This is a genomic window from Phycisphaerales bacterium AB-hyl4 (genome assembly GCA_041821185.1).
GTDB lineage: Bacteria > Planctomycetota > Phycisphaerae > Phycisphaerales > Phycisphaeraceae > Natronomicrosphaera > Natronomicrosphaera hydrolytica.
Genome location: JBGUBD010000011.1, coordinates 57,672 through 115,342, shown reverse-complemented (window position 1 = coordinate 115,342; position 57,671 = coordinate 57,672). Strand labels below are relative to the sequence as shown.

The following is a 57,671-nucleotide window of genomic DNA, read 5'->3' as shown; positions in this document are numbered from 1 at the left end:
TCAAACCAGTGTAGATCGCCGGCCGCTGACGATTATGGTGTGCGCGTACCGGGGGCGCGGCGTTCAGGCTGTATTCCTGCGGAAAAATGCGGGTAGAGAACAAAATGGCGGGAAAATGCCGTCACGCTCATTGGAGCCATCCCGATCAAGCACACCGGTTAAAAACTCTTCCCCCCCTATTGTTTCGTTCTTCTTTTGCTCTGCTTCCGCTTCTGCCCCCCGGCACTCCCGTGCGTGGGCCATCATCATGACACGCCCCTGGGCCCCCCTAGGCTGTTGCACCTGCACCTGTACCTGCACCTGCGCCGGCACGACCTGCGCCGGCACGTAATCTTCTTCTTGCAGCAGGCCTTCAGCCCACGGCAACTGGGTGTACCGTTGGGTCAGTTTGAAACGCCGGCATTCGCCCCGCGCCTTGCCTGGCACGCCCAAAAGGTAGTTTCTGGTCCTGGATACCAGCCCCAGTTCCTCGGTCAGCAGTCGCACACCAGCTGCTGCCGTCGAGTTCACGCGGTCAGTGGGGCATCCATGACCTTGAAGCAGGGCTTGCAGGAAGCCGGCGGGCACCTCGTCACGCCCTTTGGTCAGGGTCTGGCCGGTGTAGGTGCAGGTGTATGCCAGTTCGTATGTCATCGCGAAGGCGATGCCTTCCCGCAGCACGGTGAGCAGGTGGTAGTCGACACACGAACCGTGTTTATTCCCCCCGTGTTCGCTGTTGATTTGATCTATTCTTCGTTGGGATGCCATGCCCCGCATTGAGCGTTCACCCCGGAGCAGTTGTTCGTGGGGCACCGTTGCTTTGAAAGCATTGACCATCTCGTCATACCTGACTCCACGCTTGCCGGTCTTGGCCGGATCATATGGCTCGATCTTTCCGGGTATGCCATTTATGAAGGCGTCCACGTCACTTTCGGCCTTTCGCACACGGGCTGTGTGCCGTTCGCGGTCGCTGGTGGGGCCTTCTTCCAGTTCCCATAGCTGAAGCGTGTGCTCGATAGCACGGGAACGATCACCCTTTTCCTGTCGCACCGCGTGCCCCGCCAACCATGATCGGCGGCGGAGGATGCCATGCCCGTCATGGTCATGTTCTTCCGCAGCATCGGGAGCAAGAGCCCACCCAGCTTTGCTATTCACCGGGGGCAACACGCACTCCACACCTTCAACGTAGGATCCCAGCGGTGAGGTAGGTGCTGCTTTTCTGGCTCGCCTGCCCTGCCTGCGTTGCTTGCTGCTCTTCTGTTCATCGTGAAGCGGACAGCACCGGACCATGTCCCATCCGGTCAGCATTGCAAGTTGATGTTGCGGCACGGGCTTGCCGTCCATGTACTGCGCGAAGCCCTCGGGGTTGCGGTCGCGGGGGTGCAGAGGCTTTGTTCCTTGATCACCACCGTGCACGCGGATAATCCGCTCAAGCCCTGGACGCAGCGTCGCATCCGGTCCTAGTTCCGTTTTTTGCTTCTGGTAAAGGTCGCCCACAGTGGGGCCGTCTTCGAGGTCGGGGTAAGCGGGCTGAAAGTAGTTTTTATGAAAGTCTGGATTATGCACAAAATAGCAGGGTCGGCCCCGCACAAGGTCAATGGCCGCATGGCCGTCGGGATCTTGATAACGTGCTTTGAGATGGCGTTGAAAATGGGTGATAAATTGGTTTCTAAGCTCGAACTTGTCGTCCGCCCACAAGATCATGATTCGAAGATGGGCTCCGCCGCCGTTTGTGGATGGCCCCAGCCAGTAGGAACAGCCGGGCGGGATGAGGTCGGCAATGATCCGTCGGGCGATCGCCATGGCGGCGGCATGTGTCATGGCTTTGGGAAGTTTTACCTTGGCTGTTTTGTCACCACAATTGACTTTGATATGGCCTCCATCGATGTCAATCATCAGTTCCGTGACGTACCGGGTTTTCAGGATGACAACCGTTTCGCGGGCGATCGTCCGCCGGCACGTGAAAAAGAGTGTGCCCTCTGCGTCGAGCAGCGTACGCTTGAGGCGGTTGAGGATGGTATTTGGCGCGCGGTCTAGCTTTGCCCGAAGATCGGCGTAGGTTTTCGAAGGCCGCTTGATCCAAGGGAACCGCTTGTTACCGATGAACGGGCGGGCGTTAAGATACTCCAATGCTCGCTCGATCGAAATGATGGGTTTGTCGGCGGGCTGGATCAGTTGATCGAGGTCTGGGTCATTAGCTAGCCCAGCCGTGGCCGCGAGAGAGTAGACGCTGTTTTCGCCGAACCACTGTTCCCAGCGCTCCTGATGGACCTGCACACCGTAGAATTTCCCGGTTTGGGTATGTTTGAGCCGCTTTGGGGCGGACATTTTTTCGTGGTGATGCCGCTGGGTTCGCCGGTTGTACGCCGAGGGGAGGGTGTCGGGGTTGGCGCGGATCGGCCGGCCGTCATTGCTCAGGTGGCCGTATTCGAGAAGGTCGCCGAAACGCGATTCCCACACTGCCAGGACATCGGCCGATTTCTGGCAAGGTTCTGGGAGGGTTGAGGGGGCTCGGTCTTCCGGCTCCGCTTCTCGCGCCGCCGCAGCTTCGCGTGCTAGACGTTCTTGCTCGGCCAATATCTGCATGGCATCCGGACCCTCGTCCGCTTCGTGGACGGGCTGGTCATCGACGTCCATGATCAACTCGTCGACGTCACCGATGGCCTTGGATGGTGACCGGTCTTCCTGCTCGGCGGTGTCCGAGAGGTCGTGGGAAGCCGGATTGAATTCGTTCGCGTTCATGGCAGCACAAAAAAAGCCGCAGTGGCGGACCATCCTGGCCTCCCTGCGGCGATTTCGTGCTACTGGTGGGCACGAGATAACTCTTGTTTTGCACCGAGGACGCACCATCACCAGTAACAGGCGTCCGTGCCTACATAGGTAATCGAGCATCGGCCGCATTTTTCTGTAGCGTAGACCGCGTTTTTTTTCGAGCCTTTTGGGGGACGCCGTGGTTGCTGGAAGTGAGCTAGGATTTGCACCCTGTCGCTATCTCATGTCAGAGATAGGATCGGGATTTTCAAACGTTAGTTTTTTGCTGATTCTTGCCGTTGTAAAGAATGCTTTCTTTTTGACAATGTAAAGCCTGCTTTACAACCCATCGGACACCAGATTTTACAATGGCGTTTCCACGCCGTTAGCGGCGGTTTTGCATCGAGCTAGGATGTGTACCCTGCGCCTATCTCGTGGACGGCGGTTTCGCTGGGGTCAGGACGCCTGGGCCAGCAACTGATCAAGGTGCTCCATGTGCTGCAGCGATTGCTCGAACAGGCCCGGCCACAGATCCGCCGGCTCGCAGTCCGCCAGCGGTCTGGCTTGCTCGTGGAGCCAGTGGCGGTGGGCCAACGGCCAGGACCGGCCCGTGCCCGACCACGAGATGCCCTCCCGCAACAATGTGGCGTGGATCTGGTTCTTGACCTTGATGATCTCGCCGACGATCCACTTACGGTGACGAATCAGTGCTCGATGCTGCCGCGTGGCCCAGCGTCCGTTGCATGTTGTAACCTGCCCTACCTATCGGAGCGTGCAATGAAGTTTTGATATGTCAAAGGGGAGGGGCTTCGGGCAGTGCTGGCGCTAGGACCCGCTGTTGACGTTTCCGACAGCACACTCCCGAGGTCATCGCGCAGTCGGGACGTGACCACCCATATCCACCAGCACTGACATAGTTGCGGATCGGCTTCTCAACTGGACCGACCTCGCTCGAGCCGGCCGCAACGCGTGACGGCAGATGATTGGCGTGAAGTGGCGCAGGCTCCGAAACACGGTTCGCTGAGCTTTCGCCATGCCTTCACCGTCTGGAATAATGCCCGACTGAACTGGCAACTGGCTCGGAGCACCGACATCCCCATCAGGACTGCGGGCTGCGCTGGACAGACTTCGTCGTGGCAGCCGCCGTCCGAGCCCGCATTCCTCATTGGAAGAGCTATTTTCGACCATCCATCATGTTCACACGGAACGAGTTCGCAAATTCCTCGCCATCATTCATTAGCTTTCGACAACAGGCACCGGTCCAATTACCACATTTCGCGAAAAAGCAGATGCACATGCCAGAATTCGACCCCGTGGCGGTCAAGCCGCGTTCCACTTGCCACAAAAGTGCCAATTGCAGAAAATCGCTGGGGGAATTCGTAACCACCGGCGTAAGCCTCCACATCTCAGCGACACAGAATCGACCACATTTCGACTCAAATGTGATCAGTTTCGGGTCCGCGCCTCTACGCTATGGCCAGGGGACACCAGGTGGCAGCTTCAACGCTTGACAGTCGCGTCACAGTGGTGTCTACCAATGGCTGATACATCGAGGTACGTGGACTGGCAGGGACTCCATCCCGGGATGCAGTGGACGCGAAGCACCAATGGCCCACGGTTATCATGCAGTGCCACCAGCCGGAAGCGGAACCGTAGGTTTGTTAGAGCCAGGAGCATGATGCTGGGCTTCGCGGCAATGGCTTGAAGAGTTCTGGCTAGCGCCACTCGGGACATCTGTCCTTTGGGACATTGCATTGACCCAGTTCGCGAGCGCATCCCTGCCAAACCGCACTCGACGCCCCATACGAAGCGGTGGAGGTACCGCTCCCTGGGAGACGAGGCGTTCCAAGTGACGGACAGAGATGCCGAGTTCCTTTGCTGCTTCATCCTTGGACAGGGTTAACCGTGCGGATCTCCTGCCAGTCAACGTCTGTGATGTGTGGAATCGCATTTTCGCCTCCTCCGCAAAACGAGGTACCTTTCGAATTATCGTCCACAGTTGCGTTGGCGCTACATTATCACGCGGGCCAGATTTTCACGTTCACTTTGAGCTCTGGCGTTCACTATTCGCTTGTCAAATTCTGTTTCACCGGTCGGAGGAGTACGGGACATGTGTATCCACAAGCCACCATTTTGGTGTCTGTGGTCGCGTCTCGTCACCTAAGGACGCACCGTTGCGCGAGGTCCTTGCCGAGCGGAGCGGCGCCGTGCTACGAGCCCCTTACTACACGGGCACACGTGAATTGTGTGGATCGACGAGGGACAGAGCGTGAAACTCCACCCTATTGCATCAGCATCCGAGATGGCCTCGAACACTGCGAGTGCCAATTCTTCGTACCACGTACGATCAAAGCTGTTCGCATGGCAGCCATTGCGTCACCCTTCGCACCTGCCGAATCGTGGCAGTCAGTTCACCAGAAGGTCATGCCACCAGATGCCATAGCGGACGGTGAGGATGATCGCGCGTGCGAGCCATCTGCCGCAAGGTATTAGCCGTCGGACGAGATCGCCAAGTCATGCACGCCGCCGTGGAAGGTGTCGCTGTACGCGACCTGTTTGCGGCGCAGGCCGGTCGATCCGCCGCACCATCGCTCGTCGCTGGACACCAGCTTTGTGCCCGTTTCACCGCATCGCTGGGCCTGCCTCCGCTCCGGTTCGGAACTGCCTACACTCACCTGTACTCCCGCAGTAGCCTAGCGATAGAATTGGGCTGGTAGCGAAGATTCTGCGAAACCGGGCACAAAAATGGAAATGGCTGAAAGGAATCTATTATGGCAACCGGCCTGGCGAGTCTGGTTGAGAACGGGACGAAAGTGTGGTCGGACTCGGTTGACCCGGATGTCATCGAGCGGGATCTGCCGCGCGGGATCACGGGGGCGACGTCGAACCCGGTGATCGTGGCGGACCTGATTAACACGGGGCGGTTCGATCAGACGATGCGTAAACAACTCGAACACACGGCCGAGGATCACGAACTGGCCTGGCAGATGACGGATCAACTGGTGCAGGACGCGCAGCAGACCTTCTCGCCTATCTGGGAGCAGACGGGTGGCAATGACGGCTATGTAAGCTTTGAGTTAGACCCACTACTCGAGGACCCGGAACTGGGGCCCACGCACGAGCGGGTCGTGGCGCAGTACATCGACCTCGGCAAGCAATGGTCGGCAGGGCAGACCAATCGGCTGATCAAGGTGCCGGCCACGGCGGCCGGGCTCGAGGCGCTGGAGGAATTGGCTGCGGCGTCTGTGCCGCTGAACGTGACGCTGGTGTTCACGCAGCGTCAGTACGAGGCCGCTCGCGAGGCGATCTGGAAAGGAATGCAGCGCGCGGGGAATCATCAGCATTACAAGAGCGTGTATTCGATCTTTATTTCGCGGCTGGACGTCTATACCCAGAAGCATGTGCCCGAATTGAGCGAGGCGGCCCAGGGTTGGGTCGGGACGGTGAACGCGAAGCGATTGTGGCGGCTGAACCAGGACTACTGGCGGGACAAGGGCGTAGGGCTGGACCAGGAGATCGTGTTTGCGTCAACGGGCACGAAGCTGGCCTCGGATCCGCCGGACAAGTATGTGGAGGCGCTGGTCGGCAGCGACATTCAGACGAACCCGCCACAGACAAACCAGGCGGTGGAGGATCTTGGCAAGCGGTACAGCCGGACGATCGATCAGATGCCGGATGTGGCAGTGCTGGAGGAGATCGACGAGAAGGTAGACATGGCTGAGTTGGAGCGTGTGCTGATGCAGGAGGGTGTGAAGAAGTTCGCTGATCCGCAGAAGTCGCTGCTGAAGGTCATTGAAAAGAAGCGGGCATCACTGATCACGACGGGCTGAGCCGGGTCGCAGACGGTGCGGGCCCAACCGGGGTGGCTCACAATGTGTCAGGCCAGCCGTACCGAACAAATTTTCCATTCGCGCAGCGCGCGGTCGCCTAGAATGGGCGGCCAACAATGAGAAGAGTTGGGGGCATCCATGCCTATCCAGCGATGGGAAAATGAAGGCGGCCGGATGAGTGACTCCAAGGCGAGCTCCACGCCCCGGACGGACTCTACTTTTCACACGCACAAGAGGAGACGACTGATGGCCACCCCACAAACGCGTTCGTTCAAAACCCGGATCGACCTGCCCGCCGAACAGCGGGAGAAGTTGATCGCTTTGCTCAATCAACACCTCGCCGACACATTCGACCTCTACGGGCACGCCAAACAGGCGCACTGGAACGTCAAGGGGCCGCAGTTCCACCAACTGCACGAGTTGTTCGATGACTTGGCGGAGCAGCTGCAAGAGTACGTCGATCTCATCGCCGAGCGAGCTACGGCGATGGGAGGGACAGCGCTGGGCACGGTCCGCATGGCCGCGGGCGCATCGCGGCTGGCCGAGTACCCGCTGGATCCGGGGGGAAGCATGCAGCACGTCGAAGCATTGGCGGATCGATTTGCCGCTCTAGCCGCCACAACCCGATCGGCCATCAAAGACGCCGAGGAACTCGGCGATGCCGACACCGAGGACCTGTTCACCGAAGTCTCACGCGGGCTCGACAAAAGCCTGTGGTTTCTGGAAGCCCACTTGCAGGGTTAGCCGCACCCGGCGGCGACCAGCCGAAGGGAGGTCTGTCAAATGCGACTGCTCACGACTGACGCTGCCGGAAATGCACACCGGACTCATCCGAACGCCCAACAGGATCCGATCCGGTACAAGAACCTGGTGCGAGACGCCGAGTGGATGCCAATCAATACCGGTATGGCCGCCCCGTTTCGTTGTTAGTGTTCAGCCAGAACGCCCCGTCGGCTGGAACGGCTTGAGGCTCGCCGTGTGTCATGAGGACGAGGGGCGATGTAACAGAACGGGCACAGATGCGCCACGCACAACCTTATCAGACACACTGCCAAGGAAGGCGCGGGCAAGGCCACTCTGGCCACGAGTTGCCATGCTGATCACGTCTATCCGTTGCAGGCGAGCATGTTCGAGGATCTCGCTTGCCGGTTGCCAGTCGGTGGCCACCCAAGTCTTCACGCTTAACGATTGCTGTTCGAAGCGATCGGCGATCTGTTGAAGGTGCGATTGCGCCTGTTCCACCAGCGCCGCATCCACCTGCTCCGTCACCTCGAACCATGATTCGGCGTAATCGGACGACGCCGGCTCCACGACGTGCAGTAATGAATAATCCACATGCATGAGCTTTCCGAACGTGGTGGCCGGCGCAAGCACCTGCTCTGCAAATGCCGAGCCATCCAAGGGGATCAGCATCCGCTGCGCCGCTGGTTCATGCGTCAGGTCGGGAGCGTGCTCCTGGGGACGTATGACCAGCACCGGCATCGTGGCTTGCCGGATGAGCTCGACTGCCGTGCTGCCGAGCCAGAGTCGGCTCAACGGGCCTCGCCCGTGCGTGGTCAGCACGATCAGGTCGGTCTGCGATGTCTTGGCCCGCTCAAGCACACGATCCACGACGTGGCCATCAAGCAAGGTCGACTCAACCGGCAGAGACGAAATCGCAGTCACCCGCTGGACGACATCATTAAGGTACGCTTGGGCCCGCTCTCGAGCCCGCGCGTTAATCTCCGTCAATTCCGGCACTTCCCCACGTACCGATTCCCATGGCTCATAAACATGCACCAGTTCCAACGGAGCACCGGCCCGACGGGCGATGCTCATCGCCCACGGCAGGGCGTGTTCACCAAATGCGGAACCGTCCAACGGGACCATGAGCGAACGAAACATCAGGCGCTACCTGCCTTCCTGTCTTCCTTCCGGGATCCTGGCCCTCCAAGAGATACAGACGCTCCGCTGCAGATGTTCGCTCGCACCAAGAAGTAGCACTCGATCACCTACCTGCAGGTCTACATCCGGGCTGGGGTTGACGATGCTCTCGTGCTCCCGATGCCGACGATGCTGGTCCCGGGTGACACTGCATATTGTAGTTCACGAATCAGCCGATCGGCTGCGGGTGATTGGGCTGGGACGGTCACCGTTTCAATCACCGCTCGCTGCAGAAACGCGCGCACGGGCGTGGGCTCATCCGGCTTCGGCTCGGGCAGCGCCTCAAGCGTCACCCGCAGCGCCCGCTACTCCCGCGAACGAGAGCCGGTGATCAATGCCTCGGCCATGAGCATGCATGCCGCTCGGCGCTTGCGCAGCGTGGCCGCGAGCAGCGGCAGCGATGGCAACATCGCGATGGGAAACAGCATCGTGTTCATCTCCACCCAGGCGGGCAGGAACTGCAGGTGCAGGGGAGTCGGGCGGGCGGACAGCGCGGAGATCGACACGAAGATGACTGCGACCAAGGCCAATTGCCGCTGCCTTCATCTAAACATCAGCCCAGCGAGCGTTCGAGTCAGCACGCTCTCGACCCATTGACAAAGGGTTTATTTGGGCTATGGTATGGGTGTTATGAAGATCAAACCGCTGCACGACTGATACCGCGTTCCGCCAGCCAACTGGCAACGGACGCGGTGTTTTTACGCGCGCAGCGCATCTGCAACAACGAGTTGGCAGGTACCCGATAAGGAGTCGCGTGGTCATGGACCGTGAGGCTATTTTACTGTCAACGAGATTCACTCCAATGAGAACCTGGGCCGCAACGTGCGTGCCCGGTAGAGGAGAGGCGCTGCGTCAGCCATGCCGTCTCGGCGGTGCGATGCAGGTCACCTTCCTGCCGCCTGCGACACCTGCGGCGCACCACGGTCTGCTCGATCTTGATTCGTCCCTTCCGCCAGCGCCCGAGTAGCGGTCTTGCCAAACGTCTTTTCGCCCACAGCCGGTTGCGGACCGCGCTGGCGGCGATTCCGTGGGAAACGTGTCTCTGTCATTGCATCTGCATCCCGAATCAGGAACGGAGTCTTACGATGCTGACCCGAACAATCGTTATTACCAGCAAAGACCTTGAGCGGTTGCGCGAGTTGATCCGCCATAGTCGAAAGTCGCACACCGAGGATCACGCGTATCTGCTTGCCTTGGAACAGGAACTCAACCAGGCGGAGGTGGTGGAGTCTGGCGCGGTCCCGCCGGAAGTCGTGACGATGAACTCGACGGTGCTGGTGCGCGTTGACGGCAGCCGACGCGGACAGACGTGGACGATTGTCTACCCGGAGCATGCGGACATGGATGAAGACCGCGTCTCGGTGCTCGCGCCACTGGGCACAGCATTGCTCGGCTACCGCGTCGGTGACACCGTTGAATGGGACGTGCCCGCCGGGCGACGCCGCTACCGCATCGCCAAGGTGATTCATCAGCCAGAGGCTGCGGGCGAGTTTGATCGTTAATCCGTCGTAGGCCGGAGCGATGGTGCTCACTGTTCCGTGTCGATGCCTCGCGACACACTCATGGCGATCAATGCGCCCGTGCTTTGCCCGAGGCCCGGAGCAGGGGCGTCAACACGGTCGTCGAGGCCGCCATGGCGTGCGGCAGTGTGCTGTGAACAGTGCCACGCCTTACCCGGAAGGACCGACAGTTTATGTATGCCTCAGTTGCTCAAACCCACATGCTGCACATGCGACACGGCGGCAGCCATGCCGAGGTTCGCTTTCCGCAGCGGGTCCTGGTCTACCTGCCGCGATCACCACGTGCCGCAGCCTTAGCTGCCGAGGCATGGGCCATCGCGCAAGGCGCTGGAGCCGAGTGCCAGTTCCTTTTCATCGGGCCCCACGACGACGATACGCGACATGACCTGCGGCGTGCGTTGGCGCGGGCGCAGGTTCCGTCGAGCGTCCCATTGCAGATTCGCACCGGCAAGCTTCGTCGCGTGATTCGTCAGGTGGTGCAAAAACACGGGATTGACCTCGTGATCACCGACACCACCAGCCGCCACACAACATTCCTGCGCCACCTTTGTTCCACGGCGGGACAAATCGTCACCGCAGCACCTTGCTCTGTGCTACTGCTGATCGAGCCAGCCCTTGAACGCCGACCCCTGGAGCGCTTTGTCGTGTCGGTCGATTTCGATGATTCCTCCCGTACGATGCTGGGCAGTGTCCTTCACTGGGGACGATGCGAGCAGGCGGAACAGTGGCACCTGATTCACGAATACGACCCCAGTGGGTTCTATTCACTTTTGAGCCGTCTTGAGCCGGAGTCGCCTTCCCGCCGCATGGTTCGGCTGGGCAACTTCATTCGTCCCTTTGACTGGTCAGGGCTGCACATTCATCGCCTGTGCCTATGCAATAAACACGGGTGCGATGCGATCTGGTACGCCGAGGCGGTGCGAGCGGACGTGCTCTGCCTCCCACTGTCTGCCCGCCGGCAGGCATTCTGGGAACGCGTCCTGCGCTTCCGGCTGGATGTCGACGTTCCGGCACTGCCCCGCGCTATCCTGTTGTTCCGAGGTGAATCCGGCCGACTCAGCGATGAAGACAAAGTTGCCGCATAGTGACTCTCCCCCTTCCACATCATCAGCTGCACCGCATTCAACGGCATGCCGAGGAGGCCTCCCACCCCGCCGGCAGGACCAGGACGAACGGCAGCAGCACGGCGAACGAATTGTGTGTGCCGACGCTGAGAATCACCGTTGGTCCCACTGCCCCTGACAAGGCGATCCGCTGGCCGGCCGATTGAAGGTATTACAGCACAGACTTGGACTGCCTGCCTTCTATCGATCGATCTGGAATGCTTCGGCAATCTGGCCTGCGGCCGGATAAAAATCCAGCAGTTCCGCAGTCACCGGCGCGTGAAATTGTTGGAGTGGACGCTTTACCCATCCCGCCTCCGCAAGCACCCCCAGCGCGAGTTGGATGAGTGAGATGCTGCGTGGAACGCGCCGTACCGAAAGTCGTTGGATCTCGCCGGCCACCAGATCCAACGCCGCATCAACCTTCCTGTGAACAACGTGTTGATCGGCTTGTGTGATCGACTTGACCAGAATGAAAAAGTTGTCGGCAAAGCGGCTCCAGTCCTTGGGCTCCAGTTCGCTCGGAATCGCATTCTGATTCAGCAGATGCTGAAACCGCCCGGCAACCGTGGCCCGCGTCTCGAGGTCTGGCCAGGTGTGCGCCACAATCGGTTCGGCAGATCGCTCGAATGCCTGCACCAGAGCGTCCAACTGTTCCACGGCTGCCTTAAGTTGCGCCGCCAGGCGCTTCCGACGCCAGTCGATTTGGCCCGATTTGTAGACCAGCGCATGTGTCGCCGCAGTCCAGGCATGCTCGAACGCGGATCGCACCTGCACTTCAAACGGGAGTTGGTACAGAGGTTCCTCGGCCGCCACGCCCGGCGGTGGACGGAGCCTGCCCACGAAGCGTGTGGCGTCGAACCGGAACACGTCGGGGCTCTTGGCAGTGGATCCCCGAAGGCGCAGAAACTGGACGACGAACTTGTCCTGAAGGAACTTGACGACTTCCGGCTCGTCGTCCAGCAACGGAATGACGACGGTGCACGCATACAGATCATCCAACTCCGACCATCGGGCATACCAGCCCGACTCGATTTTCTCAGCGAGCGACTCCACGCGCTTGATGCGTCCGACGTAGGGATAGCCCTTCTGATCGCAGTACACCGTCAGGATGCTCTGGACCCGTTTCCCCACGTTCTCGACCAAGGGCAATACTTCGCGATAGCGCCGCGCGATGGCAGGAGGCACGATCAAGGACCTTCACCTCCATCAGGAAGGTTCTCCCCTTGCAACACACGACTCATGATGTCAATACGCGTGGATCGCGGTTTCGCGTCGTTTGAGGCCGTTCGAGCCGCTTCCAGATAAGCCCGTGCTGCGGACAGCGACTCGCGGGTTTCCCGGTTCTCCAATAGAGCGTGGAAGTCGCGAAGGCGCTTTGCGGCAAGGGCCACGGGCGGCAGCCGATCCTGGCGTCGAAGTTCAACCACTGCGCCAAACAACGAATAGAAGTCGGCCTGGTTGCGAAACCGGCACCGGCGGAGGTATTCCCCCGTCTTGTCCCTGGTCAGAGCGCGCAGGTAGTGGATGGCCTCACGAAAATCCTCCTCCGTCTGAATCGCCTCCTCCCACTGCTCATCGCGATCGGCGAACGCTTTGTCCATCGCCGCGACCGAGTAACTTCTTGGCCCCTCTTCCAAAAGAAGCAGAAGCGAAGCAACGAATTCGACGTCTTTCATCTGGCGACGCGAGGTGAGGGTGATTCGGGGAAACCGCCCTTCGAAGTCGGGGATCATCCAATCGGCCAGTCGCTCCGCTGTGCGAAGGAAGGGGCCATCGAACTGGGCGTGGCGCAGTTCCTGGGGGGTGAGCTTCGCCACGTTCCGGTTCAACCGATCGAAAATGTTGTTGACGACCTCTTCATTATCCGTAGGCAGGTACTCGACCGAAAAATCGTACTCGTACACCCGCATTCTCGTTTCGGGGTCGAGGTCGCTGAAGTATTTGCCCCGCAGGTCCGGGCGCGGCGAGCGGTCGCCGACCGCAAGCCGGTCTTCCAGAAAGTCGAAGATGGCCGTCAGGCGCTGCTTGCCATCGACCACCTCGTACGTGCTGATGCCGGACTGATCGATCCGGGAGTGCAGGAAAATTACCGGAGCCGGAAAATCCAGCAGGATCGTGTCAATAAAATCCTGACGGTACCGCTCCCCCCACACGCTTCGTCGCTGGTACGGCGGGTTGAGATCAAGACGCTCACGTTGTTTCTGGTCCCAGAACCACGAAATGTTCTGGAAGTTCTGCCGACGCGAACCCATGTTGCCTCCCGGTGAATCTAGCTTGGGTGCCTTTCTGCAGCCGTAGCACCGGTCGTACATCGGCGTGTCTCAGTTGATTCTAGGCCGGCGTGCAGGGCGGTCGTCCTTCAATCGGGCCTTCGCAAACAGACGGCAGCATGCCGTGGCAAGTGTTCTCGACCCAAGGTGGTCGGTAGCTCACCCCAGCGCCTACTGAGGGGGCGCTCTGACGGAAGAAAAGGGGGAGCAATGAGGTCGCAGTTCAAGTGCCTGTGCCTACCGTATGCGAAGTGCCGGGGGCCCCGTGGCTTGCCCCGACAGCTTCCGCCGAATGAAGCGGTTACCCACCGACAGGGGCGGCGATGGCAGGCGTACTCTCGGGACTGCTGAATCTCGTGACCATCGTCTTCGCGGTGAGCAGCATGCTGTCGGTGGGGCTCGGCCACACCTGGACGGACATCATCGGCCCGCTCCGCAACGTACGCCGGGTGGGCCGGGCGCTGGTGGCCAACTTCGTGCTGGTGCCGCTGCTGGCGTATCTCGTGGTGCGGGTGCTGGTGTTGGACGACTCGCTGGCGGTGGGTCTGATGCTGATCGCCATGGCGGCCGGGACGCCGTTCCTGATCAAGCTGACGACGGCCGCCGGTGGCGACGTGGGGCTCAGCGCCACGCTGCTGGTGCTCCTGCTGCCGGCGACCGTGATCTACATGCCCTTCGTGGTGCCGCTGGTCGTGCCGGCCGCCGAGGTGAGCGTCGGGGCGATCGCGCTGCCGCTGATCCTGAGCATGCTCCTGCCGCTGGCCATGGGCCTGTTCGTCAAGGTCCGGGCCTCAGGGTGGGCTGAGCGCCTGCAGCCGATCATGGCCCAGACGTCAGGATACACGCTGATGGCGTTGATTGGCCTGACCGTCGCGGCCAACCTTCCCGGGATCCTTGACGTGACGATGCGCTCAATTCTGGCGGCGATGCTGTTCGTCGGCGGCGCATTCGCCATCGGGTACCTGCTCGGCGGCAGGAATCCGGACGCACGGGATGTGCTTGGCCTGGGCACCGGGCAGCGCAACGTGGCGGCGGCGACCGTCGTCGCCACGCAGGGCTTCGATGATCCCGACACCCTCATCATGGTGGTCGTCACCGCGTTGGTGGGACTGGCGGTCCTCTTTCCAATCGCGGCGAAACTGCGCGAGCGCGAGGGCCGACGGCACGGCCTGGCCGAACAGGAGTCCATCGTGGCGGGTGCCATAAGCCGGGAAGGACAACCGAATAAGCCGCCACCCTCAGCCCCGTGACTTGTTTCAAACACTTGGCATGGAGAGTTCCGATGAGCGGGCAAAAAGCGCATAGCGACAGCCGACCGAACATCCTGATCCTGTGCATGGACCAGTGGGACGCCCGCATGCAGGTGCCCGAGGGTGTGGAACTCCCGGCGATGCGGCGACTCGAAGCGCAGGGCGTGAGTTTCGACCGCCACTACTGCACCGTCCCAATCTGTACGCCCTCGCGTGCCTCGATGTGGACCGGCGTGCATGCCAGGCACACGGGCCTGTGGGACAACACCAACTTCGCGTGGATTCACGAACTGTCAACCGACGTGCCCACCGTCGGGCAGATGCTGCGTGAGCAGGGCTATTACACGGCCTTCAAGGGCAAGTGGCACTGTTCGGAGGTGCCACGCAGCGAAGACGCGCTGGAGCGCTACGGCTTTGCCGACTACCAGCAGTGGGGCGAGATGTTCGGAGCGCCGCTCGAGGGCGAACAGTTGGATGCGGCGGTGGCGTTCCACACGGTCGACTGGCTGGATCACAAAGGGGCGCGACTCGATCAGCCCTGGCTGCTGGTGTGCAGCATGGTGAATCCTCACGATGTCATGTTCCTCCAGACCGAGCCGGGCGAGCCACCGCACCCTCACGGCGCGATGGCCGGCCTGATGACGCCCGCCCAGCGGATGGGGTGGTTCGAGCAGCAGTGGGATGTGAAACTGCCGGCCAACTTTCATGACGATTTCGCACGGCAGCCCGAGGGGGTGCGGCACTACAAGGAACTGACCGAACTGAACTACGGCCGTGTGCCCGGCGAGCGGGAAGACCTCTGGCTTCAGCGCCGCAACTACCTCATCAATGCCATGCGTCTCGTAGACGCGCAGTTCATGAAGGTGCTCGATGCGCTGGATCGCCTGGATCTATGGAAGAACACGGTGGTTCTGTCCACGGGCGATCACGGCGAGATGAACGGGGCCCATCGCATGGCTCAAAAGGGCGCAATCCCTTTCGACGAGGCGGCGATGGTGAACCTGACAGCCTGCGTGCCCGGCGGCCCCCGAGGCCAGCGCACCGCGGCGGTGGGCTCGCACCTGGATCTGGCGCCGACGCTGCTGGAATTCGCCGGCCTCAGCAGACCCGAGATCGACCAGCGCTACCCGCAGTTGAAAGGCCGCAGCCTAAAGCAGGCCATGCTGAATCCGGAACAGCCCGGCCCACGCGGCAGCACCGATGCACCCGGTGACGGCGTGCTCTACTGCTGGGACGGCCTGCATGCGCTTGACAAGGATTGGGCGATCACCGGCGCGCTGCAGGAATTGACCGAGATGGGCGTGTCCGGCCCCCACGGTCCGGAGATGGGACGGGAGGCGAGGATGGCACATGTCGGCAGGCGATACGGCGCGCCGGACTTCAGCAAGCGCACATTCTACCGTGCGGTGGTGGACGGGCAGTACAAGCTGGTGCGGTGGTTCAGCCCGCTGGCGTACGGCAATCCCGCCACGCTGAAAGAACTGTACGCCGCCAGCGACGTGGCGCTGTACGACCTCACGAACGACCCCGGCGAACTGGAGAACGTCGGGCACCCGGACCATCCCGCACACGATCCGGCCCTGGTCGAACGCATGCTCGCCAAGCTGCACGTCCGGGTGCAGCAGGAGATCGGCGAGGACAGCGTGCCGTTCGACCTGAATCTGTTCGGCACGCGCGAGGTGAAATACGCCAAGGCCAAAGGACGGGCCGCATGAGAGGAACACCCAGCCAACGTGATGCCCGATGACGAGCAAGCGTGACGAGCCTGAGGCCAGACGGGGGGACGACCTGTCGCTGGAGGTGCGCCTGCCGGGGACGCACGAACTGCGTGAGGCGGTGGCCAACTATGCGCGGCGGCGTATCCCCAAGGGCAAGACGATTCGTCAGGACGGGCTCGCCGGGCTGAACACGGCCATCTACAACGTCTCCGACGGCATGGCCAATGCCGTGCTGATCGGCGTCAACCCGATCCACGGCCTCTACGCCACCATCGTGGGGCCGCTGCTGGGCGGCATCTTCTCCAGCACGCAAGTGATGGTGATTACCACCACGGCTGCCGCTTCGCTCACGGCCGCGCAGTCCTTGTCGAACCTGCCGCCCGAGTCCCTTCCCGCGGCGTTGTTTGTCATGGTGGTACTGGTTGGCATGTTTCAGATCCTGTTCGGTTTGCTCAAACTCGGCCGGCTGATCCGTTTCGTCTCCTACTCGGTCACCACGGGATTGCTGACCGGTATCGCGGTGTTGCTGATCCTCAGCAAGCTGCCGCTCGCGACGGGAATCGAGGTGGAGGCCACCAACCGGCTCGTTCAGACGTTCGAACTGGTAGTGAATGTCGGCCAGTTGAACGTTGGGGCCTTTGCGGTGGCGGCCACAACGCTGACCCTGGCTGTGCTGTTGCCTCGTACGAAGCTGGGAAACGTCGGGCGCCTGGTGGCGATCGTGGTTCCCTCGGTGCTCGCGGTGCTGCTGGGCATGCGCGTCGAGGCCGTCGGCGACATGCCCCGCGGTATTCCCATGCCTTCCATTCCGTCGTTCACGATGGCGTTCGACGTGTTCTTCGGGGCGCTGGCGGTCGCCCTAGTCATCCTCGTGCAGGGCGCGGGCGTCAGCCAGAGCGTCACCAACCCTGACGACTCGCGCAGCCGAATCTCACGGGACTTCATGGCTCAAGGCGCCGCCAACGTCGCGTCGGGGTTCTTCCGCGGGCTGCCCGTGGGCGGGTCGGTGAGCGCAACAGCACTAAGCGTCACGTCCGGGGCCGTCACTCGTTGGTCAGCTATTTTTGCGGGTTTGTGGATGGCGGTGATCGTGCTGCTGTTCAGCGGCCTGGTGGCTTACGTGGCGATGCCAGCGCTAGGGGCACTGCTCATTCTCGTTGGCATTCAGGCCATCAAGCCCGCGGACATCCGCTCGGTGTGGCGTGCCGGATGGCGCGCACGCGCTGCGGGACTGACCACCTTTCTGGCCATGCTCATCCTCCCAATCCAGTACGCCGTGGGCCTCGGCGTCGTGCTTTCCATGCTGCTTCATGTCATCGAAGAATCCAGCGACATTTCACTGGTCGAACTGACCCGGCGGCCCGACGGTCGCATCGAAGAACGCACCGCACCCAAGCAGGTGCCCGGCGGGCAGGCGACCGTGCTCGATGTCTATGGCCATCTTTTTTTCGCCGGTGCCCGAACGCTGGAACGCCTGCTGCCCCCGCCGGCGGACGATGCGGAGTACCCGGTGGTGATCCTGCGCATGCGTGGCCGCACGCACCTTGGCGCCACCGTCATCAGCATCCTGTCCAGCTATGCCGGGAAGTTGCAAAAGGCCAAAGGCCGGCTGTACCTGACCGGCCTCAGTGAAACCGCCCATCGCCAGGCGACAAGCGAGGGCAAGCTTGATCTGTCCGGGCCGGTCAGAGCTTACGAGGTCACGCCCATTGTGGGCGAATCGACGCAGGAGGCGTACACGGACGCACAGGCTTGGCTGGTCGAGCAGAAGCAAGCAGAGCCAACATGATCATCCACGGCTTGGATCGGCTTTGTCCCTCAGCGTTTTCATCGCCCCGCCCCAGGCGATGACCTGATCGAGCATGTCGTTGAGTGCCGGCTCGTGGTAAGAAGCCGGCTTGAACACGCTGAAGTTCTCAAAATCGGTAAACAGCGACAGCGCCACCTGCGAGCGCACATCGGCGATCTGCAGTTCGGCCATCACCCGCCGCAGGCTTTCGACGGCCCGCGTGCCGCCGGCACTGCCGTAGCCCACGAAACCGGCCGCTTTGTTGTTCCACTCGGCATACAGGAAATCGATCGCGTTCTTGAGCGCCCCCGAAATGCCGTGGTTGTACTCCGGCGTCACGAACACAAAGGCATCGAACGAGGCAATCTTCGCTGCCCAGACCTTCGTGTGCTCCTGGGCGTACTGCCCTTGCGAAGGCGGCACCGGCTCATCCAGCAGCGGCAGGTTGTAATCGCGGATGTCCACCAACTCGAACGCCGCGTCGCTGCGCTGCTGCGCAAGCTTGTAGACCCACTGGGCCACGTCTTCTCCCACCCGCTGCGGGCGGGTGCTTCCAATGATGATGGCGATCGTGAGCACGGCTTGTGGCCCTCCTGGTAGCAGTTGAATGACTGGTACGATAGCCGGCTTTACCGGTAGACGAGGCCGCCGTCGATCAGCGGCGCCGGCCCGGTCATGTCATCCGAGCCGCATCAGATGCAGACGCGTACAGACCGTCCGCCCGCTGGAGGGCGTTCTCGTTACACACGCATGCCTGCCAACGATAGTCGTCACGAGGTCAGTGGTCGATATGCAAAATCGTGTCACGGGGAAAATGTGGCAGGCATGGCCCCTTGCGTAGGCACCTGTCTGCTCTGATTACGCGTGGCGTGCTAAGCTCTGACGGTGAGCACCTCATCCCGCGAACATGCGGAGGCAGCATGCCGGACCATCCCAGACACGAGACCAAGCACGAGCATCAGCCGGATGAACCCGTGGAGCGGGCAGCGACCGATCATGCGCAACACGGAGCCAGCGCCGGTGAACACGCAGGGACTCACGCTCACGGCCACCATGGCGGGCACGACAAGCACGCCGGCCACAGTGTCGCCATGTTCCGCAACAAATTCTGGGTCTGCCTGGTGCTGACCATACCGGCTCTGATCTGGGAGCCGATGCTCCAGCAGTGGTTCGGCTATACGGCTCCCGAGTTCCCGGGATCGCGCTGGATTCCGGCTTTCTTCGGCACGCTCGTCTTTCTCTACGGCGGGTGGGTGTTCCTCCAAGGCGCGTACCGCGAACTGGTCGACTGGCTGCCGGGGATGATGACGCTGATTGCGCTGGCGATCTGCGTCGCCTTTCTCTACAGCGCGGCGGTGACGCTGGGCTACGAAGGGCACGCCCTGTGGTGGGAGTTGGCGACACTGGTGACGATCATGCTGCTGGGCCACTGGATCGAGATGCGATCGATCTTTCAAGCGCAGGGGGCACTGAAAGAACTAGCGAAGCTGTTGCCGGACATGGCCGTTCGCATTGCGGGCGACGATCAGACCGAGGAAGTCTCTGTCGATCAACTCAACGATGGCGACCTGATTCTTATCCGCCCCGGCGCGAGCATTCCCGCCGACGGCGAAGTGAAGCAGGGCAAAAGCAGCGTTAACGAAGCAATGATCACCGGCGAGTCCAACCCGGTTATCAAACGTGAGGGTGACAAGGTCATCGCCGGCACGGTCAACGGCGAAGGCTCGCTGCGTGTGGAAGTCACCGGCACGGGCGACAAGACGGCGCTGGCAGGCATCATGCGTCTCGTCGAGCAGGCGCAAAGCTCACGATCTCGCGCGCAGGCTCTGGCCGACCGGGCGGCGTTCTACCTGACGTTCGTCGCCATCGCCGCCGGCGTGGCGACGTTCATTGCATGGTTGGCGTTCGGGGCGACGCTCCATTTTACCATCACCCGCGTCGTCACAGTGCTGGTGATTGCCTGTCCGCACGCCCTGGGTCTGGCTGTGCCACTGGTCATTGCCATCTCGACCACGATCGGAGCCCGCAACGGGCTGCTGGTGCGCGACCGTCGTGGCCTGGAAGAAGCACGGACGCTCGATGCGGTGGTCTTCGACAAGACCGGCACGCTCACGCTCGGCGAGCACCGGGTGATCGACACCGTCGCCGCGGAGGGTGTGGAGGCCGACGAGGCGCTGCAACTGGCCGCGGCGGTCCAGCGGGACTCGGAGCATGCCATCGCCCGCGCCCTGCTGGCCAGCGCCGAGGAACGCGGTCTGACGGTGCCCAGAACGCAGAACTTCCAGGCCATCCCGGGCCATGGGGTGCAGGCGACGGTTGATCATCGTGAGATGAGAGTCGGCGGTCCGGCGTTGCTGCGTAAGTTCGAGATTGAGCCGGACGCGGCGCTGCGTGAGGCGGCGGAGCGATTCGGCGAAAGCGGACAGACCGCGACCTACCTCGTCGAAGGCAGGCGGGCCTTGGCGGTGTTCGCCCTGGCCGATGCGATCCGCGAGGAATCGTATGAAGCGGTGAAGCGGCTGCACGACGAGGGGATCGAGGTAGTGATGCTCACCGGCGACTCGGAGGCGGTGGCCCATGCGGTGGCGAAAAAGCTTGGCATCGACACCGTCTTCGCGCAGGTGCTGCCGGAGCAGAAGGCGGAGAAGATCAAGGAACTACAAAGCCAAGGCAAGCGGGTGGCGATGGTGGGTGATGGCGTGAACGACGCGCCGGCGCTGGTGACCGCCGACGTCGGCATCGCCATTGGCGCGGGCACGGATGTGGCGGTGGAAGCGGGCGACGTGGTGCTGGTGCGGAGTGATCCGCGGGACGTGCCGCGCATCGTGGCGCTGAGCCGGGCGAGTTACCGCAAGATGGTGCAGAACCTCTGGTGGGCGGCGGGGTACAACATCGTGGCCATTCCGCTGGCGGCCGGCGTGCTGGCATGGGCGGGCATTCTGCTCGCCCCGGCGGTAGGCGCGATCCTCATGTCAGCCAGCACGGTGATCGTGGCGATCAACGCCCAGTTGCTCCGCCGGGCGGACCTATAGAGCGGCCAATGGGCGATATGGAGACGGACGCTGCGCAAGCTGGACTGCGCAGCGTCCGTCGCGTCGCGATTGAGCAGGGAGTCCGCTCGTTGTGACGCAGTTAGTTATGGGCCTCATGACCATGCCCGTAATCCTGATCCTCGGTTACCGCTTCGTGAAGATGCTTCACAAAGTGGACGTATTGGACATACTCATCCACGTACTCCCGTCCGGCCTCCACGCTTTCATCCTTATTCGCTTTCGCTGCGATGGCGGCCGCGAAGTGTTCACGAATACTGGCCTCGACCGCCTCAGCGATGTGCCTGGCCAGCTCATCTACATCGCCTTGCTCCAAAGCGTCATCCGCCTTGGCAATCGCAGGCGACACTTCAGCCCCACTGGGCAGCAGGCCGGTGAAGGGCGCCCCTTCGTAAGCCCGATGCAGGCGCACGAGTGTTTCAAAGAAGTAGCGGTCCGCCAGTTGCCGTGCCTCCGGCCCCTGCTCGCGAACCACCAGCGCCTGGTCAAACGCCTCGCGGACTTCCTGCTCATCTGCTTCGGGAATCCACTTGAGCACGGGCGTGACATCACCTGCCTCAAGCGCGACCCGAGCATCCGCCACCACCGGCCCGTCAAGGCCGTCGCAGTGTGCCCATATTGTCGTGTTCACCAGCAGAATCACGGCCAACGCCGTCACCAATGTTGCCGCTCCAGTCCAGATTTTGTGCTGCCTGCTCACTGCTACATCCTTTCACGGGGGAGTTCCTCGATGAGACCGGGTCCACCACCGACCTCGCATCTTTCCATACGCTGCGCGATTGCCGAAGGGTTTCCGGGATCCGTCAATCGAGCAGGTTATTCTCTTGAACAAGCGTTGGTTGTTCCAGTCGTGAAAAAGTCTCCCGCCGTCAGCGATCACCGTTCGCTGCTTGGGGGCCGCTTGGGGGAAGATTCATCCACCGCAGTTGCCAGTCAGCCACCGTTAAGGAAGAACTTCCTTCAACAGATCATCAAGGTCGAGCGGTTTGGTGAACATGTCTACGGAGCCGTCCGGTTTCCGGGGCCATTGGCCTTCCGGTCGATCGCGGTAGAGTTCCACGCCATTGCCGTCCGGGTCGTCCAGGTACAAGGCTTCGGAAACGCCATGATCTGATGCCCCGGTCAAAGGCCAGTCTGCTTCCAACAACCTCTGGTAGATAAGAGCGAGATCCTTCCGCGTGGGATACAGGATGGCGACATGAAACAAGCCGGGGGCGTGTCGCGGTCCGGGCGGGGCATCTTTGCTCAGCCATGTGTTGAGGCCGATGTGGTGGTGGTAACCGCCGGCGGCAATGAAAGCGGCGTCGCTGCCGTATGTCGTGGTTAGCTCAAAGCCGAGCAGGCCGCAGTAGAAGTCGAGCGAACGCTTCAGATCTGCCACCTTCAGGTGAACGTGTCCGATACGAGCGGCTGCGGGGATGTGGTAGTTGGTTGGCATGGCGCAAGCACCGAATTATGGTTGCGGGTTCGGCTTTTCGTAAAGATTCAGGTAATACTCCAAGACGTGCAAATCCTCGATCTCGCGGGTTCGGGAGAAGACGAAACCCAACTGCTGGTAATGGGCAGTGACCGTCTCTTCCACGTCGGCGGGCGCATGCATCGCGAGCTTCAGCAGGCCCACGTCCCGCGCGTGCTCGGCCGCCGCCCGGATGAGGGCCTTGGCCACCTCAAGATCCGTCTGCCACTGCGGGTCTACCCGGAGCCAGTGGAGATGGCCGACGTCCGCCTTGGCCTCAATGACCGCGAGCGCGCCGATGATGCGTCCATCGGCTTCAGCCACCAGAAAGCGTTCACGGTCCGAACCTATCGACTGTCGAATCCGGTCGGCTCGAGCGGCTTCGTAGGCGACGTGGCCCGGCAGCAGCCCCTCTCGAATCAGACGATCGACCTGAGGCTGGTCGGCGGGCGTGGACGGGCGGACGGTGAATGGATGATTACTCGGCTCGCTGTGCATTGGACTTTTGCTATCTCTCTGGCTGGGGGTCGTCGGTTTTGTGCTGAGGAAACGTCGGCGCACGCTTGGGGTCCGGCGGCGGGCCCGGGGCGGGACGCTCCACCTCCAGAGCCTGTCGATCCCACCCGGCCGCTTCCGCGGCCGCCTCGTAGGTGCTCTGGAGGAAGTTCAGGAGCATCGCTTCCGGCTGCTCAGCCTGTCGCACATCGTCGTAGAGCAGGACGAACTCGCGCATCTGCGGGTGATAAAACGCCTGTTTGGGCTGAACGGGATAATCCTTGAACCCCTCCGGCTCGGGGTAGGTGTAGGCGTAGAAGGCCGGGGCTTTGATTGCACCGTTGCCGGGCCAGAAGCCGCAACTACTGCACTCGTGTGAGTAGGCCTCGCGCACGACCCAGTCAGCCAGGTTGGGCACGCCGCCGGGATGCGGCGGTGCGCGATGGCCGGAGAAGCGGGTCACGGCCATGTCGAAACTGCCCCAGAAAAAGTGCACTGGGCTGCACTTGCCGATGAACCGCGAACGGAACTGCTGGAGCACGCGGTCTACCTGCACGAGCACGCGCCAGAACCGCTGGGCCTGCTCCGGCTCGTAGCTGCGATGCTGATGGTCCTGGTCACACGGAATGATCGGGTCTTCGATCTCGACCGGCCGTGGCCATACTTTCACCGTCAGACCGAGCTTGTGCAGCGCCGCCATGATCTCGTGGTAGAAATCCGCCACCGTGCACGAGCGCAGTGCAAGTTCCCGACTCTGTCCGTCGTCGGTCTGAATCCGCAGCAGGTGGTCAAGGAAGTCGAAGTCGATCTGGAAGAGTCGCCGACCGTGGGGCATCGGCGAGGTGGTCAGCCCGCGCGTGGTGACATACAGCGGAACCTGCCACCAGTGGTTCACCATGGGAGCCTGCGCGAGGCGGATCTTGCCCACAATCTGTGTCCATAGGTGGAGCGTGGTGTACGTGTCCGACCACGCCTCCAGGGGCAGCGCTGGCCAATCCTCCGCAAACGTGTCGCTGTCTCGGATGGAATCACTCATGTCTTCATACCTTCCGTGGATGCGCCCTGAATCTCCACTATTTTAGGACTGCACCGCTCATTCCAAGGGCAGGAACAGCGACCGGCGGCGGTGGGGCTTGGTGTGGCGGGTGCGATGACCTTTGCCGGTGACGTCCTCGACCAGCAGGATGTCGCCGCCGGCGAAGCGGCGCTTCTCGCCGGTGCTGACCTCGATCTCGATTTCGCCGTCCAGCAGCACGATGTATTGCCGGCGTGGCGCGGTGTGCCAGTCATAGTCGTAGCCGGGATCGTTCTCGCGAAAGATCACCGATCTGAGCGGCTGCGGCTGGCTGAGCCGGCCGATCGGTCCTGCATCTTCCAAGGCAACGTGGATGTCTTCGAAGTGCGACTGCCCCTGGGCGTCACCGTAGATACGGGTGACTTTCATCATCCGTCTCCTTCCAGGAGTGCGGCCATCATGCCCTGCACATGTTCACTCTCATCCTGCGAGACCGTGTGCGGCCGGCCGGCGTAGCGCCGAGTCGTGACATCGGCGCCGAGCGTGCGGTATGTCTCGGCCGCCTCCTCGACACGCGACCAGGGCACGTGCGGATCGGGATCGCCGCTGGCCAGGAACGTCGGCGTGCCGTTGAACGAGCCGTGGTATGCGGCGGGATCGATCTGTTCGCCGATCAGCCCGCCGGTGAGGATGGCGATGCCGCCGTAGCGGGCGGCGTGTCGGGCTGCGAATTCGGCAGCCAGGCATGCGCCCTGCGAGAATCCCAGCAGCATGATCCGCTTGCGCGGCAGGCCTCCCGCTTCGATCTGCGCCACGACGTCTGCCACCGCCTGCAGGGCGGAGCTCACGTTCGGCTCGTTCCGCTGCCAAGGCACGAGGAAGCTGTGTGGGTACCAGGTGTTGCCGGCGGCTTGCGGAGCGAGGTAGGCAAAGCGGGGCTGGTCGAACATGCGGGCCAATTCGAGGATCGATTCCGCGGTGCCGCCGCGTCCGTGGAGCATCACCATCGCGGCTGCGGCCTGCTCCAGCGGGACGCCAGTGTGGCGGATCGGTTGGCCCTGATGGAGGCCGATGGGCGGATGCGTGAAATCGCTCATGATGAGACCTCCTGCGTCAGCGGGGGCAGCGACTGCATGAGTTCCGTTCGTCGCGACTCCAGCCACGGGGGAAGCTTCAGCCGCTGGCCCAGTTCCGCCTCGGGCTCGTCGGTGGCGAAGCCGGGCACATCGGTGGCGATCTCGAAGATTACGCCGCCCGGCTCGCGGAAATAAATCGAGCGGAAGTACTGGCGATCCTTGACCTCGGTGACCGCGTAGCCGCCTTCAGCCAGGCGGCGCTGCATCGCCACATGGGCCTCGTCATCGGGCACGCGGAAGGCGACATGATGCACCGAGCCCGCGCCGAGTTGGGCCCGTGGTCGAGCCGACGCTTTCACCTCCACCCGCTGCCCGCCGCCAGCGTCCAGCCAGCGACGGTCGCCGCGCCCACCGACTTGCTGCAAGCCGAACATCTCCTGCAAAAAGGCGACAGTGGCATCGACATCCGGCACATCCAGACGCACGCTCTCAATGCTGCGGATGGCGAGGTCGGCCGAGACCTGGCCACCAGTCCATGGCTCTACGTGGCTGGGGCCAGCCGACTCAGTCAGCGCCAATCGCGTGCCGTGCGGGTCGCGCACCTCCAGCAAGTGCTGATCGCCTTCGTCCGTTTGCTCCAGCGCAAGGCCTTCGCGCTCGAGCCGTTGACGCCAATCGGCAAGCGCGCCCGCTGGCACGGCAAAGGTGGTGCGGGCGACTTCGCCGCTGCCTGCTCGCCCGGCGCGGGCCAGCGGGTGCGGGAAGAATGTCATGAGCGTGCCCGGCGAACCGTGCTCGTCACCGAAGTACAGGTGCCAGGTGGTAGGGTCGTCGAAGTTGACCGTCCGCTTGACCAGCCGCAGGCCGAGCACGCGGGTGTAGAAGTCGAGGTTGGTGACTGGCTCGCCGCCGATCGCCGTCACGTGATGGATGCCATGGATGGTTTCGGACATTGCGTGTCCCTTCGTCGTTGAGGGGGGCGGGTATGCCCCCCTCCGTAAGGTCATGTCAAAAGAATCTTCAGCCCGATTTCATGCAGATGACTGAACGATAGACGCGCCTGTGCGACGCTCCGATCGCTGCGGGATCAGCTTGGCGACCGTCAGCCGGCCGGGGCCGGTCAGTGCCAGCGCGACGAGAACGACGCCGAGCGTGAGGGCGTACTCCATGCCGCCGGCCGCTGCGTTGAAGGCGCTGTTGTGGACGGTAACGATGGCCACGAGCATCGTGAAGGCCATCGGCACTGCGGCGATGCGGGTGCCCACGCCCAGCAGCAGGACGATCCCGCCGAAGAACTCCGCCGAGCCGGCGAGGAGCGTGCTGAGCATGGGCAGCGGGATGCCGATGCTCTCCATGAATCCGGCCGTACCCGAGAGGCCGCCGCCACCAAACCAGCCGAAGAGTTTCTGGCTGCCGTGGAAGACGAAGACCACAGCCAGGACGCCGCGGATCAGCAGGAGGGCAATGTCGTTGAGGCGATTCTGAAGGTCGGGATGCATGGGAGACTCCTTATAAGTTGTTCAAACAACTATCCGTGCCGACAAAAAGCGTGGGAACGTCCCACGCATATTTTCATTCGTTCGCGGCCCTACGTGCCGCTTCCAGCAGCATCGACAGTTGGCCCAGATCCTGCTTGCTCATGTGGCCGAGTTGCCGCTGATGCAGGTCTGTGACCGGCTGTTCCAGTTTCTTGGCCAACCGGTCACCCTTGGCCGTGATGGCCAACTGCACCACGCGCCGATCCGCTTCGGTGCGCACCCGGCTGACCAGTCCCATCTCCACCAGCTTGTCCACCAGGCGGGTGATATCGGGTACCCGAGTCACCAGCCGCTGTCGCACCTCCAGCGCGGGCAGCCCCTTGCCGGTGCCCGCCTTCTCCCCAGCCAGGATGCGGAGGATGTTGTAGTGCGTCCCGCACAGCCCGTGCTGGCGGAGCAGCCGCTCGATCCCCTCGGAGAACTGGGCGAAAGTCCGCCAGAGGTTCAGGTACGCCTCTTCCTCGGGCGAGGCGAAAGGGTGCCGCTTCTTGATGTCGCGGGCCAGGGATGAACGTGCCATGGTCATGATTCCTTGATCACCGGGGATATTATACGCCGAACAATAATTGTGTCAACAATCATATGGCGGGAGCGTCGAAACATTGACGCGGGCCACACCGCCCCGGCCCAAAGCGTCGTTCCTGGCGCGAAACCCCACGACTCGGCGAACGAATTCGCGGCCGGCGACTGGAACGGCGTCTTCGCGATCTGCTCGCCACTGATCCGGCGGAAGTGCTCGTCGAATGCCTCGGTGGACTTGCTGTCGCGATTCCGGATCAGGAAGCGCAGGTCCAGCTCCTCGTCTTCGGTCTACATCGTCACGTTCCGCGCCTGCTGCTGCATCCAGTTGGCCGTCGGATGGTACGTGCTCGGCAGCACCCCCTCGTCCACCAGCATCCCGTGATCGTTAAACCGCCGCAGCCGCACCGGCCCGACTTCGTGTGTCAGGCGGGCTGACGAGCCCCGCGGCGGCTGCTATCGTTCCCTGGCAGTGTTGCGGTAGTGCCGAAGGCTGGGAGCGGAACGATGGCTGGCGAAGCGATGTTGTCCAAACGTGCGTTGACGATCACGCGCGGCGTGTGGTGGGCGCTGCTGGTGGTGCAGCTGTTTTTCGGTATGGGGGCGGTGTTGGTTGTAGGCTATCGTCCGGGGCTGGAGGCCGTGATCGATCCTCCATGGCCGCTGTACGCGGTAGCGGCAGTGGCGCTTGTCGTGCTGGCGGTGGCGGGGTACATGATCCGTCGTCGTTTGTACCAACGGAGGCGGCGCGACGATGGCGCGGTGCAGCCGGACGCCTATCTGACGGGCAATCTGGTGCTGCTGATTTCGATGGGGGTGATGGGCGTCGCGGGCATGGGGGTGGCGCTCGCCGCGATGTCGATGTTTCCGGCGGTCTACATTACCCTTGCCGCATTGAGCGTGCAGGTGGTCAACATGCCTACCGGCGACCCGCTCGAGCCGGGCCGATACGCGGACGACCAGACACCGAAGTCCGCGTGAACAGCCGCCCGAATACAAGCCCGCATGAACACCCCAGCGACCGCGCCCCCGACCCCCGGCGTCTCACCACCGCAAGCAAGGAGCCGTGGCATCATCCAGTCGCAGAGCCCACACGCCACCGACTTGCTGCGCACGCTCGCGATCAGCCAGTCAGGCGGGTGCAGCTTGTTCGCACGACACTACCGCCCGTTCTGCCCCGGGATCTCGAACAGCGACGAGACGTCCATTCCAAGAATGTACTGCATGAACACGATCAGCAGCATCCACAAGACAAGGTTGAACACGCCCAGATAGAGGCCCAGGTGGGCCCCGGCGTGTTGGTCCTGGCCATGCCGAAGCGCGCAACGTCCGCTCCATGCGGCGGCGGCGCTGCTCGGCAGGCCCAGCCAGAACGGATCGCCCATGCAGATCAGGATGATGCCCGCGAGGGCCAGGCCGAGCGACAGCCAGCCGACGCCATACGCATAGGGGGAGGAGAGGGACGTGGGCGTATCGTTTTGTTCGTTGGTCATGGTTGAAACTCTCTGCAATCGTCTCGAGGGAAGAGGGGGAATCAGCTGCCGAATCGACCGGCGGGGCGATCGACACCTTGGGCGCGCCATGGACGTGCCCGGCGACGATGGAACGTCGAGCCGGCGTGGTGGATGCGGGTGTGGATGGAGCGAAGGAGAGCCAGCCGTCGCCAGCACCGCGACACCGGCAGTGCCACAGCGACAACGGGCCACGATCGTGGCCGGGTGCCCGCAGGGCCAAGGCCGCTCGGCGGATCAGGGGACGGCGAGGGCCTTTACAGAGGGGGCGGATCGCGACCGGCGGTGGACATGCCGCGGCGGAGGTACACGGCCACGCGGTGCACGGACCTGAACCGTGGGCCCGGGGCCAGGGCGTGTTCATCGCCCCGTGCCAGCGCGACAGCGGCTGACAGGTCGTGTCGATCCTCAGTCGAATCGGTGTCAGTGCCTGATACGCTCAGCAAACTGGCGACGCGGCCTTGTTCCGGATACGGCTTCGACGACGGCGGCGATGCGCCGCTGCCACCCGCCGCGGTGGCCACCGGCAGGCCCACACTCGCCGGGGCAGCAACCCCGGTTCCTCCGCTCCCCCCGGACGGCCCGAACCGCGACCGGTTTGCGGTGGAGTGGAACGGACGCGGTGCGAGAGCCTGGACGTTTTGCACCGCCGCCACGTAAGCGTGTTGACTGGAGCCCGGCGACAGCTGAGCCGCCGTGGCCTGTTGAAGCAGCGCAGCAGCGCACCAGACAAGAGTCAAGAAGGTCATCGGAGCCTTGTTAAGGCAAAGATCCGCCACAGCACCGCGCCACGTGCCGAAGCATGTGTAGGAGCAGTGGAACCGTGGATCGTTGCCGTCTGTTTTCAATACCGTGACGCCTTGCAGTCTTTCGGTGGTTGCCTGTTGTAGAACGTGATTCCCAGGCCGTTGGTTCGGGCGCTACCCCGTATTATCACTGTGGCCGGTTTTTTCCGAACAAACGCCCGCATCCACGGCCGGTTTCGTCGCGGAAGCTTTCACTTCCAGCACGCGACGAGCGACATGCAGCAGGTTCGGCTCCGCCAGCACCAGCAGTGCGTCGTGCGGCTCGATGCGCGTCTGGCCGCGTGGGACGACGAAGCGCTCGCCACGGTGAATCAGCAGGATCAGCACGTCCGAGGGCAGTTCAAGGTCTTCAATGCATTTGCCGACGACTGCCGCGTCGGGTTGAATCTCGAACTCCCGTGTCTCACCGTGCATGTTCTCCGTCCGCTCGAACTCCAGCGGATAGCGCGGGCGTGAGGCCAGCGGCTCGTCCACCCCCAACCAGCGGGCCAGGGGCATCAGTGTCTTGCCCTGCAGGAGGACCGAGGTCAGCACGACGAAGAACACGATGTTGAAGATCAGCTCCGACTGCGGGTAGCCAGCCAGCAGCGGGAAGGTCGCCAGCACGATCGGCACCGCTCCGCGCAGCCCGGTCCAGGCGACCAGCGTTCGCTCGCGCAGGTCGAACTGGCTGCGCCACAGGCCGATGTAGACTGCGATCGGCCGGGCGACGAACATCAGGAACACCGAGACCAGCAGCCCTGAGCCGATGACGGTGGGCAGCTGCGACGGGAAGACCAGCAGCCCGAGCACGAGGAACATGCTGATCTGCATCAGCCAGCCCAGCCCGTCGTGGAACCGCATGAGGCTGCGCTTGTGGATGAAATCGTGGTTGCCCAGCACGATGCCGCACAGGTACACCGCCAGGAACCCATTGCCGCCGACCGTCTCGGCCAAGCCGAAGACCATCACGACGATGCTCATGCTCAGCACCGGGTACAGGCCTTCGTAGTCCAGGCGGATGCGGTTGAGCACCAGCGACGCGAGGCTTCCCGTTCCCAGGCCGATCGCCGTGCCAAGCGACATCTGCAGCAGAAAGCTCGGCAGCAGCGCCAGCCAGGAGGCGTCCGGCACGGTCAGCAACTGAATCAGGCCGATTGTCAAAAAGATGGCCATCGGGTCGTTGCTGCCCGACTCCAGTTCCAGCAGCGGACGCAGCTTGCCCTTGAGGCTCACGGCCCGCGAGCGCAGCACCGAGAACACAGCCGCCGCGTCGGTCGAGGACACGATCGCGGCCAGCAGGAGGCTCGCGGTGAACGAGAAGTCCAGCACCAGCCAGACGAACAGGCCCAGCAGCAGCGCCGTGATCAGCACGCCGAGGGTGGACAACGTCAGGCCGCGCCACAGCACCGGGCGGATGTTCTGCCAACTGGTGTCCAGGCCGCCGGAGAAGAGGATGTAGGCCAGCGCGATGGTGCCGACGAAGTTGGCGACCAGGGCGTTGTCAAAGTGAATCCCGCCGATGCCATCGGACCCGGCCAGCATGCCCACGCCCAGGAACAGCAGCAGCGCCGGCACGCCGAACCGTTCCGAAACCTTGCTGGTCAGAATGCTCAGCAGAATCAGAAAACCGGCGATCAGAAGTAGTAGAGGAATATCCGGCATAGCGTTTATCGAATCACTGCGGCCCGGTGAACAATCGCGTGCAGGGCATTTCCGGGGGCACCAGGCATAGGGACGATCGATTCAGACCGTCTCCGCTGGGCAACATCAACCCGAGCGCTGGCACGCGGCAGTACGAGTAGGCTGTGCGCTACCCCGAGAACCGGGGATGTGAGGTTACTGCAGAGGCGGATGCCGCCCGGCCGTACGCATGCCGCGTCGGGCGCATTCGCCACCGACGGGATCCACCAAGGCGGCATCCCGAGCCGGTGTGAAAAACAATGCGTCGAGCCAGGCCGTCGTGATTGCACTGGAAGGCTGCTCGTCGGCCTTGCCGCGCCGCTCACCACCCGCGGCCAGGACGGTCGACAAGCGATCACGAACGCACCATACAGGTTCAGGACCAGGGGACGAGCTCACGCGAATATTGGCGGGCCGGAAGACGCCCGCGATCGATGATCCGGCCTTGCTGGAACGTGGCCAGCTGTAGCGGGGGGACGAGACACGCGCGGCGGCCGTCATGAAAAGCGACGGCGCATCAAAGCGGGCCGGGTCATGCGGGCTTGCATGGGCTGACGCGACCGCCGGCTGCGGCAGCAACACTGCCAGGCACCATGCCACGGCAAGCGCCGCCAGCGGGGCATGACGGGCACAATGCTTCCGGGTCACCCTGCGCCGCCTAGCGCGGGGTGTGTCGATCAAAGAACGATGGAGATCTTTCGTGCCCGTCATCAAAATCGGCTGTTTCTGTCTTGTCCGTCAGGTATCGGCTGCGGGTGAAACCAGTATCAGAGCATCGTCCCAAGGCCAGATGGTACGGCAATGGCAGGCTCTTCGCCACAGATGCAAGGCGAATGGCGAACTTGAAGCTACCGACGACCTTCGCCTCGCCTTCGAGCGTTCAGCAGTTGCTTCGCCAGTTGCCGCATGTCCTCCACCGCGTCGGTTTCGTCCATGATTTCCACCCCCAGCAGCGTTTCCAGCACGTCTTCGAGCGTGACGATGCCCGCCGTGCCGCCGTACTCGTCCACCACGAGGAACAAGTGCGCCCGGCGCTGAAGAAACTCCTCGAGGACGGCCGGCAGTTTCGCCACCTCCGGCACCGCATGCACCGGTTGGGCCAGTTCGCCGAGCGTGGCGTCCGCCCGTCCGTCGCTCCGGGCCTTGAACAGGTCGTGACGGTAGATCAGCCCTTTCACGTCGTCCAGCGACTCGCCGACCACCGGTACACGGGCAAACCGCAGCGGCTCGCCCTCCGTGACCTCCCGCACCGTCTGGTCTGCCCGAAGCGTGTACACCACGGTGCGCGGCGTCATCACCTGCTCGACCGTCGCCTCACGCAGGGCGATGAGGTTGCGCATCACCCGGGCCTCACTCTGGTCGATCGCCCCTTCCTCGTGGGCCAGCCGGGCGAGGCTGCGCACCTCGTCACGGCTGATCAGCGGCACCGCCTGGTTGCGCCCCGACAGCAGCTTGGAAATCCAGTCACACACCAGCACCACCGGCAACAACATCAAGATCATGCCGTGCACGGTCCAGGCGGTGAAGCCGGCGAGCCCCTTGGCGTGCACGGCCCCGAGGGTCTTGGGGATGATCTCGGAGAAGATCAGGATCAGCAGCGTGACCACGAAGCTGACCACGCCCACCCACACCTCGCCCCAGATCAGCGTCGCCTGGGCCCCCACGCCTGCCGCGCCCAGCGTGTGGGCGAAGGTGTTCAGTGTCAGGATCGCCGCCAACGGTCGATCCACGTCGTCCTTCATCTGCTGGAGCCGTTGGCCCGCTCGGCTGCCCTGTTCCACCATCACCGCCACGTGCGAGCGCGGCACGCTCAGCAGCGCCGCTTCCAGCAGCGAACACAAGAACGAGATCGCCAGGGCCACGAACAAGTAAGTCAACAGCAGTGTCATGATTTGAAAATCATAGCTGAGCGGAAGAGGCAGGTTCCCCCTGTAGCCGGGCAGGCTTCAAGTTTGCTCAGCACGAGCCTGTCGTACAATCCCTTCCATGCTGCACCTTCTGCTGCTGCTTGTCGGTCTGGCGGTCCTCATTGCAGGCGGCGAACTGCTCGTTCGCGGAGCGAGTGCCTTGGCCGAGCGGCTGGGCGTGGCCCCGGTCATCGTCGGCATGACGGTGGTCGCTTTCGGCACAAGCACACCGGAACTGGTGGTCAATCTGGCGGCAGCGATCCGGGGCGACAGCGCCATCGGCTTCGGCAACGTCGTCGGCTCGAACATTGCCAACGTCGGGCTGCTATTAGCGATCACCGCGCTGGCGTATCCGCTGGTGATCCACCGTTCGATTGTCACCCGCGAAATCCCCATGCTGCTGCTGGCCAGCCTCGCCGCCGTCGTGCTGGGGCTCAACAGCCTCACCGAAGGCGGGGCCGACCGTTTCACGCGCGGCGACGGATTAATGCTTCTGCTGCTGTTCGGGGTCTTCCTCTACTACACGCTCGGCGACGCCTTGCGTCAGCACGACAGCGACGCTTATTTCACCACACCGGTCGTCACCGCTGGGGGTGAGACGGTTCCCACGGCATCTGGCGTGCGCCTCGCGGCCCTGGTCGGCGGCGGCCTGTTGCTGCTGGTCGGCGGCGGCGAACTGACCGTCCGCGGAGCGCTGGGCTTCGCGCAGGCGGCGGGCATCCCGGACGTGATCGTCGGCCTCACCCTCGTGGCAGTAGGCACCAGCCTGCCGGAACTGGCGACCTCCATCGTTGCCGCCCGGCGGGGGCAGACCGACCTGGCGGTGGGCAACATCGTCGGCTCGAACATCTTCAACCTGCTGTTCATCTGGGGCCTGACCGTCACGCTCGCCCCCACCGACCTGCCCGCCGGTGGACGAATCGATCTGCTGGTGATGACCGGCTTCGCCGCCGCGCTACTGCCGATGGCGCTGTCGCAACGGAAGCTATCACGTTGGGAAGGCGGCTTGCTGGCAGTGGGCTACATGGCGTACATCACCTGGCTGGCGATGCGGTAGCGGTGTCGCGTACGTTGCCTTGCAACGCCGTCAGCACGAACAGCCAATCGTTGGCATCACCGTCGCTTCTCCCGATGCGCTTCAGGCAGTTCCAGCGGCGGCCGGTGACGCTTGGCGCGAATCCAGTTTGCGGCGCGAAAGATCGGCCGTCGGCGGATCAGCCAGCGCTCCAGATCGCGCTTGCGCGGAAAGTCCAGCAGCATGATCGCCACGAAGATCGTTAACAACCCCTGCCCGGGCAGCACCAGCATCGCCAGCCCCGCCAGCAGCAGCACCAGCCCAAGCGCGTTCTTGGCCACCACGAGCAGCAGGTGCACCGCCGGATGACGCGTGGGCCAGTCCCGCACCGGCCGGCGGGTGAAGTAGTCCGCCGGCAAACGCGCAATCAGCAGCGGCATCGCGATCAACGTAGCGACGAACATGAAGACGCTTAACGCCGTCAGCGACCAGAGCAACGCTTCGTATTCTTCCAGCCAGGCAAGCAAGGGTGACTCCTTCATTGCGAAACGTGTCGCGGCGTGCCGGAATGACTGGCTCCACTTTCGAGACAACATCCCACCCGTCGCGGCACATCATAAAGAAGGACGCTGTTCACGCGCGGCTTTGAAACGTCGCCACCAGTGACTGCGACGTGCAGGAGGGCGCTTATAGCCATGGGCTGCGGTGGCGAGCATGGATCGTACATAGGAAAGGTGGCGATCGACTGCTCAACGTCTATAATCGATCCGTCATGCCTGAAACATTCCCCCTGCTGACCGACGCCGCGCCTGTCCCCCTCCCAGGCAGTTGCACGCCACCGTGAACGGGTGGTCGCACGCATATTGTGGCTCCTCGATGCACCGACGGACCCCGGCTTAAAAATCAAAATGTCCGCTCGGTTCCAAGCATCTGACGACATTTCGGTCGCCTCCCTATTAGCCAGTCGAATAGTATCGACGGCAATCCGACCATCCCGATCGCTTACTTGCAGTCAACCGTACGGGCTACTGCAAACAGGATGAAGCTCATGGCTGAAAAACTTGCATTCGGTGTTGAACCCTCGAAGCGGCGATACCACCTGCGACTTGCGCGTTACCCCGGCATGGTGGATGCGGTGCGGGCTTTTCGCGAAAAACTGGCGACCAATGACGATGCCGATCGGTCGTTGGCACTGCTGGACATCGGCGCTGCTCAAGGGCGAACGCTGAAGTACCTCAAGGCGGCGGGCCTGGACGAAGGCATCACCTTCCACGGCATGGACAACGAGCCCAAGGCGACGAACCGCATCTTCGAAGCCGATCGCTGGCACTACCGTATGCACGATGCCGAGCAGGGCCTGCCCTACGAGGATGGTGCGTTCGACATCGTGATCTGCGAGCAGGTGCTTGAGCATCTGCACCGGGCGGACTTCGTGCTTTCGGAGATCGGCCGGGTGCTGCGGCCCGGCGGCATCGCCATCCTGGGCGTGCCGAGTTTCCCGCCCGGCCTCGCGGCCGTGCGACGCCACATCGTGCCGCACCTGGATCGGCTGACCGACCGCCATCGCGGTCACGTGCAGGTGTTCACCCAGCAATCATTCGTCAAGCTGATCCGCCAGACGACTGATCTTGAAGTCGAACGCGTGCAGGCGTTCCGCTGCATCTCCGGCGGGGTTCTCGCACCACTGGAAAACCTGGAATGGTGGTACCGGCTCAACCGCCGCGCCGCGACAGCCCTGTCGCACTTGGCGATCGAAATCCAGGTGATTGCCCGCCAGCCCACGGCCGAGGCGTCCGAAGCCGTGGCCGACCCGTCCCGTCGCCGCCGACTGTTTGGGGACGACGATGCGCGACAGCCGGCGGCCTCGCGACTGGCCGGCGTGATCAGCCTCAACTGGCAACGGATGCGGGATCGACTCGTCAACACGTCCACAAGCTCGGCAGTGCTGGGGATTGTGCTGACGTTGCTGGCGGTGACGATTTCGACGGTGCTGCTGAGCGACCAGACCAGCCGATGGCTGTACGCGGATGGTACGGGCGTCTTTGAAAAAATCAGCGTCTGGCTATGGCTGGGGCTGGGTGTGAGCCTGGTCGCCCTGTGGCGGACGATGGCCTGGTGGCGTGTGGCCGCATTGGCTGGCACGTGCCTCTTGGCCGGGGTGATCGAAGGTCGGTGGTATCAGACATGGCACGAACAGGGTAGCGCGATCATCGCCGTCGGGGTGGTCCTCGGCCTGGCAACCCTGATGGTGCTGTTCCATCTACTACGCCAGAGCCGAGGGCTGCGCGAAGGCTGGGTACAGGTGTTGCTCATTGTGCTGGCGGCAATGGGCATCGCCGAGGCCTTCGACCAGATGCCGGGCTTCCTGCACGCGTCGTTCGGCATCGTCGTGGACGGCACGGCATACCACATTCTGCGTGCCGGCGAAGAAGGCCTGGAACTGCTGTTGCCCGTCCTGCTCGGTGTCGCAGCGCTGGCATGGGCTCATGCACAGGCAAGCAGGCATGCCGTTGCCGAGTCATCCGCCAAGGGATCGTAAAGTATCCAATCGAATCTGAACATGGAGCAGAATCCCGCTTCGAATCGGCGTCGTGGTTGACCGTTCACTGGATCACCGGTCGACTTCGACGCGCTGTACCTGCCCGGTGGTGCTGAACGTACGGTCGGTTCACAGCACGAGCTTGGCTTGCTGCTTGGCAACGACTTGGAGGAGAGGTACTTCCATCACCAGAACCGCAACTTGCCTTGTTGCCACACCACGTACGTTAATCCATTGGAACGTCGACGACTGTCCGGCCAGCCTGACCGCTCAAGCCAGCCGCATGAAAGGACCAACTGCGTGCTACCATCTTCCCCGTTAACACGTGCCACACTGCTGACGCTCGTCGTAGCGACAATTATGCTGAGTCTTTTGCCATGGTACTTCACGAGCGAACAGTCGCGTCGATGGCTCTATGCAGACGAGTCAGGCTTGTTTGAAGTAACCAGCCTGTGGCTCTGGTTGGGGGTTGCATCAGCTATGTTCATCATCTTGCGTCCGTTCACGTGGCGGGTGGCGGCAGCGGCGTTTGTCTGTCTGCTTGCCGCAGCGCGTGAAGCCGACTGGCACAAACACTTCGCCGGTTACAGCGTGCTGAAGATCGGCTACTACATTGATCCCAGCTTCCCCCTCACGCAGCGACTGTTGATCGGCGTGATCGTCGCAGCAGGCGTGGCCTGCTTCATCGTCGTCGGTCTTACCTGTTACCGTTATCTTCGCCATCAGGAACCCCACCGCATGCCGTGGGCACAACTGCTGCTCATCGTTGTGGCGGTTGGCATCGGGAGCAAGGTGCTGGATCGGACGCCGGCGATCGCCGAGGACATGTTCGGCATCACCATCCCGGACATGGCACAGCAGATGATGCAATCGAAGGAAGAAGGGTTGGAAATGTTCCTGCCTGTCCTGCTGGGTTTTACCGTTGCGTCGTTCGCCTGTTGGCAACGTGACAAACAGCGGCACGGGCGAGTTGAGGCGACGGCATAGACAAGGCCGACGCAACTGGATGGATTTGCGACAACAAAGCCCCAGATGCCATCCCGCGAGGCGTGTCATCGCTGGCAAAGATTTTGAATGTGACCACCATGCAATCCAGTTGCGCGGTCATCGAAGCCGAGATCCATACTCCGCAGCAGATGACCAGAGGCGAGTTGGCCCGGCACGACACCGAGCGCATGGCCCGCCCACCTATCAGGGCGTAGGGGGCTTATCTGGAGGGGCGTGCGGTTGCCCGAGTAATCTAAGCAGTTGGCGAGTTTGTTTCGAACTGCAGTTTGCCAGCTTTCCGGATGGCGACAAAGCCTCTGCCGGTGCGCGTCGCGAGCGCATTGAGCAAGTCGGTGGTACGATGCAGGTGAACACGCGGGTCGTCCTGACGGTGCTGCTGGAGCCGGCCTGACGCCTTTTCAAGCTCTTCGCGGGGTTCCACGGCCGTCACGCCAACCGATCGTGGATCCAACTGAAGCGAATGCGCGGCTCCTGCGCAATGCGTTCGGCGACCCTGTCCGCCTGCAACTCGACGCGCTCGGCGTGCTGGCAGAGAAAGGTCTGGGCCCGCGCCGCCTTGCCCGTCAATGGCAGATTGGCAATGCCCCATGTGTCCACAAGATGGCGGACGATGCTGGCGTAGTCACGCACGGTGTAGACGCCGAGCCGTTGGGCGACCACGGAGAAGTGGTCGAACAGGTCGGGATCTTTGCCGTCATACATGGCGATGATGCGCCGCAGCATGTTCCCAGCGGTGATCGTGCCGCCCGCTGGGTCTTGCTCCAGCACCGCGCTCATCATGCGGGTGTAGAACATTTCGTGACGGGCCTCGTCGCCGGCGATGCGTCGGCAGATGTTGCCCAGGGCGACGTTGCCCTCGGCGGCGGCGAGCTTGCCGACGTTGTTGTGCGAGATCTTGGTCGCTCGCTCCTGAAAGGCGGTGTAGACCAGGCCCGCGTAGAGATCGGGGTGCACCCGCGGGTTGAAGCCGTTGTTGAGCAGGTGGTGGACCGTGAGCTCGACCGACTTCATCTCGACTCGGCCGGTGAGGCGGAGGAAGGCGTTGAGCAGGTCGCCGTGGCGGTTCTCCTCGGCAGTCCACCCGCGCAGCCAGCGGGCCCACGGGGCATCGCTTGTGCCCTCGAAATCCTGGGCAATGATGTTCAGTGACACCGAGTAGCTGGGCAGCGCCTCTTCGGTGACCATGTCGCCCACGAGCACGACGAGCACCTCGTCGGACAGGCCCTTGGCTGGCTCGCGAAACTCGGCCAACTGCTCGTGCCAGTCCGGAGCAGTCAGGTCGGGCAGGTAGTCGGTCGGCTGCCACGATTTCTCGGGTGGGATCAGCAGAGAAAGGCTCTTCCTGACCGTCTCCGTCAGACCCGTGAGGACCTCGCGCTGCGACTCGGAAGATGGGGCTTCGTAGCGGTTCATTTGCCCCATCTTAACGGCGTTACGTTAGAGGGAGCGCCAATGGGCAAAAACCGGCAGACGGAGGTGTGACGCCGATGAAGATGTGCACCACAAACATTGATTGGGACGGTTCCCGACTCGGATTTGGCGGGGGTTACGGTTGAAGGTACGAAGAGGCCGTCCACTTCGGGCAAACCGGATCCAAAGACTTTAATGAAGAAGGTGTTGGGTTTGAGTGCTTTTGTTTCGACCATAAACATCTTTCATTCTGACCCGACGTCTGGCGGCGATTCCTGATCGTCATATCGGTCAGCGTATTGTAACTCTCGGCCGCCTCGTCGAACCACTCGCCAAGGGTACCCTCTTCGACATGCTACATATGTCGTGTGTTGTGACCTGCCCTCCCTATCCTGCGGGGGCGGCTAGTACTCGTATGTCAAAGGGGGGGAGTATTAAGTTCACCTAATGTAATTCAAGGACCGGCTGGTTGCGATTCTTGTGACGTGTTGTTTTACGTCGTTCAGAAGTCGACGCCACCAGTCAATCTAGCTTTTGCAGGCATCAGAAGACGAACAGGTGTCCCGTTTCACCTTCGTCGTCCACCGCCACATGGGTGTAGATCGAGGTGATCGCCACATTGCTGTGGCCGGCCGCATCCCGCACCTCGGCCAGTGAGCGACCGCCTGCCAGAGCGTGGGAGACGAAGCTGTGCCGGCCGTGATGGATGGTCAGGTCAGCCACGCGATCGTCACCGAGACAACTGCACGCGGCGAGGAAGCGCTTGCGAAGGTTGAACCGATCCAGCCGCTTGCCTTCGTTGCCGCGACACTGGGTGCAGATCAGCGGATCGCCTGCGGATGCACCGTTCGCCTGCCGATGCACTTTCCACGCCTCGAGGTCCGCGAGTGTGCCGGCGTCCCACCACAGCGGGACCCGGCGTGCCTTGTCGCCCTTGGCAATCGTCCTGCGTACATTGATGTAGGGACGCGTCACGCCCACCCGCAGATCACCGAGGTTCAGCCCGACGATCTCCGAGGCCCGCAGGCCGCAGCAGGTGGACAGCCGGAAGATGATCAAGTTCTGTCGCGTGTTCACTGATCGGGGTTCTTTCCGCTTCAGGTCGGCCAGGACCGTGGTGATTTCTGAGCGGCAGAGGATTTTAGTGACGTCCACCTTCCAATGCGTAGCCGTGTTCATGGATGGATTCTCCTGCTGGGAAGCGATGAGGCACGCGATGTCAGCCGCGCCGAAAACAACGCATGACATGCAACTTGTTCAGCTGACTCACTGCCCTTGGTACGGACCGGGATACTCGGAGGACGAGACGGTGGCCACCAAGGCTGCGTGGCCGGAAGCTTCACGATCTGCATTAGCTGATGTACAGCCGCTCATCACCACCGCCCATCTCCATGCCGGGCGGCATTTCGCCGCTCACCTTCACGTGCTCAGCAACGATTCTGCGCCGCAGTTTCTCCACTGCCTCCGCCTCCAACCCCGTCTGCTCCAGCCACTGCCGCACCGTAATCACCTGCGGCCCTGCAACCCGCACGTCGAGTTCGATTGCGGCGGGAAGATGGTCACGACACCACGCGAGAACCTCCGCCTCCGCCACCACGGTGGGACGCACAGGTTGTCGGCGCAGGCTCAACGTGCCCCCGGGCAAGGCAATGGAGCGGCGGCGGCCCCCTCCGAGCCGCCACCTCGCCCATGCCTCCAACCGCGGGGCGAACCATTGCAGCAGACGTTCTTCCTGCTTCTGGGCGCGACGGATTTCGGCGGCTGCCCATTCATCGACGTGCTTGGCGTAGCTTCGGGCAGCATTGATGCGCCTGGCGATGCGATTGGCAGTTCGTTCGTCGCAGATCTGATGGCTGGTGACGTTGCTCATCATCTGTTCCTCCTCCTGTGACCGCTTGATCGCGGCGGCACGGCCTTGAATGTTTAGAAACTGATTCGTCTGGAGACTCGACGTACCTGCTCAACAATTGGACGTGGCTCCTCATCCACCGTTTGCGACCGACGCCTCCTATGCGCCGGGTTGGCTCTCGCCAGCCCCAGCAGATACGTACGATGTCGGCCAGATTCGTCCGGCGTAGGTTCCGACGGTCGAACCAGGAAAAAGGAAGGAGGCAATGCCCGGGCGAATGCGTCATCATCCTGGAACAGATAGTGTCCCTGCCTCAGCCAATCCCGTTCCGGCGATGCGGATCTTTCCACCCATGACCAATCGAGATTGGTCCATCGCTGTCGCAGCAGATGAATGGTGGATCGCTGCGCTGCTCCCTTCTGCAACAGCCACCAAACGCCACCTTGTTCTTCGAACGCCGCATCGCGTACGAGCCGGCCCCACGGAAAAGCGAGGTCGGGTTCAAAGTGGGTCTGGTTCGCCGCGGCCTGCTCAAGATGCCGCAGCGTGGCAAAGACGGCAGCATCCGTCCATAGGTTCGGACAGTTCGTCGGCCGCCCTCGCCCCAGCAGTGCTCTGGCCACCGTTTCGAGGCAGGCGAGTTTGGGTCGTATCCCCAGCAGATCGAACGGAGGACAACCGACGTTTGGAAAGTCGTGTTCCATCAGCCGTCTGGCAAATGCCGACACACCACATCGGAATAGTTTTCCCCTCGCATGCGTCAGATGGATCGGTTCGTTGTGTACAAGCCACATGCCATACCTCTCTGCTCATCCCTCGACTGGCCTCGGTCTCCTTCGAGTCATCAACCTATGCTCGGTGTGGATCCTGAGAACACGTTCCCCGAAGGCCACGTTCATGCGCTGCTATCGTTTTCCTGTGACACACATCATCAAATCAGCCTATCTCGCCCGAGCATCATGCAAAGCTGGGATCCAGTTTGCAGAGGACCGGCTCCAGCGCCGTGCCTTTCCAGAATCGGAAGTGTCCTGCCCGGATCGCTTCGGCCGCCACCAACACCGTGTGCGCCATGTTGCTTTCCAACATGGCGATTGCCTTCTCGCAATAGCGCATCCTTTTCAGCACCACGGCCACTTGTTCCACTTCGCAGACAATGTGCCGGGCAAGCGTGGGCTCCACCTCCGTAAGTTTGCACGTCAGGTAGTTCGACCGGAAAAGTGAGGATGCCCAAGCCATCGTGGTACGGGTCACCAGCCGGTCTTCGGGCGAACGAAAGTAGTGTGCTCGTCTGTCCAGGGTGAACGGTTGACATTGTGATGCATCCGGGTCAAGCCGCCTCAAACCACTGGTCTGCATCGTGCGCCGCCACAGGCGGTCATGCCCGAGCCGCATCGACAGAAAGGTGGTCAGCAGGATCCATTGCGTGCTGCGCGTTGTGTCGTAGGGCGAGGGGCTGGGACTGCCAGCCTGCAATGGCTGCTGAATGCAGTCGGCCTGATGCCAGACCCACCCAGTCAGTTCGGGTTCCTGTGACTCCAGCGCCTGCCACCACCAATCCATGTTGGCTGCCGTGATGAACTGCGTCGCTTTACGGACGATGGCCTCAGTCACCAGTCTTGTCAGTCGCCGCTCCATGGTCCTGCCTCCTTTGCCGGACGCCGCCTCGAATTTTCTTCACCACTGCCGGCTTGTCGAAGTGCATCCCTGCCTTATACGCGTCGGGTTTGGACCAGAAGACGCCGACGGCCTGCGGATCGCCCCGGCGGTAAAGCGCGTAGAGCGGCTCATCCTCCGGCAGATCCACAAGATTTCGCAGCGACGCTGCTATCAACAACTCACGCGGTTCGGCAGCAGGTGATTCACTCGCCAGACCGCTGTCCGTGAATTTCGCAAGCCTTTCCTTTGCGGCAGATGCCTCTTGGGGCGTCGGGTCGGGCGCGACCGCACAGAAATAGTCCCGTGGCAAATCCCAGCCCTCCCGCGCACGCCTGGCGAGCCCAGGATCGTCCAGCATGCGGTCCAGGTGTTCCCATGCCAGTTCCGTCCGAACCAGCCGGTCCCGGGCGATTTCAACAACGGATTCCCACTTGCCTTCATCCCGTGTGTCCATCTCCACACAGCGAATCAGGTCCAGTGCCCGCTGAACGTCCAAAACGATCTGTCGCCACGTTCGCGACACCACACGGCCGTGCACCTCCTGCAATGTGCGATCGAGTGCGTGCCGGTAGATGGCTGCTACGGTAAGATCCAGATGAATCGTCGGTTCGGGAGCCGGACACGCCTCGACCAGGAGTGGCTCAGCAACCTGCCACAGGAGCATCAATTGTTGGTCGCGCGAAAGCTCGTCAAACATCTGAATGCCGGTTGCCGGCGTATCGGCGGGCACCTTCCCCAGATCCGCAAGCAACGAAGAAAGCCCTGCGACGAAAAGTTTTCGCATCGGGCCATCTTTCAACGTCACAAGGTCACCATGTTCACCTGTCCACATCGTTTTGCTCCGGAAATCCAAATACCACTCAACCCGTGCCATGATCACGACGATACCTGAATAGCTATTTTTATTATTGCGAATTCGCTATGACTGTCAACCCCTCCGATTTGCCAAACCGTGTTCTGGCCGCACGGCAACAATGTGGCATGACGCAAGCAGAGCTTGCCGAAGCGGCCGGCCTCCAGCAGAGTGTCATCGCGCAGATCGAGGGCGGTCGACGTAAGCCTTCGTTTGACAACCTGCGACGCCTTGCCCTCGCCCTCCACGTCTCCGCTGACCACCTGCTGGGGCTGGACGAGGATTCAACCTCCAGCCCCCCGGCGATAGCAGCCATCATGCGCATCATTCGCGATCTGCCCGACGATGATCTCGAACTTCTGAGCGCCATGGCCGAAACCATGCGGAAACGGACGCAAAAAAAACGTGGCAGTACTCGGCGATGACAACTGACAGACCAACCGCCTCCGCCGATCACGTACTACGTACCTCCGTGGATCACCCCGTCGACCAGCCGCGCGAACGTAAGGATCAACACAAGCACCAGCACTCCCGCGAAAACGTACTTGTTCCACGCAGGCCACTCTCGCAATTCGCTGGCATCCAGTTTCGGGTAGTGGTAAATCGGTCCGGTCCATAGTGCCACCACGATCGGGATCCATCCATATCCGCACATGAGTAGGCCGATCACGACAAGCGGACTCATGATGTGCCCCTTGCGGTACCATGGGAGTTGGTCGTAATACTCGCGAGGAGTGGTTGTCGGCCCCGCCGGAGCCTTCACTGGTTCTGATTCTGCCTGAAAGCTGACCGGCGCTGGAACGGCGACAGCCGCCATCTCAGCCTGAGCAACAAACACGTGCTGACACGTCTTGCACTTGACGCGCCGGCCCGCCAGATGGTCCGCCAGCTGATAGCTCTTGTCGCAATTGGGGCAGGTGACCTTCATGACGTTTTTCCCTTGACAACAATGCCATGCCGGCTCATCCCATTGCAAAGAGCGTCGCCAGGCACATGATGAAGGAGTATGCCTGGCCAGCCTCCACGGCGTCCCGCCCGCACATGTAGCGGGCAGCGCAGCATTTCGCCGCCAGTACCCATAACTGCCAAGATCAGATCTCCCCCATCATCCGGAGCAGCCAATACGAGACGTAGAGCACGTTGACGATCCCGAGCGTCATGCCAGCCCACGCGTAGGAATAACCCCCGACGCCACCGATTACCCCGAGAACAATGGCCGCCATGCCCAAAGGAATGCCGAACACAAAAATGCCCATTAGCCCGAAGACACAGGACAGGATAGCGCAGGCTTTCATTGACACGGCTCCAAGATCATCTTCTGAGCCCTCAAACGCAATGTGAAAACACTCGCTGTCACGGAACAGCCGGGCGCTCCCGGGGCAATCATGCCCCCTCCTGTGCACGGCACCGTGGCCCCTTCGCGTACCAGTGAGTTCCACGCGACGACCGCCAGCATAGCCCGACCGCATTTAGCGGTCAAGAGTGGCCGTGCGGACGATCTTCGTCTATGACGGAATCACTCCACCACCCCGCGTACCGAAACATTACCGAAGCCGTGAAAGCAATGCGTCACGCGGCCGGCCTTTCCCAGCGGGATCTTGCGGCAAAACTGGGGAGAGAATTGAGTTTCGTAAGCCGTTTGGAGCAGGGACAGCGCCGGCTCGATCTGCTGGAATGGGTGTGGGTCTGTGAGGCGCTCGGACGTGACCCAATAGAAGAGGGCAAAGCAGTGCTGGCCAAGCTACGGTCGAAGAACACGAGACGGTGATTCCACCCGCTCGCGCAAAGAGTTTGGCTGGCGACAGTCGACATCATCCGCCACAATACACGACATGAGCACGACTGCCCCTTCCGGGCCCATGACACCGCAGCGCTTCATCAGCATCTGGTCGAAGGCGGAGCTCTCCGAACGCGCCGCCAGCCAGGAACATTTCATCAACCTGTGCCAGATGCTCGGCCAGCCCACGCCGGCCAGCCACGACGCCACGGGGGCCGAGTACACGTTCGAGAAAGGCGTCTCCGTTACCGACGGGGCCTCGAAGGGGGCCAAGGGGGCGTATGGCTTCGCCGACGTGTGGTGGAAGGGCAAGTTCGCCTGGGAGTACAAGCGCAAGGGAAAGCACAAGGACCTCCATGACGCGTACAAGCAGCTGAGCCAGTACCGCGAGGCGTTGGACAATCCGCCGCTGCTGATCGTCAGCGACATCACCCGAATCGAGATCCACACCAACTTCACCGGCACCGCGAAACAGGTGCACGCGATCAAGTTGGTTGACCTTGATCAGCCGGAGAACCTCGACAAGCTCCGCCGCGTCTTCACCAACCCCTACAGCTTCCGCCCCGACCGCACGCCCGAGGCCATTACCGAGCAGGTGGCCGACCAGTTCGCCAAGCTGGCTGTGGCCCTGCGGGATCGCGGCCACGAGCCACACGCCACCGCCCACTTCCTGATGAAGTGCATGTTCTGCCTCTTCGCCGAGGACGTGGGGCTCCTGCCGAACCGGCTGTTCTCCCGCATGCTCCAGCAGTGGCACGACAGCCCCGAGGGGTTGACCGATCGCCTAACCGAACTGTTCGACAAGATGGCCGATGGCGGCGCGTACGGCTTCGAACGCATCCCCTGGTTCAACGGCGGGCTCTTCCGACGGGACGAGCCCGCGTTCGACCTGACGACCGACGAGATCGACGTGCTCAGCCGGGCCGCAAAGCAGGACTGGTCGCAGGTCGAGCCCTCCATCTTCGGCACCTTGTTCGAACGCTCGCTCGACCCTACTAAACGGGCGCAGATCGGAGCCCACTACACCAGCCGTGAGGACATTCTGCTTGTCGTCGAGCCGGTGGTGATGGCCCCGCTCCGCCGGCGGTGGCAGCAGGTGCAGGATGAGGTGAATCAGCAGCTAGAACGGCGTCGCAAGGCGAAGACAGCCGAGACGCGTCGCAAGGCCAATGACGAAATCAGTGATCTTCTGCGAGGGTTCGTGCTCGAACTCGCATCGGTGAACATCCTCGACCCCGCGTGCGGCTCTGGCAACTTCCTTTACGTCGCCATCCAGCAACTGCTGGGTCTGGAGAAGGAGGTGCTTACCCATGCAGCCAGGCCTGACATCGGCCTGGGCGGCCTGCTGCCTCATGTGCGGCCAACGCAACTGCACGGCTTGGAGGTCAACCCATACGCCGCCGAGTTGGCCCAGGTGGTGATCTGGATCGGCTATCTTCAATGGATGGAGGGCAACGGTTTCAACGCGCCCCGCGATCCGATCCTGGAGCCGATCACCAGCATTGAGAATCGCGACGCGATCCTGGCTTGGGCAGACGAGAATGGCGAGCCGCTCGCTGTGTGGCGAAAGGGGGCACGGTGCACTGGGCGTGCAGATTGGCCGGCTAGCCACTGCATCATCGGCAATCCTCCATTCCTCGGATCCAAGCTGTTTCGTCAACACGGCCTGCCCGACGACTACATCGCAGCGATGTACGATCAGTACGACATCCCCAAAACCTCCGACCTATGCTGCTACTGGTTCGAGCAGGCCCGACACCTGCTCGAATGGGCAAAGAAACGCTACGGCGAAGGTGCCTATGGCAAAGGTCCGTATGGTGGTGTTCACCCGAACCTGAAGATTGGCCTGCTCGCAACCCAAGGCATCCGTGGTGGGGCCAACCGCAAGGTGCTCGAACGCATCAAGCAGACTGGCGACATCTTCATGGCATGGGCGGATCGTGACTGGATACTCGATGGAGCATACGTGCATGTCTCGATCGTTGGGTTCAACGCCGAACCGGCCGATCATCCCGTACTTAACGGCGAGCCTGTCGATTCGATCAACTCAGACCTGACAGCGGGACTACAACTCCGTGAAGCGAAACCACTTCCAGAGAACAAGCGGGTGGCGTTTATGGCAGACACGAAAGGAGGTTCATTCGAGGCAGAATGGGCAAAGTTTCGCCCACTGCTCGCCACTCCGAACCCGCATGGGAAGTCTAATGCGCAGGTCATGCGTCCTTGGGTGAATGGTCGTGACATCATGCAGCGACCGCGTGGTCAATGGATTATCGACTTTGGCGTGCACATGAAGCACGATGAGGCGGCCGAGTTCGAAGCTCCTTTCGAATATCTTCTTCAGCACGTCTACCCCATCCGCAAAGACAACCGTCGCCCCGTCTACGCGAAGTACTGGTGGAGGCATGTTGAACCTCGTCCTGCGATGCTTCAGCAGATGCAGGGACTCGATCGTGTTCTAGTGACGGTGATCACCTCGAAGCATCGTGTCTTTACATGGCTGGATGTTGCCACGCTGCCGGATCACAAGCTGATTGTGTTCACGCGGTCGGACGATTATCTCATGGGTGTGCTGCACTCTGCCGTCCATGAAGCGTGGACGCGAGGCACTGGTGGCCAAGTTCGCGAGGTCACATCTGGCTTTAGTTACACGCCCACCTCCTGCTTTGAGACCTTCCCACTGCCCTGGCCGCCGGGCCATGAGCCGGCGGACCACCCGGCATGGCAACGCATCAGCGAGGCCGCCAAGGCCCTGCACGAACAGCGTGAGCGATGGCTGAACCCGCCGGAGTGGATCAAGCCGATCGCCGACCAGGTGGATGCCGAGGATGACTTTGCTGATGTGGCCGCCGCCTCCGGCGAGGACGCCCGGCGGCTGATCCGCGAGTCCGCCATCCAGGCCCGCGCCGCCAAGGACCCACGTCTTAAGAAACGCACGCTCACCAACCTGTACAACGAGCGGCCCACCTGGCTCAAGCTCGCCCACGAGCAACTCGACCGAGCCGTACTGGCCGCCTACGCCGCCACCGACCCGGATGGCGGCTGGTGCGAGGACTGGGCCGAGGTGTGGAAAGATGCCGGTGCCGGCCAGCCGCTGCCCGAGGGGCACGAGTTGATGGGGCGGCGGGCAGAAGTGGATCAGCAGGTGCTGGGAAACCTACTTCGGTTGAATCAGAAGCATACATGACCTCAAAAGTAGATAACATGACTCAAACAATTGACAAAACAACGTATCGCCTGCTTACACAGGTAAAGTCCGATTTTGACCGCCTACGTTGGCAAGCTCGACCTATTAGGGCGCAACTGATTCATAGAGCGACAAACGCTGAAGCTGAAGGGGTCGTCGGAATACCAGCGATACAAGGCGACATGATTGCAATGCAAGGAGCCGGGCACCGGGAAGCATTTCAGCGACTGGACAAAAACGGTAATGCGATATTCCGGGACGATCCGATACTGGATGTCAAAGGAAATCCGATTACAAATTCAGCTGGGGAAGCATTTGACGTTGTTATGCCCGCATTTCGCAAGGTCTCATTCACGGGTGTAAACAAGGATTATGGACTATTAGCTGGGCTCGCCGAACGAGCGGGGCGTATAGTCACTCGGCTTGGGAAGCTGCCATTTCCGTGCTTTGAACAGGGTTGGCAGTTTAGTCAGCCAAGCGACTTGTGGTGGTCGTTGATCTTTGAAATAGCTTGGTCTGGACGGCATCCTTTGCTAGTGGCGGATAAACGGATCTGGCTGCCTGACGAAAATCCTCATAGTTTCGTTCCGTACGACCTTCAGCAACTCAAGTTCCTCGCCCAGCCTGGCCCAGGCCCTACGATCGCGGTGCCGGATAGCTGGCTCAATCGCCTCCCTGATGCATGGGTGAGTGAAATCGAAGATACGGTTGCAGCGTCCTTTGACGTGGCAGACTTTCTGCTGACCAAGTTGACACCTGAAGATCCTGAGGAAGCAGTTGGCGACGACACAATGACTACTGAGCTCTATACTAACATGCAGGCGTTTACTCCCATTCGCCGACGATTCGCCGTCGCACTATCGTTTCCCGGTGGGCATCGCAAAATTGTGCAGGAAATAGCCGACGCCTTACGGCCTGTTTTCGGTGAGCAGCGGATCTTTTACGACTATTATCATCAGGCGGAACTCTCACGACCCAATCTGGATCTCCAGTTGCAGGAGATCTATTCCAAGGAATCTGACCTTGTCGTCGTGTTCGTTTGTGGCGAGTACAAGGAAAAGGAGTGGACTGGCCTTGAGTGGCGTGCTATTCGTGAGTTAATGAAAAGCAATGCTAGGACTGACGATGATATCATGTTCGTTCGACTCGACAATCAAGATATTCCAGGACTGTTGAGCATTGATGGCTACATGGATTTGGCGAAACAGACCCCCCGTGAAGTGGCAGATGGAATACTAAAACGCTGGGCTGCAAAACGATAAGTATGTCGTTTCGACGTGAAGTAGGCTTATACCTACGCTGATTCGGATCCCTACTAAGATGCGATCCCGATAATCTGCAGGCCGGTTCACCCCACACGAAATCCTGAATCAGCAGGCTAAAATAATTGAGGTCAGGTCAGACTGCTGTTACCCGTTCACTATTCCTCGCCAGGATCTGTGAGGGGTATCTGTCGGATCCGAGGCTCATGTTGAAAAACCTCGACCACTTCATAGCCGACATTTGAATAGATTCCAGTTTCAGGATCCTTCGCTTGGACAATCTTGAGATTCACGTCTAAAAAGTCGCCAGGCGCGATCGTGATCTTGTGGGCAAAGAACCGGTCGTAGAACTCAGGATCTGAGATGGGGGCTGATATTTTCACACCCCTCCACATGAACTCCCACTTCCTCCGGCCTCGGTCAAGGATTGCCTTTACGATCTGGAGCATACAGCGTTCTGTTATGGGGCGTGTGTCAGGGACTATGTCGCCATCTAGCGAAATCTTTTCGATCGCCTCTCTGCGTAGCAGCACACTAGGAGGAGGAGAGTCGATGTCAGCGACAAATCCAATCCCACGAATCCCTTCGTCAGCCCGCAGGGTTTCAAATGTTCGAGCTACCGCCCCACGAAACTGAGGATTCCTCTCAGCCTGCTGTGTGGATTCATAAACGACCCTCGGAACGATAACCCTATCATCCCCCTGTTCTATCACAACCTCATCGGTGTTGACCGTCACCTTGACCCCGTCGTTTACCGAAAAAACCTGCTGGTATATAAAGCTAGAGATAACACCCAAAACAATAGCCTTGAAGTTCTGCCGAGAAAAGAGGTTCCCAACTTTGCTGTGTAAGGTGCTAATCTTGGCTCGAAAGCTGCCAGGGCCAATCGCCTCAACAACCACCTCAACGTCATAGCCGGGGTTCAGGTCAAGGTTGGCTGCCTTAGCGGCATCGGCAATAGAAACCAAAACTGAGGCAAGTGTGTAGGCGTTGATCCGCCTGTTCTCGGTATCGAAATGGATCACGAGCGAATCATCAGCACTGGAAACTTTAGCAATCGACATGTCAATGTAACCCCTTACTCATCCGCCCCGGCGGCCGCCACCTCAACCTCCTCGACCGCCACTTCACTCAACGGTTCCACCCGCGTGTACTGCCCGTCGAAGTAAGCCCTCGCCCCGTGGTAGAGCAGCGTATTTGCGCCGACCAGTTCAAGCGTGTCGCCACGATGGATGAAGCTCAGCCAGGTTTCGGCGTCATCCTCTGGCTTCTCGGGTATGTGGAGATCCTTGTCGCTGAAGCGGGCGAGTGTGCGGTTGCGTTCGGCTTGACCTGCGATGTAACCCACGTGTTCTGTCGGCCCCCGGACCACGTCCAGGTCGAAGAGGATCGTGTCGCCCCGATCGACCACCCGCAGCGTGCCGCCGTTGCTGTCGGTCCAGAGCCCGTGCCAGGTGCCCCACGTATCCGAGGCGGTCGTGTCGGGCGACGGCCCCGAGGCCTCGCCCGGCTGAGCAGTGATGATGGCAACCTGACCCGCCAGCAGCGCGGCGGCTGCGACGATGATGATGGAGTAGAGCTTGGGCATGCGTGTCAGTGTACCAGTCGAAGGTGGGAGGGCACACCCATCAGGCGGACCATCCGGCTGGCGTCTTCGGTCATCCATTGAACTCACCCAAATCTGGAATCTGCGTAAACGAGATCCGCGTCGGGGCCGTCGCCTGAGCACCCCACATACCGCCCAGGAACAGCTGTGCTGGCCGTACTTCTGGTCCAGTCGGTCCATGGCGTCGGTGAGCACGTCGAGGTGTGCCTGATTGTCGTACAGCGGCAGCGTGGCCGAGCCTTCGGGCACCAAGTGCGTGAGCACGACGGCGACCTTCAGCGGCATGCCCATGGGCCGGGCCGACCACAGCGGCCCTGCGTCAACGTGTCGCGGCACAGCCCCAGTCCCGCACCGCGACCAACGCGACCGGCAGTCCCGCACCGATTCCAGTCGATGTGGCTGGCATCCCGCTGCACGCGACGCTGGGTATCGGCAACGCGGAAGCCGCACTGACGCCGGCTGCATGACCCTGACCCTGGCTTCTCCTCTTTGCTCGCCGCCCGGCGAAAGCCGGGTGGCGGGTTTCCGGATCGAACGTGCACCAGTTGAGTTTCAATCATGTTCTGGGGTACGTCCGGTGCAACCGTCACGGAGAACCAGGAAGACGCACGAGCGAGCTTCGACATCGGCGGCCTCAGCAACCCCCAGCACGACCCGATCACGGCCGAGGTAGACCGGAAGGCTGAGGAACTCATCGTCGAGTTCCGCGAGCATGCATGAAAACGTGCCGGAATGGTGCGATTGTTGTTCATGCGAAGCCAAACCTCGCTGGCAGGCACTGGCGGAGAAACTTGAGCGCGAATGGCCGGCCGACGATGGCGAGGACCGGCGACGCCCGGGCGATCCGACGGGCATCGCGGCTTGCTGTGCATCATGCGGACGAGGGGCGATGCAGCAAGACTGGTACGGACGCCCCACGCACGACCTTATCTGACACACTACCGAGGAAGGCACGCACGAGACCACTTTGCCCGCGAGTTGCCATGCTGATCATGCTTATCCGCTGCAGTTGAGCATGTTCGAGAATCACCTTTGCCGGATACCAGTCGGTCGCCACCCTCGTTTTCACGCTCAGCGTCTGTTGCTCCAGTTGCGTTGCAATGGTGCGGAGGTAGGACTTACCGTGTTCCACCAGTTCAGCGTCAATCTGCTCGGACAACTCGAACCATGAATCAGCATGGTCGGATGACGCCGGTTCCACTACACGCAGCAAGGTACAGTCGGAATGCATCAGTTTTCCCATTGTTACCGCAGGCGCAAGGATCTGTTCAGCAAATCCAGATCCGTCCAATGGGATCAGCATTTTGTTCATGTTCGGCTCGTTCCCCAGGTCGGGAGCATCCTCTTCCGGGCGCACGACCAACAAGGGGATGGTGGTAAGTCGAATCATTTCGTCTGCAGCACTGCCGAGCCATAGCCGACTCAACGGTCCTCGCCCATGGGTGGTCAGTACAATCAGGTCGGTATTCGCCGCTCTCGCTCGATCAAGTACACGTTCGGCCACCTGACCTTCCAGTAGTGAGGACTGGACCTTGATTGAGGAGATTGAGGCTACCCGCTTAACGACATCATCAAGGTACGCTTCGGCTCGTTGTCGTGCCTGGGCATTTAATTCGGTCAGTTCTGGCGCTTGAATATCTCCAGGCGCTAACGGTTCATAAACGTGTACCAGTTCAAGCTGAGCGTTGGCTCGGCGTGCAAGGGTTGTTGCCCAAGGCAGTGCATGTTCACCGAAGGTTGATCCGTCGAGGGGAACTATAAGAGATTGAAACATTCGTTCTGCCTACCTTCCTGCTGGAACTTCATCGTCGCCCACGAGAAAAGCTCTTCCTGCTTTCAGATGTTCGTGTGATCCAAGCAGCAACACCCGGTCGCCCGCTTGCAGATCCTCATCCGGACTGGGATTTACGATGCTTTCGTCCTCGCGCTCGATGCCGACGATGCTCGCCCCGGTGACGCTGCGCAATTGCAATTCGCGGATGAGCCGACCCACGGCTGGGGATTGCTCGGGAAGCGTGACCGTATCGATCGTGGCTTGGCGCAGCAACGTCGGTATCGGCGTCGTGTCCTCTGACTCGGGTTCGGGCATTGCTCCAAGTGTATCTCTCAGAGAACCTTGAGCGCGAGAGTAGATGCGGACGAAGGACCGCCATTGCCAGATTGCCACCGCAATCCCCAGACCCGCGAGCACCAACAGTACCGGCCACGAGGGTAAAATAGCAGAGCCGATCAGCAGGATGAACAGGGTCAACACAACGGCTCCGCCGCCGAGGACGGTACTGATCACGACAGACCGCAACATTGCAGTCTGTTCGCGCGGACGCGTCCCCGTGATTGCTGCTTCTGACATGAGCATCCCGGCGGCTCGAAGTTTGCGAAGCGTCGCCACAAGCAACGGCAGCGCAAGCAGGAGTGCCATAAGAAACAGCACCGCATCCATCTCTGCCCAGGCAGGCAAAAACTCCAAGTACGGCGTCAGCCTGGCAGACAACGCAGAAATCGAAATGAAAATCGCCGCAACCAGCACCATATTCAAGCCCATCTGCAGGAACCACCGTCGAAGCAGTACCCGCACCTGATTGCCTTGCCGCCTCGACTCCGACAAAGACACTACCCAGCCCGTATAAAAGTGGAGGTAGTCGTAGACCTTTCGTGGAGCCAGTCGTTCCAGTCCACCGGCAATGGCATCCGAATGTTTGATGAGAAAAGGCGTCGTCAACGTGGTGATTGCCGACACCGAGACGGCGATGGGATATAGAAAATCACTGGTGACACCAAGGTCTCGACCCAGCACGGCAATAATGAAGGCGAACTCCCCAATTTGTGCCAGTCCCAAGCCAACCCGTAGCGACGTGCGCGTGTCATTCCCTGCGATGAATGCGCCCAAGGCACCCGTTAGCGTTTTGCCGGTGATCAGCACGACCGTAATGAACAGAATGGGTACCCAGTAGGCAAGGACCAGGGAGGGATCGACCAGCAGTCCGATCGAAACAAAGAATACGGCACTGAACATGTCTCGAACCGGCGCAGTGATCGCCCGAATCTTGCCGCCTTGCTGCGTCTCGGCGATGACCGCACCGAGCAGGAAAGCCCCCAAAGCCGTTGAGAACCCCAGTTGCAATGCGAGCATTGCCATGCCAAAGCCCATGCCCAGCACAACGACGAGCAGAATCTCGTCGTTTTTGAAGTTTGCGACGAACCGGAGCAGCCTTGGCACGACGAGCAACCCGACGACCAGTACAGCAGTGAAGAACAAGCCAAGGCGACCGCCTGTTACAAACAATTCGACAGGGGAAAGCTGACCAGACAACGCGATGCCCGAAAGCAGGGCAATGGCGATGATCGCTGCCATGTCGTCGATGACCAGGATGCCGAAGATGAACCTGGCAAACTTCGCCTGCGCCAGCCCCAAATCGTTGAGCGCTTTGACAATGATGACAGTCGAGGAACTGAGCAGGATCGCTCCAAGGAAGATGCTGTCAAGCTGTTCCCAGCCGAACAGCCGCCCAACCTGGTAGCCGATCCAGATCATCAGAAGGATTTCGAGCACCGCCGCGACCGAGGCGGTCGGCCCGATCTTCATCAGTCCGCGAAACGACAGTTGCAGACCAAGACTGAACATCAGCATCACGATGCCCAGTTGTGATAGCGTCTGAATACTGTCCGGGTCATTGACCAGGGGAAAAGGCGGCGTGTGCGGTCCGATGATGAACCCGGCGAGGATGTAGCCCAACACGATAGGCTGCTTCAAATAATGAAACAGCACAGTCACCAGCCCTGCGATGAGCAAGACGATACTGAGGTCTTGAAGAAACGAAGCGCCTTCCATGGCGGCAGTGTAGCCCGTTGGCATCCTTTTGCTGGAGGTGCCGCCCACGCCATCTGGCACCGCTGCATCCTATCTCCTGCGGGGAGGGGGCATGGTCACCGTGCCACTTCCAAAAATGGGCTTGCGGGAATACTCGTGGGGATTATCACAAATGATCGTGTGAGCGGTTACCCGAGAGAGGGTTCGGCCTGATGACGTTGATCGCAAAGACGTTTTGGCCGCTTCGTCCTGCCGCCAATCTGCGTAAGCGGGTAACCCTTCACTGGGGCATCCTGCTCGTGCCACACCGACGGACCCGGCCACCGTCCTGGTGTAGCGCCTGGCGTGGCAACTGGCCGGCTACTCACCCACCTCCGCGATGCCCGCCTCCACCTCAGCGACATCCGGCTCGCTCAACGGCCCAACCTGCGTGTAGTGCCCGTCGAAGAAAGCCCGTGCTCCGTGATACGGCTGGGTGTGTACGCCGGCCAGTTCGAGCGTGTCGCCGCGATGGATGAACGTCAGCCAGGTCGCGGCGTCATCATCTGGCTTCTCGGGTATGAAGCGATCCTTGTCGCTGAAGCGGGCGAGTGTGCGATTGCGTTCGGCTTGACCTGCGATGTAACCCACGTGTGCTGTCGGCCCCCGCATCACGTCGAGGTCGAAGAGGATCGTGTCGCCGCGATCGACCACCCGCAGCGTGCCGCCGTTGCCGTCAGTCCAAAGCCCGTGCCAGGTTCCCCATGTGTCGGATGTGGTCGTATCGGGCGACGGCCCAGAGGCCTCGCCCGGGGCTCCGGTGATGGCAACCTGGGCAGCCAGCAGCACGGCGGCCGCGACAATGATGACGGGGTAGATCTTTCGCATGGGTGCCAGTGTACCAGCCGCTCAGAAGGTGAGGAGACACCCGGGATCGCCGGCCATTTCCATGACCCCAATTGGGGTACTTGCCATGTAATTTTGAAGAAAATAGGGGTCAGCCGAAAGTCGACGTAAGTGGCGTGTGTTGAACCGATTGCAGTGCCATGAAGATGCGGGTTTTACCCCTTGGAAGGCTGACACTCTACCAATTGAGTTACGCCCGCAGGAAATTAAGCTTAAAGTTTTTCAAGGGTTTATGGGGCTGGTTTCGTGACCCCAATTGCCCTCCCTGCGTTGACCCCAATTCCTGCTGCAAGGTACTGTGACAGCGGGGGCCAAGCAGAGACCCGAATGATAGCAGCCACCGACAGTTCAGGAAAGGGGCAGAGCTTGGTGTGTGCGTTGTGCGTGGTGCTGACTCTGACGCCGATGCTCATGGCTCGGCTGTTGACCAAAGCGCATGAAGGAGTGGAAGGGACGACAGCCGGCTAGGGGCGACGTGCGTATGGGCGAATGAAAGAGGCAGATGGATCACGGAGCTGCGGAGGCGGCTGAGGTGGCGGTCACTGTTATTGCTTGGAGAGGGGGGTGGGTGGAACAGGCGTTTGGGTACGGGTAGCGGAGTCAGCCGTTTGTTGGCGAATCAGATCCCGTCGCCAGCGAGCCAGGCGCGTCGGGGCGATGCCGAGATGCCAGCCGAGGATCATGCACTGGTGTGTCCATGTGGTGCGCCAGATGCCGACGTGCAGGCAGCGGCGGGCGGAGGTGACGACGGCACTGCCGGCCAGTCGAATGGTTCCTTGTTTTCGTAGGCGACGGACCAGTTCATAATCTTCCATCACCGGCAGGTTGCGGTAGCCTTGCATTCGCATGAATGTTTCGCGGGACAGGAACATCGCCTGATCACCGTAGGGCAATTGCCGCCACCGCGAGCGGTAGTTGGCGGCGGTTTCGATGAGCCGAAGCGACGGCGAAACATGATCGAAAGCGAGCGGGAAGGCACCCGCGACCGTGCCCGGTGACGAGAGGACCTGCTTGATCTGGCGTTCATAGCCAAACGGCAGACGGGTGTCGGCATGCAGGAACAGCAGAATGTGGCCACGTGCTTCGGCGGCTCCTGCGTTCATCTGTCGGGCACGGCCGGGCGGTGCGGTGATGACGCGTGCACCGCATGTTGCCGCAATGGTCGGCGTGTCATCCGTGCTGCCGCCGTCGATCACGATCACCTCGACGCGCCGTGATGGCTGGGCCGAGGCGATGGACGCAGGCAGGTCGGCTGCCTCATTGATCGCGGGGATGATGATCGAGACTTGAGGCGGTTCGCCATGTTGCTGCGAAAGCATCTGCTCGATGTTCGGCAGCAGTACAAGGTCGTCGGGTTCGTCGATATCGTGTTTCTCGGGGAGCATCGCAACGAAGAGACCGAGTTGACTAGCGATCGCCTGAGTCTGCGCCCGCACGCGATCGGTGCCCCAGTCGATATCGGCGAACAGCGCTGCGTTCGGCTTGCCCAAGCCAAGCAGGTAATAACCGCCGTCACTGGCGGGGCCGATGACCGCGTCGTGGTCTTTGATCGCCGCGAAGGCTTGGTCGATCGTGTCATCGTCAAGTTGCGGGCAGTCGCAGCCGATGACGACGACAGGGCAGCCCCGTTCGTGGTGTGCGGCAG

The 57,671-nt window shown here is 61.5% G+C and carries 52 protein-coding genes (1 of these 52 only partly in view); 17 read left to right on the top strand and 35 right to left on the bottom strand.

The genetic code is table 11. The annotated features are described in order from the left end of the window. Positions 1-63 precede the first annotated feature (63 nt). The 3 genes from ACERK3_15870 to ACERK3_15860 form a co-directional block, all read right to left on the bottom strand. Positions 64-2,754 (bottom strand): hypothetical protein, encoded by a 2,691-nt coding sequence (locus tag ACERK3_15870; protein MFA9479765.1) that lies wholly within the window; start codon positions 2,752-2,754, stop codon positions 64-66. A gap of 1,597 nt (positions 2,755-4,351) precedes the next feature. Continuing rightward, positions 4,352-4,681, bottom strand: coding sequence for a helix-turn-helix transcriptional regulator (locus ACERK3_15865; protein ID MFA9479764.1), 330 nt, complete (start codon positions 4,679-4,681; stop codon positions 4,352-4,354). A 538-nt stretch (positions 4,682-5,219) separates the two neighbouring features. Then, entirely contained in the window at positions 5,220-5,405 is a 186-nt protein-coding gene (locus ACERK3_15860; protein MFA9479763.1) for a hypothetical protein, read from the bottom strand. 96 nt (positions 5,406-5,501) lie between these two features. Here ACERK3_15860 and ACERK3_15855 point away from each other — a divergent pair, with 96 nt between their 5' ends. After that, on the top strand, positions 5,502-6,560 hold the full coding sequence (locus ACERK3_15855; protein MFA9479762.1) for a transaldolase family protein: 1,059 nt from the start codon (positions 5,502-5,504) through the stop codon (positions 6,558-6,560). Positions 6,561-6,806: 246 nt separating this feature from the next. Continuing rightward, positions 6,807-7,304, top strand: coding sequence for a DNA starvation/stationary phase protection protein Dps (gene dps, locus ACERK3_15850; protein ID MFA9479761.1), 498 nt, complete (start codon positions 6,807-6,809; stop codon positions 7,302-7,304). Positions 7,305-7,541: 237 nt separating this feature from the next. On the opposite strand, the gene ACERK3_15845 is transcribed toward dps, so the two are convergent. Further along, the gene (locus tag ACERK3_15845) at positions 7,542-8,444 is read right to left on the bottom strand and encodes a universal stress protein (GenBank protein ID MFA9479760.1); all 903 of its coding nucleotides are present in this window, start codon (positions 8,442-8,444) and stop codon (positions 7,542-7,544) included. Positions 8,445-8,788: 344 nt separating this feature from the next. Continuing rightward, positions 8,789-9,013, bottom strand: a complete 225-nt coding sequence (locus ACERK3_15840; protein MFA9479759.1) for a hypothetical protein — start codon at positions 9,011-9,013, stop codon at positions 8,789-8,791. Between the two features lie 555 nt (positions 9,014-9,568). On the opposite strand from ACERK3_15840, the gene rnk reads away from it, so the two are divergent. Both rnk and ACERK3_15830 read left to right on the top strand, forming a co-directional pair. Further along, entirely contained in the window at positions 9,569-9,985 is a 417-nt protein-coding gene (gene rnk, locus ACERK3_15835) for a nucleoside diphosphate kinase regulator (protein MFA9479758.1), read from the top strand. A 191-nt stretch (positions 9,986-10,176) separates the two neighbouring features. Further along, positions 10,177-11,088, top strand: a complete 912-nt coding sequence (locus tag ACERK3_15830) for a universal stress protein (protein ID MFA9479757.1) — start codon at positions 10,177-10,179, stop codon at positions 11,086-11,088. A 219-nt stretch (positions 11,089-11,307) separates the two neighbouring features. Here ACERK3_15830 and ACERK3_15825 read toward each other — a convergent pair whose 3' ends face one another. Together ACERK3_15825 and ACERK3_15820 are read right to left on the bottom strand one after the other, a co-directional pair. Then, positions 11,308-12,294, bottom strand: coding sequence for a hypothetical protein (locus tag ACERK3_15825; GenBank protein ID MFA9479756.1), 987 nt, complete (start codon positions 12,292-12,294; stop codon positions 11,308-11,310). Between the two features lie 2 nt (positions 12,295-12,296). Beyond that, positions 12,297-13,361 (bottom strand): DUF262 domain-containing protein, encoded by a 1,065-nt coding sequence (locus ACERK3_15820; protein MFA9479755.1) that lies wholly within the window; start codon positions 13,359-13,361, stop codon positions 12,297-12,299. A 341-nt stretch (positions 13,362-13,702) separates the two neighbouring features. Here ACERK3_15820 and ACERK3_15815 point away from each other — a divergent pair, with 341 nt between their 5' ends. From ACERK3_15815 to ACERK3_15805, 3 genes are read left to right on the top strand one after another with little or no spacing between them, the layout of a single operon-like run. Then, a complete protein-coding gene (locus ACERK3_15815; GenBank protein ID MFA9479754.1) occupies positions 13,703-14,629 on the top strand; it encodes a bile acid:sodium symporter family protein in 927 nt (308 codons plus the stop codon). A gap of 32 nt (positions 14,630-14,661) precedes the next feature. Next, the gene (locus ACERK3_15810; protein ID MFA9479753.1) at positions 14,662-16,344 is read left to right on the top strand and encodes a sulfatase-like hydrolase/transferase; all 1,683 of its coding nucleotides are present in this window, start codon (positions 14,662-14,664) and stop codon (positions 16,342-16,344) included. 28 nt (positions 16,345-16,372) lie between these two features. Beyond that, positions 16,373-18,136, top strand: coding sequence for a SulP family inorganic anion transporter (locus tag ACERK3_15805; GenBank protein MFA9479752.1), 1,764 nt, complete (start codon positions 16,373-16,375; stop codon positions 18,134-18,136). Here ACERK3_15805 and ACERK3_15800 read toward each other — a convergent pair whose 3' ends face one another. Next, a complete protein-coding gene (locus ACERK3_15800; protein MFA9479751.1) occupies positions 18,137-18,715 on the bottom strand; it encodes an NADPH-dependent FMN reductase in 579 nt (192 codons plus the stop codon). A gap of 341 nt (positions 18,716-19,056) precedes the next feature. On the opposite strand from ACERK3_15800, the gene ACERK3_15795 reads away from it, so the two are divergent. Continuing rightward, a complete protein-coding gene (locus ACERK3_15795; GenBank protein ID MFA9479750.1) occupies positions 19,057-21,168 on the top strand; it encodes a heavy metal translocating P-type ATPase in 2,112 nt (703 codons plus the stop codon). Between the two features lie 100 nt (positions 21,169-21,268). On the opposite strand, the gene ACERK3_15790 is transcribed toward ACERK3_15795, so the two are convergent. The 9 genes from ACERK3_15790 to ACERK3_15750 form a co-directional block, all read right to left on the bottom strand. After that, a complete protein-coding gene (locus ACERK3_15790; GenBank protein ID MFA9479749.1) occupies positions 21,269-21,886 on the bottom strand; it encodes a DUF6448 family protein in 618 nt (205 codons plus the stop codon). A gap of 243 nt (positions 21,887-22,129) precedes the next feature. Further along, positions 22,130-22,624: a VOC family protein gene (locus ACERK3_15785; GenBank protein MFA9479748.1), complete on the bottom strand. Its 495-nt coding sequence runs from the start codon at positions 22,622-22,624 to the stop codon at positions 22,130-22,132. 15 nt (positions 22,625-22,639) lie between these two features. Beyond that, entirely contained in the window at positions 22,640-23,140 is a 501-nt protein-coding gene (locus tag ACERK3_15780) for a GNAT family N-acetyltransferase (protein ID MFA9479747.1), read from the bottom strand. Positions 23,141-23,150: 10 nt separating this feature from the next. Continuing rightward, complete coding sequence (locus ACERK3_15775; GenBank protein ID MFA9479746.1) at positions 23,151-24,173, bottom strand: DUF5996 family protein; 1,023 nt, start codon at positions 24,171-24,173, stop codon at positions 23,151-23,153. A 57-nt stretch (positions 24,174-24,230) separates the two neighbouring features. Continuing rightward, a complete protein-coding gene (locus tag ACERK3_15770; protein ID MFA9479745.1) occupies positions 24,231-24,584 on the bottom strand; it encodes a hypothetical protein in 354 nt (117 codons plus the stop codon). Next, on the bottom strand, positions 24,581-25,249 hold the full coding sequence (locus ACERK3_15765) for an alpha/beta hydrolase (protein ID MFA9479744.1): 669 nt from the start codon (positions 25,247-25,249) through the stop codon (positions 24,581-24,583). Before ACERK3_15765 ends, ACERK3_15770 begins: the two co-directional genes overlap by 4 nt. Continuing rightward, on the bottom strand, positions 25,246-26,181 hold the full coding sequence (locus tag ACERK3_15760; protein MFA9479743.1) for a ring-cleaving dioxygenase: 936 nt from the start codon (positions 26,179-26,181) through the stop codon (positions 25,246-25,248). Before ACERK3_15760 ends, ACERK3_15765 begins: the two co-directional genes overlap by 4 nt. Positions 26,182-26,259: 78 nt before the next feature. Next, the gene (locus ACERK3_15755) at positions 26,260-26,727 is read right to left on the bottom strand and encodes a DoxX family protein (GenBank protein MFA9479742.1); all 468 of its coding nucleotides are present in this window, start codon (positions 26,725-26,727) and stop codon (positions 26,260-26,262) included. A 73-nt stretch (positions 26,728-26,800) separates the two neighbouring features. Continuing rightward, entirely contained in the window at positions 26,801-27,286 is a 486-nt protein-coding gene (locus ACERK3_15750; GenBank protein MFA9479741.1) for a MarR family winged helix-turn-helix transcriptional regulator, read from the bottom strand. 506 nt (positions 27,287-27,792) lie between these two features. On the opposite strand from ACERK3_15750, the gene ACERK3_15745 reads away from it, so the two are divergent. Beyond that, the gene (locus ACERK3_15745) at positions 27,793-28,266 is read left to right on the top strand and encodes a hypothetical protein (GenBank protein MFA9479740.1); all 474 of its coding nucleotides are present in this window, start codon (positions 27,793-27,795) and stop codon (positions 28,264-28,266) included. A gap of 179 nt (positions 28,267-28,445) precedes the next feature. On the opposite strand, the gene ACERK3_15740 is transcribed toward ACERK3_15745, so the two are convergent. The 3 genes from ACERK3_15740 to ACERK3_15730 all read right to left on the bottom strand — a co-directional run bounded on the left by ACERK3_15740 (position 28,446) and on the right by ACERK3_15730 (position 33,153). Next, a complete protein-coding gene (locus ACERK3_15740) occupies positions 28,446-28,778 on the bottom strand; it encodes a hypothetical protein (protein MFA9479739.1) in 333 nt (110 codons plus the stop codon). A 938-nt stretch (positions 28,779-29,716) separates the two neighbouring features. Further along, the gene (locus ACERK3_15735) at positions 29,717-31,246 is read right to left on the bottom strand and encodes a potassium/proton antiporter (GenBank protein MFA9479738.1); all 1,530 of its coding nucleotides are present in this window, start codon (positions 31,244-31,246) and stop codon (positions 29,717-29,719) included. Between the two features lie 866 nt (positions 31,247-32,112). Beyond that, a complete protein-coding gene (locus tag ACERK3_15730; protein ID MFA9479737.1) occupies positions 32,113-33,153 on the bottom strand; it encodes a hemolysin family protein in 1,041 nt (346 codons plus the stop codon). Between the two features lie 97 nt (positions 33,154-33,250). Here ACERK3_15730 and ACERK3_15725 point away from each other — a divergent pair, with 97 nt between their 5' ends. After that, positions 33,251-34,228, top strand: coding sequence for a calcium/sodium antiporter (locus tag ACERK3_15725; GenBank protein MFA9479736.1), 978 nt, complete (start codon positions 33,251-33,253; stop codon positions 34,226-34,228). 56 nt (positions 34,229-34,284) lie between these two features. Here the strand turns inward: ACERK3_15725 and ACERK3_15720 are convergent, their stop codons facing one another. Further along, positions 34,285-34,713, bottom strand: a complete 429-nt coding sequence (locus tag ACERK3_15720; protein ID MFA9479735.1) for a PGPGW domain-containing protein — start codon at positions 34,711-34,713, stop codon at positions 34,285-34,287. Between the two features lie 521 nt (positions 34,714-35,234). Between ACERK3_15720 and ACERK3_15715 the strand changes: the two genes are divergently transcribed. Together ACERK3_15715 and ACERK3_15710 are read left to right on the top strand one after the other, a co-directional pair. Then, the gene (locus tag ACERK3_15715; protein MFA9479734.1) at positions 35,235-36,725 is read left to right on the top strand and encodes a class I SAM-dependent methyltransferase; all 1,491 of its coding nucleotides are present in this window, start codon (positions 35,235-35,237) and stop codon (positions 36,723-36,725) included. Positions 36,726-36,872: 147 nt separating this feature from the next. Next, complete coding sequence (locus ACERK3_15710) at positions 36,873-37,712, top strand: hypothetical protein (GenBank protein MFA9479733.1); 840 nt, start codon at positions 36,873-36,875, stop codon at positions 37,710-37,712. Positions 37,713-38,159: 447 nt separating this feature from the next. Here the strand turns inward: ACERK3_15710 and ACERK3_15705 are convergent, their stop codons facing one another. The 6 genes from ACERK3_15705 to ACERK3_15680 form a co-directional block, all read right to left on the bottom strand. After that, on the bottom strand, positions 38,160-39,146 hold the full coding sequence (locus tag ACERK3_15705) for an acyl-ACP desaturase (GenBank protein MFA9479732.1): 987 nt from the start codon (positions 39,144-39,146) through the stop codon (positions 38,160-38,162). A 540-nt stretch (positions 39,147-39,686) separates the two neighbouring features. Beyond that, a complete protein-coding gene (locus tag ACERK3_15700) occupies positions 39,687-40,322 on the bottom strand; it encodes a tyrosine-type recombinase/integrase (GenBank protein MFA9479731.1) in 636 nt (211 codons plus the stop codon). A gap of 172 nt (positions 40,323-40,494) precedes the next feature. Then, positions 40,495-41,016 (bottom strand): hypothetical protein, encoded by a 522-nt coding sequence (locus ACERK3_15695; GenBank protein MFA9479730.1) that lies wholly within the window; start codon positions 41,014-41,016, stop codon positions 40,495-40,497. Between the two features lie 50 nt (positions 41,017-41,066). Further along, complete coding sequence (locus tag ACERK3_15690; GenBank protein ID MFA9479729.1) at positions 41,067-41,696, bottom strand: hypothetical protein; 630 nt, start codon at positions 41,694-41,696, stop codon at positions 41,067-41,069. A 253-nt stretch (positions 41,697-41,949) separates the two neighbouring features. Further along, a complete protein-coding gene (locus ACERK3_15685) occupies positions 41,950-42,627 on the bottom strand; it encodes a hypothetical protein (GenBank protein MFA9479728.1) in 678 nt (225 codons plus the stop codon). Continuing rightward, positions 42,596-43,432 (bottom strand): hypothetical protein, encoded by an 837-nt coding sequence (locus ACERK3_15680; protein ID MFA9479727.1) that lies wholly within the window; start codon positions 43,430-43,432, stop codon positions 42,596-42,598. The genes ACERK3_15685 and ACERK3_15680 overlap by 32 nt, the downstream gene beginning before the upstream one ends. Positions 43,433-43,569: 137 nt before the next feature. On the opposite strand from ACERK3_15680, the gene ACERK3_15675 reads away from it, so the two are divergent. Then, complete coding sequence (locus ACERK3_15675) at positions 43,570-43,926, top strand: helix-turn-helix domain-containing protein (protein MFA9479726.1); 357 nt, start codon at positions 43,570-43,572, stop codon at positions 43,924-43,926. 35 nt (positions 43,927-43,961) lie between these two features. Here ACERK3_15675 and ACERK3_15670 read toward each other — a convergent pair whose 3' ends face one another. Further along, a complete protein-coding gene (locus tag ACERK3_15670) occupies positions 43,962-44,429 on the bottom strand; it encodes a zinc-ribbon domain-containing protein (GenBank protein MFA9479725.1) in 468 nt (155 codons plus the stop codon). 163 nt (positions 44,430-44,592) lie between these two features. Beyond that, entirely contained in the window at positions 44,593-44,796 is a 204-nt protein-coding gene (locus ACERK3_15665; GenBank protein MFA9479724.1) for a hypothetical protein, read from the bottom strand. 212 nt (positions 44,797-45,008) lie between these two features. Between ACERK3_15665 and ACERK3_15660 the strand changes: the two genes are divergently transcribed. The 3 genes from ACERK3_15660 (at position 45,009) to ACERK3_15650 (ending at position 49,727) form a co-directional block, all read left to right on the top strand. Further along, positions 45,009-45,269, top strand: coding sequence for a multiprotein-bridging factor 1 family protein (locus ACERK3_15660; protein ID MFA9479723.1), 261 nt, complete (start codon positions 45,009-45,011; stop codon positions 45,267-45,269). Between the two features lie 64 nt (positions 45,270-45,333). After that, positions 45,334-48,465 carry a class I SAM-dependent DNA methyltransferase gene (locus ACERK3_15655; GenBank protein ID MFA9479722.1) on the top strand — a complete coding sequence of 1,044 codons (3,132 nt, stop codon included), beginning with the start codon at positions 45,334-45,336 and terminating at the stop codon, positions 48,463-48,465. Beyond that, the gene (locus ACERK3_15650) at positions 48,462-49,727 is read left to right on the top strand and encodes a TIR domain-containing protein (GenBank protein ID MFA9479721.1); all 1,266 of its coding nucleotides are present in this window, start codon (positions 48,462-48,464) and stop codon (positions 49,725-49,727) included. The genes ACERK3_15655 and ACERK3_15650 overlap by 4 nt, the downstream gene beginning before the upstream one ends. Positions 49,728-49,885: 158 nt before the next feature. On the opposite strand, the gene ACERK3_15645 is transcribed toward ACERK3_15650, so the two are convergent. After that, entirely contained in the window at positions 49,886-50,791 is a 906-nt protein-coding gene (locus tag ACERK3_15645; protein MFA9479720.1) for a hypothetical protein, read from the bottom strand. Between the two features lie 14 nt (positions 50,792-50,805). Then, positions 50,806-51,315, bottom strand: coding sequence for a hypothetical protein (locus ACERK3_15640; GenBank protein MFA9479719.1), 510 nt, complete (start codon positions 51,313-51,315; stop codon positions 50,806-50,808). Between the two features lie 576 nt (positions 51,316-51,891). Between ACERK3_15640 and ACERK3_15635 the strand changes: the two genes are divergently transcribed. After that, positions 51,892-52,053, top strand: coding sequence for a hypothetical protein (locus ACERK3_15635; protein ID MFA9479718.1), 162 nt, complete (start codon positions 51,892-51,894; stop codon positions 52,051-52,053). Between the two features lie 151 nt (positions 52,054-52,204). On the opposite strand, the gene ACERK3_15630 is transcribed toward ACERK3_15635, so the two are convergent. The 4 genes from ACERK3_15630 to ACERK3_15615 form a co-directional block, all read right to left on the bottom strand. After that, positions 52,205-53,107: a universal stress protein gene (locus ACERK3_15630; GenBank protein MFA9479717.1), complete on the bottom strand. Its 903-nt coding sequence runs from the start codon at positions 53,105-53,107 to the stop codon at positions 52,205-52,207. Positions 53,108-53,116: 9 nt separating this feature from the next. Then, positions 53,117-55,222 carry a cation:proton antiporter gene (locus ACERK3_15625; protein MFA9479716.1) on the bottom strand — a complete coding sequence of 702 codons (2,106 nt, stop codon included), beginning with the start codon at positions 55,220-55,222 and terminating at the stop codon, positions 53,117-53,119. A gap of 279 nt (positions 55,223-55,501) precedes the next feature. Continuing rightward, complete coding sequence (locus ACERK3_15620) at positions 55,502-56,008, bottom strand: hypothetical protein (GenBank protein MFA9479715.1); 507 nt, start codon at positions 56,006-56,008, stop codon at positions 55,502-55,504. A gap of 563 nt (positions 56,009-56,571) precedes the next feature. Then, on the bottom strand, positions 56,572-57,671 hold the 3' portion of the coding sequence (locus tag ACERK3_15615; GenBank protein ID MFA9479714.1) for a TIGR04283 family arsenosugar biosynthesis glycosyltransferase. Its footprint extends 1,051 nt past the window's final position; 1,100 of the gene's 2,151 nt are visible here — the last part of the coding sequence; its start codon lies off the right edge, out of view — the gene reads right to left on this strand; it ends in the stop codon at positions 56,572-56,574.

Excerpts from the sequence above, each read along its gene's own strand:
- ACERK3_15870 (MFA9479765.1), bottom strand. The coding sequence starts at position 2,754 with ATGGTCCGCCACTGCGGCTTTTTTTGTGCTGCCATGAACGCGAACGAA.
- ACERK3_15865 (MFA9479764.1), bottom strand. The coding sequence starts at position 4,681 with ATGCGATTCCACACATCACAGACGTTGACTGGCAGGAGATCCGCACGG.
- ACERK3_15855 (MFA9479762.1), top strand. The coding sequence starts at position 5,502 with ATGGCAACCGGCCTGGCGAGTCTGGTTGAGAACGGGACGAAAGTGTGG.
- dps (MFA9479761.1), top strand. The coding sequence starts at position 6,807 with ATGGCCACCCCACAAACGCGTTCGTTCAAAACCCGGATCGACCTGCCC.
- ACERK3_15845 (MFA9479760.1), bottom strand. The coding sequence starts at position 8,444 with ATGTTTCGTTCGCTCATGGTCCCGTTGGACGGTTCCGCATTTGGTGAA.
- rnk (MFA9479758.1), top strand. The coding sequence starts at position 9,569 with ATGCTGACCCGAACAATCGTTATTACCAGCAAAGACCTTGAGCGGTTG.
- ACERK3_15830 (MFA9479757.1), top strand. The coding sequence starts at position 10,177 with ATGTATGCCTCAGTTGCTCAAACCCACATGCTGCACATGCGACACGGC.
- ACERK3_15820 (MFA9479755.1), bottom strand. The coding sequence starts at position 13,361 with ATGGGTTCGCGTCGGCAGAACTTCCAGAACATTTCGTGGTTCTGGGAC.
- ACERK3_15815 (MFA9479754.1), top strand. The coding sequence starts at position 13,703 with ATGGCAGGCGTACTCTCGGGACTGCTGAATCTCGTGACCATCGTCTTC.
- ACERK3_15810 (MFA9479753.1), top strand. The coding sequence starts at position 14,662 with ATGAGCGGGCAAAAAGCGCATAGCGACAGCCGACCGAACATCCTGATC.
- ACERK3_15805 (MFA9479752.1), top strand. The coding sequence starts at position 16,373 with ATGACGAGCAAGCGTGACGAGCCTGAGGCCAGACGGGGGGACGACCTG.
- ACERK3_15795 (MFA9479750.1), top strand. The coding sequence starts at position 19,057 with ATGCCGGACCATCCCAGACACGAGACCAAGCACGAGCATCAGCCGGAT.
- ACERK3_15785 (MFA9479748.1), bottom strand. The coding sequence starts at position 22,624 with ATGCCAACCAACTACCACATCCCCGCAGCCGCTCGTATCGGACACGTT.
- ACERK3_15780 (MFA9479747.1), bottom strand. The coding sequence starts at position 23,140 with ATGCACAGCGAGCCGAGTAATCATCCATTCACCGTCCGCCCGTCCACG.
- ACERK3_15775 (MFA9479746.1), bottom strand. The coding sequence starts at position 24,173 with ATGAGTGATTCCATCCGAGACAGCGACACGTTTGCGGAGGATTGGCCA.
- ACERK3_15770 (MFA9479745.1), bottom strand. The coding sequence starts at position 24,584 with ATGATGAAAGTCACCCGTATCTACGGTGACGCCCAGGGGCAGTCGCAC.
- ACERK3_15765 (MFA9479744.1), bottom strand. The coding sequence starts at position 25,249 with ATGAGCGATTTCACGCATCCGCCCATCGGCCTCCATCAGGGCCAACCG.
- ACERK3_15760 (MFA9479743.1), bottom strand. The coding sequence starts at position 26,181 with ATGTCCGAAACCATCCATGGCATCCATCACGTGACGGCGATCGGCGGC.
- ACERK3_15755 (MFA9479742.1), bottom strand. The coding sequence starts at position 26,727 with ATGCATCCCGACCTTCAGAATCGCCTCAACGACATTGCCCTCCTGCTG.
- ACERK3_15750 (MFA9479741.1), bottom strand. The coding sequence starts at position 27,286 with ATGGCACGTTCATCCCTGGCCCGCGACATCAAGAAGCGGCACCCTTTC.
- ACERK3_15745 (MFA9479740.1), top strand. The coding sequence starts at position 27,793 with ATGGCTGGCGAAGCGATGTTGTCCAAACGTGCGTTGACGATCACGCGC.
- ACERK3_15740 (MFA9479739.1), bottom strand. The coding sequence starts at position 28,778 with ATGACCAACGAACAAAACGATACGCCCACGTCCCTCTCCTCCCCCTAT.
- ACERK3_15735 (MFA9479738.1), bottom strand. The coding sequence starts at position 31,246 with ATGCCGGATATTCCTCTACTACTTCTGATCGCCGGTTTTCTGATTCTG.
- ACERK3_15730 (MFA9479737.1), bottom strand. The coding sequence starts at position 33,153 with ATGACACTGCTGTTGACTTACTTGTTCGTGGCCCTGGCGATCTCGTTC.
- ACERK3_15725 (MFA9479736.1), top strand. The coding sequence starts at position 33,251 with ATGCTGCACCTTCTGCTGCTGCTTGTCGGTCTGGCGGTCCTCATTGCA.
- ACERK3_15715 (MFA9479734.1), top strand. The coding sequence starts at position 35,235 with ATGGCTGAAAAACTTGCATTCGGTGTTGAACCCTCGAAGCGGCGATAC.
- ACERK3_15705 (MFA9479732.1), bottom strand. The coding sequence starts at position 39,146 with ATGAACCGCTACGAAGCCCCATCTTCCGAGTCGCAGCGCGAGGTCCTC.
- ACERK3_15700 (MFA9479731.1), bottom strand. The coding sequence starts at position 40,322 with ATGAACACGGCTACGCATTGGAAGGTGGACGTCACTAAAATCCTCTGC.
- ACERK3_15695 (MFA9479730.1), bottom strand. The coding sequence starts at position 41,016 with ATGATGAGCAACGTCACCAGCCATCAGATCTGCGACGAACGAACTGCC.
- ACERK3_15690 (MFA9479729.1), bottom strand. The coding sequence starts at position 41,696 with ATGGAACACGACTTTCCAAACGTCGGTTGTCCTCCGTTCGATCTGCTG.
- ACERK3_15685 (MFA9479728.1), bottom strand. The coding sequence starts at position 42,627 with ATGGAGCGGCGACTGACAAGACTGGTGACTGAGGCCATCGTCCGTAAA.
- ACERK3_15680 (MFA9479727.1), bottom strand. The coding sequence starts at position 43,432 with ATGCGAAAACTTTTCGTCGCAGGGCTTTCTTCGTTGCTTGCGGATCTG.
- ACERK3_15675 (MFA9479726.1), top strand. The coding sequence starts at position 43,570 with ATGACTGTCAACCCCTCCGATTTGCCAAACCGTGTTCTGGCCGCACGG.
- ACERK3_15670 (MFA9479725.1), bottom strand. The coding sequence starts at position 44,429 with ATGAAGGTCACCTGCCCCAATTGCGACAAGAGCTATCAGCTGGCGGAC.
- ACERK3_15665 (MFA9479724.1), bottom strand. The coding sequence starts at position 44,796 with ATGAAAGCCTGCGCTATCCTGTCCTGTGTCTTCGGGCTAATGGGCATT.
- ACERK3_15660 (MFA9479723.1), top strand. The coding sequence starts at position 45,009 with ATGACGGAATCACTCCACCACCCCGCGTACCGAAACATTACCGAAGCC.
- ACERK3_15655 (MFA9479722.1), top strand. The coding sequence starts at position 45,334 with ATGAGCACGACTGCCCCTTCCGGGCCCATGACACCGCAGCGCTTCATC.
- ACERK3_15650 (MFA9479721.1), top strand. The coding sequence starts at position 48,462 with ATGACCTCAAAAGTAGATAACATGACTCAAACAATTGACAAAACAACG.
- ACERK3_15645 (MFA9479720.1), bottom strand. The coding sequence starts at position 50,791 with ATGTCGATTGCTAAAGTTTCCAGTGCTGATGATTCGCTCGTGATCCAT.
- ACERK3_15640 (MFA9479719.1), bottom strand. The coding sequence starts at position 51,315 with ATGCCCAAGCTCTACTCCATCATCATCGTCGCAGCCGCCGCGCTGCTG.
- ACERK3_15635 (MFA9479718.1), top strand. The coding sequence starts at position 51,892 with ATGTTCTGGGGTACGTCCGGTGCAACCGTCACGGAGAACCAGGAAGAC.
- ACERK3_15630 (MFA9479717.1), bottom strand. The coding sequence starts at position 53,107 with ATGTTTCAATCTCTTATAGTTCCCCTCGACGGATCAACCTTCGGTGAA.
- ACERK3_15620 (MFA9479715.1), bottom strand. The coding sequence starts at position 56,008 with ATGCGAAAGATCTACCCCGTCATCATTGTCGCGGCCGCCGTGCTGCTG.